48 protein-coding genes and 1 riboswitch (2 of these 49 cut by a window edge) are annotated in these 57,671 nt (G+C 45.8%); of the genes, 9 read left to right on the top strand and 39 right to left on the bottom strand.

Features of this window, described 5'->3' with window-relative positions:
* The 5 genes from ABIE27_RS19655 to ABIE27_RS19635 form a co-directional block, all read right to left on the bottom strand.
* On the bottom strand, positions 1 to 416 hold the beginning of the coding sequence (locus ABIE27_RS19655) for a bifunctional diguanylate cyclase/phosphodiesterase (protein WP_123065014.1). 2,068 nt of this gene lie to the left of the window's left edge; the window shows 416 of its 2,484 coding nt (coding positions 1-416); its start codon is at positions 414 to 416; its stop codon lies off the left edge, out of view.
* 292 nt (positions 417 to 708) lie between these two features.
* On the bottom strand, positions 709 to 3,969 hold the full coding sequence (locus ABIE27_RS19650; protein ID WP_123065015.1) for an endo-1,4-beta-xylanase: 3,261 nt from the start codon (positions 3,967 to 3,969) through the stop codon (positions 709 to 711).
* A gap of 369 nt (positions 3,970 to 4,338) precedes the next feature.
* Entirely contained in the window at positions 4,339 to 5,370 is a 1,032-nt protein-coding gene (locus tag ABIE27_RS19645) for a LacI family DNA-binding transcriptional regulator (RefSeq protein ID WP_123065016.1), read from the bottom strand.
* Positions 5,371 to 5,510: 140 nt separating this feature from the next.
* On the bottom strand, positions 5,511 to 6,506 hold the full coding sequence (locus tag ABIE27_RS19640) for a protoglobin domain-containing protein (RefSeq protein WP_429351265.1): 996 nt from the start codon (positions 6,504 to 6,506) through the stop codon (positions 5,511 to 5,513).
* Positions 6,507 to 6,746: 240 nt separating this feature from the next.
* Positions 6,747 to 8,642: a PrkA family serine protein kinase gene (locus tag ABIE27_RS19635; RefSeq protein ID WP_123065018.1), complete on the bottom strand. Its 1,896-nt coding sequence runs from the start codon at positions 8,640 to 8,642 to the stop codon at positions 6,747 to 6,749.
* A gap of 361 nt (positions 8,643 to 9,003) precedes the next feature.
* On the opposite strand from ABIE27_RS19635, the gene ABIE27_RS19630 reads away from it, so the two are divergent.
* Positions 9,004 to 9,879: a DUF2161 domain-containing phosphodiesterase gene (locus tag ABIE27_RS19630; RefSeq protein WP_429351264.1), complete on the top strand. Its 876-nt coding sequence runs from the start codon at positions 9,004 to 9,006 to the stop codon at positions 9,877 to 9,879.
* A 165-nt stretch (positions 9,880 to 10,044) separates the two neighbouring features.
* Here ABIE27_RS19630 and ABIE27_RS19625 read toward each other — a convergent pair whose 3' ends face one another.
* The 3 genes from ABIE27_RS19625 to ABIE27_RS19615 all read right to left on the bottom strand — a co-directional run bounded on the left by ABIE27_RS19625 (position 10,045) and on the right by ABIE27_RS19615 (position 12,919).
* Positions 10,045 to 10,737, bottom strand: coding sequence for an FMN-dependent NADH-azoreductase (locus tag ABIE27_RS19625; protein WP_429351263.1), 693 nt, complete (start codon positions 10,735 to 10,737; stop codon positions 10,045 to 10,047).
* A gap of 122 nt (positions 10,738 to 10,859) precedes the next feature.
* A complete protein-coding gene (locus ABIE27_RS19620; protein WP_123065020.1) occupies positions 10,860 to 12,083 on the bottom strand; it encodes a PLP-dependent aminotransferase family protein in 1,224 nt (407 codons plus the stop codon).
* Between the two features lie 179 nt (positions 12,084 to 12,262).
* Positions 12,263 to 12,919 carry a response regulator gene (locus tag ABIE27_RS19615; protein WP_429351262.1) on the bottom strand — a complete coding sequence of 219 codons (657 nt, stop codon included), beginning with the start codon at positions 12,917 to 12,919 and terminating at the stop codon, positions 12,263 to 12,265.
* Positions 12,920 to 13,361: 442 nt separating this feature from the next.
* On the opposite strand from ABIE27_RS19615, the gene ABIE27_RS19610 reads away from it, so the two are divergent.
* Together ABIE27_RS19610 and ABIE27_RS19605 are read left to right on the top strand one after the other, a co-directional pair.
* Positions 13,362 to 13,772, top strand: coding sequence for a hypothetical protein (locus ABIE27_RS19610; RefSeq protein WP_123065022.1), 411 nt, complete (start codon positions 13,362 to 13,364; stop codon positions 13,770 to 13,772).
* Positions 13,769 to 14,833, top strand: a complete 1,065-nt coding sequence (locus tag ABIE27_RS19605; protein ID WP_429351261.1) for a phosphodiester glycosidase family protein — start codon at positions 13,769 to 13,771, stop codon at positions 14,831 to 14,833. Before ABIE27_RS19610 ends, ABIE27_RS19605 begins: the two co-directional genes overlap by 4 nt.
* Positions 14,834 to 15,172: 339 nt before the next feature.
* On the opposite strand, the gene ABIE27_RS19600 is transcribed toward ABIE27_RS19605, so the two are convergent.
* The 6 genes from ABIE27_RS19600 to ABIE27_RS19575 all read right to left on the bottom strand — a co-directional run bounded on the left by ABIE27_RS19600 (position 15,173) and on the right by ABIE27_RS19575 (position 22,906).
* Positions 15,173 to 16,195: a LacI family DNA-binding transcriptional regulator gene (locus ABIE27_RS19600; protein ID WP_123065024.1), complete on the bottom strand. Its 1,023-nt coding sequence runs from the start codon at positions 16,193 to 16,195 to the stop codon at positions 15,173 to 15,175.
* A 98-nt stretch (positions 16,196 to 16,293) separates the two neighbouring features.
* Complete coding sequence (gene bglX / locus ABIE27_RS19595; RefSeq protein WP_429351260.1) at positions 16,294 to 18,459, bottom strand: beta-glucosidase BglX; 2,166 nt, start codon at positions 18,457 to 18,459, stop codon at positions 16,294 to 16,296.
* A 134-nt stretch (positions 18,460 to 18,593) separates the two neighbouring features.
* On the bottom strand, positions 18,594 to 20,195 hold the full coding sequence (locus tag ABIE27_RS19590; RefSeq protein ID WP_123065026.1) for an extracellular solute-binding protein: 1,602 nt from the start codon (positions 20,193 to 20,195) through the stop codon (positions 18,594 to 18,596).
* Between the two features lie 57 nt (positions 20,196 to 20,252).
* Entirely contained in the window at positions 20,253 to 21,152 is a 900-nt protein-coding gene (locus tag ABIE27_RS19585; protein ID WP_123065027.1) for a carbohydrate ABC transporter permease, read from the bottom strand.
* 18 nt (positions 21,153 to 21,170) lie between these two features.
* Complete coding sequence (locus ABIE27_RS19580) at positions 21,171 to 22,130, bottom strand: ABC transporter permease (RefSeq protein WP_123065028.1); 960 nt, start codon at positions 22,128 to 22,130, stop codon at positions 21,171 to 21,173.
* Positions 22,131 to 22,141: 11 nt separating this feature from the next.
* Positions 22,142 to 22,906: an alpha/beta hydrolase gene (locus ABIE27_RS19575; protein WP_123065029.1), complete on the bottom strand. Its 765-nt coding sequence runs from the start codon at positions 22,904 to 22,906 to the stop codon at positions 22,142 to 22,144.
* Positions 22,907 to 23,390: 484 nt separating this feature from the next.
* Between ABIE27_RS19575 and ABIE27_RS19570 the strand changes: the two genes are divergently transcribed.
* Complete coding sequence (locus tag ABIE27_RS19570) at positions 23,391 to 24,311, top strand: serine hydrolase domain-containing protein (protein WP_429351259.1); 921 nt, start codon at positions 23,391 to 23,393, stop codon at positions 24,309 to 24,311.
* A 134-nt stretch (positions 24,312 to 24,445) separates the two neighbouring features.
* Here the strand turns inward: ABIE27_RS19570 and ABIE27_RS19565 are convergent, their stop codons facing one another.
* The 16 genes from ABIE27_RS19565 to ABIE27_RS19490 form a co-directional block, all read right to left on the bottom strand.
* Entirely contained in the window at positions 24,446 to 24,691 is a 246-nt protein-coding gene (locus ABIE27_RS19565; protein ID WP_090919903.1) for an AbrB/MazE/SpoVT family DNA-binding domain-containing protein, read from the bottom strand.
* Between the two features lie 169 nt (positions 24,692 to 24,860).
* Positions 24,861 to 25,325, bottom strand: a complete 465-nt coding sequence (gene trmL / locus ABIE27_RS19560; RefSeq protein WP_123065031.1) for a tRNA (uridine(34)/cytosine(34)/5-carboxymethylaminomethyluridine(34)-2'-O)-methyltransferase TrmL — start codon at positions 25,323 to 25,325, stop codon at positions 24,861 to 24,863.
* A gap of 162 nt (positions 25,326 to 25,487) precedes the next feature.
* Entirely contained in the window at positions 25,488 to 26,576 is a 1,089-nt protein-coding gene (serC, locus tag ABIE27_RS19555) for a 3-phosphoserine/phosphohydroxythreonine transaminase (RefSeq protein WP_123065032.1), read from the bottom strand.
* Between the two features lie 237 nt (positions 26,577 to 26,813).
* Entirely contained in the window at positions 26,814 to 28,238 is a 1,425-nt protein-coding gene (gene glnA, locus ABIE27_RS19550) for a type I glutamate--ammonia ligase (protein ID WP_090919896.1), read from the bottom strand.
* 413 nt (positions 28,239 to 28,651) lie between these two features.
* On the bottom strand, positions 28,652 to 29,716 hold the full coding sequence (gene aroF, locus ABIE27_RS19545; RefSeq protein ID WP_123065033.1) for a 3-deoxy-7-phosphoheptulonate synthase: 1,065 nt from the start codon (positions 29,714 to 29,716) through the stop codon (positions 28,652 to 28,654).
* Positions 29,717 to 30,007: 291 nt separating this feature from the next.
* The gene (locus tag ABIE27_RS19540) at positions 30,008 to 30,961 is read right to left on the bottom strand and encodes a 4-hydroxy-3-methylbut-2-enyl diphosphate reductase (protein WP_123065227.1); all 954 of its coding nucleotides are present in this window, start codon (positions 30,959 to 30,961) and stop codon (positions 30,008 to 30,010) included.
* Between the two features lie 68 nt (positions 30,962 to 31,029).
* Positions 31,030 to 32,490, bottom strand: coding sequence for a sensor histidine kinase (locus tag ABIE27_RS19535; protein ID WP_123065034.1), 1,461 nt, complete (start codon positions 32,488 to 32,490; stop codon positions 31,030 to 31,032).
* A 1-nt stretch (position 32,491) separates the two neighbouring features.
* Positions 32,492 to 33,181: a response regulator transcription factor gene (locus tag ABIE27_RS19530; protein ID WP_123065035.1), complete on the bottom strand. Its 690-nt coding sequence runs from the start codon at positions 33,179 to 33,181 to the stop codon at positions 32,492 to 32,494.
* Between the two features lie 172 nt (positions 33,182 to 33,353).
* Entirely contained in the window at positions 33,354 to 35,000 is a 1,647-nt protein-coding gene (locus ABIE27_RS19525; protein WP_429351258.1) for a S1C family serine protease, read from the bottom strand.
* 155 nt (positions 35,001 to 35,155) lie between these two features.
* Positions 35,156 to 35,812: a response regulator gene (locus tag ABIE27_RS19520; protein ID WP_123065037.1), complete on the bottom strand. Its 657-nt coding sequence runs from the start codon at positions 35,810 to 35,812 to the stop codon at positions 35,156 to 35,158.
* Entirely contained in the window at positions 35,809 to 36,846 is a 1,038-nt protein-coding gene (locus ABIE27_RS19515) for a sensor histidine kinase (RefSeq protein WP_123065038.1), read from the bottom strand. The genes ABIE27_RS19520 and ABIE27_RS19515 overlap by 4 nt, the downstream gene beginning before the upstream one ends.
* 3 nt (positions 36,847 to 36,849) lie before the next feature.
* Complete coding sequence (gene liaF, locus ABIE27_RS19510) at positions 36,850 to 37,899, bottom strand: cell wall-active antibiotics response protein LiaF (RefSeq protein ID WP_123065039.1); 1,050 nt, start codon at positions 37,897 to 37,899, stop codon at positions 36,850 to 36,852.
* A 259-nt stretch (positions 37,900 to 38,158) separates the two neighbouring features.
* On the bottom strand, positions 38,159 to 38,368 hold the full coding sequence (locus tag ABIE27_RS19505) for a hypothetical protein (protein WP_090919874.1): 210 nt from the start codon (positions 38,366 to 38,368) through the stop codon (positions 38,159 to 38,161).
* 112 nt (positions 38,369 to 38,480) lie between these two features.
* Positions 38,481 to 38,984, bottom strand: coding sequence for a 3D domain-containing protein (locus tag ABIE27_RS19500; protein WP_429351332.1), 504 nt, complete (start codon positions 38,982 to 38,984; stop codon positions 38,481 to 38,483).
* 466 nt (positions 38,985 to 39,450) lie between these two features.
* Positions 39,451 to 41,388 (bottom strand): threonine--tRNA ligase, encoded by a 1,938-nt coding sequence (gene thrS / locus ABIE27_RS19495; RefSeq protein WP_123065040.1) that lies wholly within the window; start codon positions 41,386 to 41,388, stop codon positions 39,451 to 39,453.
* A 407-nt stretch (positions 41,389 to 41,795) separates the two neighbouring features.
* Positions 41,796 to 42,740: a putative sporulation protein YtxC gene (locus ABIE27_RS19490; RefSeq protein WP_123065041.1), complete on the bottom strand. Its 945-nt coding sequence runs from the start codon at positions 42,738 to 42,740 to the stop codon at positions 41,796 to 41,798.
* 263 nt (positions 42,741 to 43,003) lie between these two features.
* Between ABIE27_RS19490 and ABIE27_RS19485 the strand changes: the two genes are divergently transcribed.
* The 4 genes from ABIE27_RS19485 to ABIE27_RS19470 all read left to right on the top strand — a co-directional run bounded on the left by ABIE27_RS19485 (position 43,004) and on the right by ABIE27_RS19470 (position 46,477).
* Entirely contained in the window at positions 43,004 to 43,375 is a 372-nt protein-coding gene (locus tag ABIE27_RS19485; RefSeq protein ID WP_429351257.1) for a hypothetical protein, read from the top strand.
* A gap of 337 nt (positions 43,376 to 43,712) precedes the next feature.
* On the top strand, positions 43,713 to 44,207 hold the full coding sequence (locus tag ABIE27_RS19480) for a cation:proton antiporter regulatory subunit (RefSeq protein ID WP_090919862.1): 495 nt from the start codon (positions 43,713 to 43,715) through the stop codon (positions 44,205 to 44,207).
* Between the two features lie 4 nt (positions 44,208 to 44,211).
* Positions 44,212 to 45,450 carry a cation:proton antiporter gene (locus tag ABIE27_RS19475; RefSeq protein ID WP_123065043.1) on the top strand — a complete coding sequence of 413 codons (1,239 nt, stop codon included), beginning with the start codon at positions 44,212 to 44,214 and terminating at the stop codon, positions 45,448 to 45,450.
* Between the two features lie 121 nt (positions 45,451 to 45,571).
* Complete coding sequence (locus tag ABIE27_RS19470; protein ID WP_161556953.1) at positions 45,572 to 46,477, top strand: YitT family protein; 906 nt, start codon at positions 45,572 to 45,574, stop codon at positions 46,475 to 46,477.
* A gap of 123 nt (positions 46,478 to 46,600) precedes the next feature.
* Here ABIE27_RS19470 and ABIE27_RS19465 read toward each other — a convergent pair whose 3' ends face one another.
* The 6 genes from ABIE27_RS19465 to metA all read right to left on the bottom strand — a co-directional run bounded on the left by ABIE27_RS19465 (position 46,601) and on the right by metA (position 53,574).
* Positions 46,601 to 47,614, bottom strand: coding sequence for a zinc-binding alcohol dehydrogenase family protein (locus ABIE27_RS19465; protein WP_123065045.1), 1,014 nt, complete (start codon positions 47,612 to 47,614; stop codon positions 46,601 to 46,603).
* Between the two features lie 38 nt (positions 47,615 to 47,652).
* Positions 47,653 to 48,585: an aldo/keto reductase gene (locus ABIE27_RS19460; RefSeq protein WP_123065046.1), complete on the bottom strand. Its 933-nt coding sequence runs from the start codon at positions 48,583 to 48,585 to the stop codon at positions 47,653 to 47,655.
* A gap of 306 nt (positions 48,586 to 48,891) precedes the next feature.
* Positions 48,892 to 50,028 (bottom strand): cyclic dehypoxanthinyl futalosine synthase, encoded by a 1,137-nt coding sequence (mqnC, locus tag ABIE27_RS19455; protein WP_123065047.1) that lies wholly within the window; start codon positions 50,026 to 50,028, stop codon positions 48,892 to 48,894.
* 241 nt (positions 50,029 to 50,269) lie between these two features.
* A complete protein-coding gene (locus ABIE27_RS19450; RefSeq protein WP_123065048.1) occupies positions 50,270 to 51,451 on the bottom strand; it encodes a trans-sulfuration enzyme family protein in 1,182 nt (393 codons plus the stop codon).
* Positions 51,448 to 52,632, bottom strand: coding sequence for a PLP-dependent transferase (locus tag ABIE27_RS19445; RefSeq protein ID WP_123065049.1), 1,185 nt, complete (start codon positions 52,630 to 52,632; stop codon positions 51,448 to 51,450). The genes ABIE27_RS19450 and ABIE27_RS19445 overlap by 4 nt, the downstream gene beginning before the upstream one ends.
* A 24-nt stretch (positions 52,633 to 52,656) precedes the next feature.
* Positions 52,657 to 53,574: a homoserine O-acetyltransferase MetA gene (gene metA / locus ABIE27_RS19440; RefSeq protein ID WP_123065050.1), complete on the bottom strand. Its 918-nt coding sequence runs from the start codon at positions 53,572 to 53,574 to the stop codon at positions 52,657 to 52,659.
* A gap of 126 nt (positions 53,575 to 53,700) precedes the next feature.
* A riboswitch (SAM riboswitch) is annotated at positions 53,701 to 53,825 on the bottom strand.
* 457 nt (positions 53,826 to 54,282) lie between these two features.
* Between metA and corA the strand changes: the two genes are divergently transcribed.
* Entirely contained in the window at positions 54,283 to 55,218 is a 936-nt protein-coding gene (corA, locus tag ABIE27_RS19435) for a magnesium/cobalt transporter CorA (RefSeq protein ID WP_123065051.1), read from the top strand.
* Positions 55,219 to 55,325: 107 nt separating this feature from the next.
* On the opposite strand, the gene ABIE27_RS19430 is transcribed toward corA, so the two are convergent.
* The 3 genes from ABIE27_RS19430 to ABIE27_RS19420 all read right to left on the bottom strand — a co-directional run.
* Positions 55,326 to 56,327: an HRDC domain-containing protein gene (locus ABIE27_RS19430; RefSeq protein ID WP_123065052.1), complete on the bottom strand. Its 1,002-nt coding sequence runs from the start codon at positions 56,325 to 56,327 to the stop codon at positions 55,326 to 55,328.
* A gap of 191 nt (positions 56,328 to 56,518) precedes the next feature.
* Positions 56,519 to 57,397 carry an ROK family protein gene (locus ABIE27_RS19425; protein WP_123065053.1) on the bottom strand — a complete coding sequence of 293 codons (879 nt, stop codon included), beginning with the start codon at positions 57,395 to 57,397 and terminating at the stop codon, positions 56,519 to 56,521.
* Between the two features lie 77 nt (positions 57,398 to 57,474).
* Positions 57,475 to 57,671 carry the final stretch of an MOSC domain-containing protein gene (locus ABIE27_RS19420; protein WP_123065054.1) on the bottom strand. The gene runs 490 nt beyond the window's last position, so 197 of the gene's 687 nt are visible here — the last part of the coding sequence; its start codon lies beyond the right edge, outside the window; it ends in the stop codon at positions 57,475 to 57,477.

The following is a 57,671-nucleotide window of genomic DNA, read 5'->3' as shown; positions in this document are numbered from 1 at the left end:
GGCTCGTAGGTAATCGGAACCGACATTGCCGCCATCCCCACATAATGCATAGAGGTGATACCTGCAGTCATCAGTAATCCGGCAAAAACAAGTTTGCTAATTCGGTTGGACGGGCGACCTGCGAATTCCAATGCTACCCCCGACGCGGAAATAGCTAACAAAACGGACAAGATCACCTTATCCATGGAATAGGAAACGTGCATAGGCAGCACAAAAGCGATCATGCCAACAAAGTGCATCGACCAGATACCCAGTCCCATAGAGATCGCCCCACAAGCAACCCACCAGTGACGTGCCCTTCCGCTCGTCAAAGATACACGGCCTGCAAGATCAAGTGCTGCATAAGAGGCTAACGACGCAATGAAATAGGATAAAATAACAAGTTGTAGATTGTACGTGCCATGTATGTGCTCCACTCACTCTGTCCTTTCAGCCGGGTAATGCTCATATGTATGTTGAATGTAAAAAAAGAAGCGAGTGCGCTGCCTGGATGACAGGCACTCCCTCCTTAGCATTTGACTTTGCGACTAGCGACTTAGTCATAAACCGATTGGCATACAATGAAACCCGCTAATGATGAATGTTTATAGTCTAAACGTCCCAGCTCTGAAAATCAACACTTATTTCCAGAAGCACAGCGCATTTCACCCTGGTCACTTATTTGTTACACTTCATTAAACATCCTGATCTAAAGCTTGATCAGTAATTCTACTTCTTCATCAGTAGCAGACTACCGAATCCGGACGTATCGCGGTACGAATTGCCTGAAGGATCACTCCACATGAAGACACTGCTACGTTTCCCATCCCCAGCACCGTCATCATTCACCTGTAGATCGAATCCAATCCATTTATTTTGCTTAGCGTTAACATTCTCCAGCGGAATAGCTGCCTCCACCACATATCCATCCTTCGTCTTACGTGCACTTGATTTGAACAACTCTTTACGGGCATTACCCCCGAACGAAGTTTCATTATCGAAATTAACTCGATACTGGGCATCATCGTCCTCATAACTACTCGTTTGATTTTTATTCAGATCAATGAATAGCTCAATGGAATCTTGTTCATGTGCATTAGCACTTTTTTTACTGAGCAAAGGATCTTTGACATCAGCAAGTACGTAAAGATACTTTTCATCCCACAGCAACTTCGCCTTGGCCTTAGCACCGGCATCTCCTGCAACCTTAACATCCGTTGTGATGGTCACTGCTTTTTTCCATAGCTTATCTTCCTTACCATCTACAACAGGAGTTCCATATGAAACTTTGACTTGTTTTAATGCAGGACCTAACTTAAGTTTGCCCCGACTTTCCTTTTTCTGCGGTTGCTGATTATTCGTATCGTTCCAGACAATAACGGAAGTTTTATGGTTAGGCTGTTTATCCGTAATGCGGAAATCCAGAGATAACACCTTGCCTTCCGCTAGATCAGCTGCGGAGAACGGCAGTGATGCATAGACAACATATCCCGATTTATTCTCCTTCACTTGGTACAGCTTCTGATCTTTGCCTTTGCCGCCATCCCGATGAAAGACATATTGTCCATCTTCCGGTGTCGGGTTTTTCTTGCTCGTTGCCAAATCTTCCGGGCTGACAAACACCTCTACCTGGTCGCCTTTCAGACGTGTGGCGTCTTTGACTTCAATGCGCAGGTTCAGTTTTTTCCCATCCCATAATGTTTTCACTTGACCTGTAGTCCCTGCTGTGCCTTCGATTACATGTGAAACCGGCTTGGCCTGAACAGCTCCCCAGATAATATCTTCCTGCCCTTTACCATCTGGCAAAGATACTTTGGATTGTGCGGCCGTCCATTCATTTCGATATACAGGCAAGGAGGCCGGGTCAACTAGCGCCCAGTAAGCAGGTTTGGCTTTCAATTTACGGTCAAACAGCAGCGGTGCATCCTTTCTGCCTTTGACTGGGAAATCATCCAGCCATGTGCCGTCATCAGCAAGTCCCCATAACGTCACACTGTCCATAACACCACGATCATCAAACTCCTTGAACAGATCAAACAACGCACGGTAACGATAAGCCTGCTCCAGCATCATCTCATCCGTTACAGGTTTCTCCTGCTCCGAGTTCCCTGAATAGATCGACATATCCAGCTCTGTTACTTGAATGTGAACCCCCAGAGCAACCGCCCGGTTGAACGCTTCGCGAATTTGTTTTACATCCGGTCCGTACATCGACACATGCATTTGAAAACCGATGGCATCAATCGGTGTACCTTTAGCAAGCAATTTCTCCACAAGTTTAACCATGTCGTTCATTTTGCTGACACTGCCTTCAATACCGTAATCATTGATCACCAGTACCGCGTCAGGATCAGCCTCGCGTGCATAACGGAAAGCCAGTTCAATATAATCACTGTCATCTCCGTCGCCGTCTACATCGCCAATGATATCCCGCCATTTCGAATTGCTCGCCTGATCACGCAGACCACCGCCATCCGAGATGACTTCATTGACAACATCCCACGTATGCACTTTGCCCTTGTAACGGCTCACAATCGTTTGAATATGTGTTTTCATACGTTTCAGAAGTTGCTCACGCGTAGCCGGCTTTGATGGATCATTTGGATCGGTAAAGAACCAATCCGGCACTTGACTGTGCCAGAGCAATGTATGACCTCTGACCTCCATATTGTTCGCTGCAGCAAAGTTAACGAGCCGGTCTGCTTCAGACCAGACGAAATTGCCCTCCGTCGGCTGCATGGCATCCATTTTCATGAAGTTGCCCGCAGTAATACTTTTAAAATGTTTCTTAAGCAGATCCGAGTGCGGATCTTGTGGATCTAAAGCCGTTTGGTCAATCGCTGCGCCAAGAGCATAAGATGTACCCAGCGTTTTTGCCAAATCCGGGATATCCTTCTCAATTGCGATCGCTTCCGTCGCTGTAATCTGAACATCATCAATGTAGAACGGAATCGTGTCTGTCTCTGTCACTTCAGAAGACTGCTTCCACGGTGTCTCGGCGTATATCCGCAATCCGCTTACACCCGTGCTTTCTGCTGGCACGATGATATCCGCTTCGATCTTCTTCCACTGGCCTTTATTCAGCGTGGTGGAAGCAAATGTCGCATATTCCAGCTTGGTTGCGTCACCATTAAATTCCTTCTCCAATGAGCCGTTGATCACCTGTGTTGCAGGCCCTTCATCATACATCGCCCAGAAGGAGACATGAACTGTACTTCCCTTTTGCAAGTAAGGCAGCACCTCTACCAGCGGTCCATGATAGGTTTCCGTTCGGGATGAGGTTTTCAAACTGCGGTTACTATTGTGTCCGAAGCCGCTGACTACCTCCAGCTTTTCAGTACCGCGAGGCTTCCATTTTCCGATATTCCCATCTTCAAAATCAGCGTTAAACAAAGCTTTGCCCGGTTCTCCCGGTTCACCTGGATTCTCTGGAGCAGGTTTAACAAGCCGGATCTGGAACTCGTCTAACAAATAAGCAGCTGTTGCATCCGTGCTCTCCAAATACAGTTGCGGGCCACTGCCTTGTTCATAACTATATTGCCCTTGCAGCTTCACCCATTTCTGATCGGTTACTTGCTCGGCTGCGTTAACCTGATCATATTGTGCATCCCCGTTGCCATCACGGCGCTCCACGGTGAATTTCAGATTAGCCGGTGCTGAACCTGCAACCAGTTTCACATAACCAGATATTTCAACGACAGCATTCTTGTTCACCACATCCGACAATGAAAGTGAAGGTCCATTCCAGGCTTCCGTACGTCCCGTTGTTTTCAGGGAACGTGTACCTTGGTAAGCCTGATCTCCAGTCACGTCAACCGTCACTCCACCCCGTGCTGTCCAGCCTTGAGTCGTGCCATCCTCGAACGAATGCGACAACAAAATGTCGCCTGCATTTGCTGCGCTTGCCTTCTGTTCTCCTGCTCCGATCCCTGGCAACAAACTAAAGATCAGAGTTGCTGCCAAGCATAACCTCAACCATTTTCCCCGCACGTCAATTCCTCCTTGTGAATTTCGTCATCCATCCTGTAACGCGGTCAAACATCGGGCATTTCACAACACACTTCTGCATGCATGGACTTCCTCTGCTGGTCTGTCAACTGGCAACATATTACGTCGCACGGATGGAATCAGGAACTTCAATGCACGGTTCTTAACCTCCTCAAGTGAGCCTGATTACGCCCTTGGGAACCTGCTTTACTTTCTAAGTAAGCGGTTACATTATCAAATTTATGTCATGGTGCCTTTTACTGTAAATATGGAAATTTAGTGTCCACCCCCCTCTTTTTATACTTATGATCACCGTCCATGCCTTTCGTACTGCAATATTAACGTATTATTCAATAACAAAAAAAGCACAGCCTATGGCTGTGCGGGGAATTCCGGATATACTTCATTTACTGGCGCTGTCGTCTGGCGAACAATTAAATTTGATGGTTCCGTCACGACAGGAGGTGTATAGGAAGGATTTTCAATCATCGCAATCAGATATTCAATGGCTCGAATCCCTATGGTGTAGATATTCTGATTCACCGTTGTTAATCCTGGCTTAAACACCTCGGCATAATACGTATTGTCGAATCCGACCACTGAGATATCCTCTGGCACACGGAAACCATGTTTCTCAATCTCATGAATTGCGCCAAAAGCAGACATATCCGAGGCACAGATGATACCTGTAGGCTGTTCCCTAAGAGCCAGCAAACGCCGAGCTGCCTTGGCACCGCCATCAAATGAGTAGTCACAGACTTCCAGATAGATCGTTGCATAAGGAATGCCGCATAAACGAAGCCCTTCCTTGTATCCATCTAAACGAAGGTTAGCTACCGCAGGTCCCAGTGTACCTGATATGTAGGCAATCTTGCGATGCCCTAGCTCATGCAGATGCTTCACTGCCATAGCAACACCATTTACATTGTCTGTCGTAATGTAACCTGCACGTTTGCCAAACAGATCGGTATCAATGAACATCGTTGGAATCTCTGCTGAAACCAGTTCCTGAATGCTTTTGTTTTCCCGGCCTTCCCCGAAGACAACAACGCCATCCACATTTCGGCTACGGCAGTGCTTGATGAAAGAATATGTAGGGTCATCAAATCGAGTTGATAATCGAACAAGATCATAACCGCTATTTTCCAAAGCTGTTTTGATACCTTCAAGTAACTCGGATACAAACGGATTCGTAAACGGAACGGTAAGCAGTACCCCCACTGTCCATGAACGGCGTTTAACCAGTCCACGAGCGACTACATTGGGTTGATATTTTAATAGTTCGATAGCTATATTTACTTTTTTGCGTGTTTTTTCGCTAACGTCCGGATAGTCGTTCAATACTTTGGAAACGGTTGCAACAGATACCCCCGCTTCTTTGGCTACATCATGGATAGAAGCCATCTTATCACCTCGACCTCTTCTTAAATCGCCTGTCTCCGGCTATATTATCTATAACAACAGCAGGTTTGTCTACCCATTATAGCTTATTACAACCGGAAACGGTATGGAAGGTTCCTGGTGCATCCGCGTTCACGTTACTGCTACAGCTTCCTCAAATCCGTTGCAAGTTTCTCCATCGCTGTCGCAAAAACGGCAAGCTCGGATGAACGTGCGGCCTGACTTCGCGCCCCGCTCGAAGTACGCTCAGACTCCTGCTGCACTCTTTTTAATATTTCCATAATCTGATTCAGATTAAATTGAATTTTGCTTTGCGCATCTCTGGAGCTTGCCGCCAGCTTGCGTACTTCACTTGCAACCACTTCAAATCCACGTCCAAACTCTCCGGCATGCGCCGCTTCAATTGCAGCGTTCAGGCCAACAAGGTGACTTTGATCCGAAATTTCACGAATCAGCTCACCCATTTTTTCAATCTGCTGCATTCCTCCAGTTAACTCTTCCAGAAGCACATGCGCCTGATCCTGGGAAACAACCGTTTCCTTCGCTACAGCGGAGATGGATAATGCATTTTCATTTAATTCCGTAATCATACCGGTGAGCTCCTGTGTAATTTGTGTGATCGCTTGCAGTGTATCATCCTGATCTGCAGCGAGCTGGTGAAGCTGCTCTTTTTCTTTTTTTTCATAAGCTTCCAGAACGAGCTGCGAATCCAGATTGAACATTTTGCTTAGTGCATGTATGACGTAGTGCCACGAATCCGGGGCAAGCTGTTTAAATATGGTGGTAGCGATGTCCAGATAGGCCATGTAAGCACCGAGATAATAGTTGGTTGTCAGTCCAATGCGCGAATGAACTAATCCAATCGTGATCCGCTGTTCAATATATGCATCATCCACAACGCCGTCTGTCATGGACAACCAATACATCCGTTGTGTTTCCTTCAATCGTTCAATATTGGAAAATCGGGCGATCAGCTCCGTTAATTCCGGGTACTTCCCCACATGTTTGTAAAAGTGGTCCACCACATCTTCAACCACTTTTTCGAAGACAGGCCGATGATCAGCAAGTAGTCTCAAATCTTGTGCAGTTAACCCCACATAATCCAGTTGTTTTTGCCTTTCTGCCGAAATGCTACTCATATCCGATCAGATCAACTCCTTATCCACTTTTCAACCCAAAATTAAAACAATTTTAATTGATTATAGACTAAAATACCTAAACACACATATACCCTAAGAACTATTTAATGTGGGATTAATTATATTAAATTGTAAAACATTTATAATAAATGACTTATTTTAATATAAAAAGGCCCTGAATCTGTTGCGAAGGAGCCTCACAACAAATCTTCAGGACCTAATTCGGAATGGTGTAGCAGGTTAGCGGTTAAGCAAACTTCCCACGTATCTTAACAATTCATTGGCACTTGCAGCCGTATATCCATGCTCTTCGATAAGACGTTTGATGACTTCATTCATGCGCTTCAATTGTGTGGCATCCGGTGTTTTCGTTGAGGTTGTAATCTTGACGATATCCTTGAGATCAGCGAACAGCTTTTTCTCAATGGCTTCCCGCAGACGATCATGGCTGCTATATTCAAACTTGCGCTCCTTACGAGAGTATGCCGAGATCCGAATCAGAATTTCTTCCCTGAACGCTTTCTTCGCATTTTCGGAGATACCAATCTGTTCCTCAATGGAACGCATCAGCCGCTCATCCGGGTCCATCTCTTCATCAGTCAACGGATCACGTATTTTGGACCAGTTGCAGAATGCTTCAATGTTATCCAAATAATTTTCAAACAACGTTTTGGCTGACTCTTCGAACGAATATACAAAAGCTTTCTGCACTTCCTTCTTCGCAAGTTCATCATACTCTTTACGTGCCAGAGCGATAAAGTTTAGGTACCTCTCTCGTTCTTCCTTTGTAATCGACGCGTGTTGATCCAGCCCATCCTTGATCGCACGCAGGATATCCAGCGCGTTAATGCACTGAAGGTTTTGCTTAATCAAAGCGCTGGATATCCGGTTAATCACGTACCGTGGATCGATACCGGACATGCCCTCGTCCAAATATTCATTTTGCATTTCTCGCAGATCGGCTTCTTTATAGCCTTCAACCTCTTCGCCATCGTACATCCGCATTTTTTTTACCAGATCCATGCCTTGTTTTTTCGTTTCCTTCAATCGTGTAAGTATGGAAAAGATCGCCGCTGTACGTAGCGCATGCGGAGCAATGTGCACATGTTTCATATCACTTTGCTGAATCAGCTTGGCGTAAATTTTCTCTTCTTCCGACACCTTCAGGTTATACGGAATCGGCATTACAATCATCCGCGACTGTAAAGCCTCATTTTTCTTGTTAGAAATGAAAGACTTATACTCGGATTCGTTCGTGTGTGCAACAATCATTTCATCTGCACTGATTAGTGCGAACCGGCCTGCTTTAAAATTGCCTTCCTGTGTCAGGGATAACAGGTTCCACAGAAATTTTTCGTCACATTTCAGCATCTCCTGGAACTCCATCAAACCACGGTTGGCCTTATTCAGTTCTCCGTCAAACCGATACGCCCGTGGATCCGATTCCGATCCAAATTCGGTAATCGTCGAGAAATCGATGCTGCCTGTCAGATCAGCAATATCCTGAGATTTCGGGTCTGACGGACTGAAGGTACCAATCCCCACCCGATTATCTTCCGAGATGATGACTCGTTCCACCCGAACCTTACTGATGTCCCCACCATACTCGGTGCGAAGTCTCATCTGGCACGATGGGCAGAGATTGCCCTCAATGCGTACACCGATCTCTTTCTCCACGTCAGGCCGAAGCTCCAGTGGAATGAGATGAAGCGGCTCCTCATGCATCGGGCATCCCTCAATAGCATACACTGCCCCTTTTTCTGTACGTGAAAACTGCTCCAGCCCCCGCTTCAGCAACGTCACCAGGGTAGACTTACCACCGCTGACCGGTCCCATCAGTAGCAAGATCCGTTTGCGTACATCCAAGCGGCGCGCTGCCGAATGAAAATATTCCTCCACCAGTTTTTCAATGGAACGATCCAGTCCGAAGATCTCCTGCTCGAAAAATTTGTACCGCTTGTGTCCCCCCACCTCTTCTACCCCAAACGATTCAATCATCTGATACACTCGTGCGTGAGCCGTCATTGCCGGAGTCGGGTCCTCTCTCAGCAGTGCAATATAATCTTCAAATGTTCCGTTCCATGACAAACGGTCACTCTCTGCCTGATATTCCGCAACGCGTTCAAAAATATTCATGCTTGGTACCTCCCATGGCTCCTTTAGTGTGATTGTCAACCATTCCGAATGGTATGAAGAAATCAATAGAGTTGCAGCTCCTGCTTGAATACCCTTCTGCGGTCCGGCTTAGTCCCGCTACCTTTGTTTCAATGGTCTTGTATGGATGTGAAAAGTGTATTACATACCTATGCGGCAATTTGGATAAGTTGACCTCTTTTTTTCAAACCTTGACCCTGAATTTTACGTATATGCTGTTCTATCAGACATCTTGTGACCTCAGAAAAAAAAGCATGAATATGCTATAATGAAGGTTCTAATGATGGAAACCGGACAATGCGGCGGAAAGCAGGCAGAACACTTCGGGAGAGGAGTAAAGAGCATGGCTATACAATATGAAACGGAGCTGTATTCCCCTGTCAAAACTTTTTTTGAACAGCGCGGCTTCGATATCAAAGCAGAGGTTAAGCACTGTGACCTGGTCGGCATCAAGGCAGATCAGACGGACCCCCTTATTGTCGAGATGAAAAAAACGTTTAACCTGTCTTTGCTATTGCAAGGCTTGCAACGCCTGAAAATCAGCCCACTCGTTTATCTGGCTGTGGAGCGCAACCGAAGTAAACGCGGAGCGGTCAATCAGCGCTGGAGCGAGTTAACAACACTGTGCAGGCAGCTCGGCCTGGGACTATTGACGGTCACCTTTTACAAAACCAAAGCACCTCTGATTGATGTGTTATGCGAACCCGCTGCGATATCGGGCACTGTGCGATCCCGCCCGGTAGCCCGTAAGAGCGGGATACGCCGCCAGCGCCTGCTGAAGGAATTCGATGAACGGAGCGGCGATTATAATACAGGGGGCAGTACAGGCCGCGAGCTGATGACGGCTTATCGCGAAAAGGCTATACGTGTCGCCGCCGCACTAAGGTCTAGTGGTGAATCTTCACCGGCGGCACTTGCCCGTCAGACAGGTGTAGGCTCAGCGGCAGCTATTTTGCAGAAAAACTATTACGGCTGGTTTGAACGTATTTCCCGTGGAAAATATATGCTCTCCGTTAAAGGTGTGGAGGCATTAACCGAACATGCACTTATGATGCAAGATCAGGGACTGACGGCCGTGGAAACAGATACATGGACTGATTATGATCCATTGAACACATTCAATGTGAACTCCACTGAATCCGAAGTTTGGGGGCAGGAAGATCTTGTCCAGGTTGCCGAAGTCACCGAACGTTATCTCCTGAATCCAACCAAGAACTGAACCATACGATGAACGATAAAAGACTCTTTTGGCGTTTTCGAGTTACCTGCCTTCCATGTGAATATATAGCTAGGAAGCTCTCGCGCGCCAAAAAACACACAAAAAACGCCCGTCATCTCCTTCTGGAGACGACGGGCGTTTTCAGTAAATCCATATTGAAATGGATTAGAAGCTTGCTGCTACTTCTTTAGCCAATTTCAAGCCAGCTTCCACGATCTCTTGGGAACGATCAGGAGAAGCATTGTGACCTTCTACAACGACAACCTCAGGGTTTTGGATGCCCCAGAAGCCAAGTACGTTTGTTACATAACGAACGGACATTTCAGCAGATGCCATAGGCTCTACGGAATATACGCTACCACGTGCGTTCAACAATGCTACTTTTTTGTCGCCTACAAGACCTACTGGGCCTTCAGCAGTGTATTTAAACATTTTGCCCGCTTGGCTCAGGTAAGAAATGTAGTTAACCAGTGGTGCTGGAACAGTGAAGTTCCACAGTGGGAACGCAAATACCACTTTATCAGCTGCCAGGAATTGATCTTGCAATTGTGCAGCCAGTGTTGCTGCTTTTTGCTCTTCTGGAGTTGCTTCGATACCGTTAGCTGCTTTGTAACCACCAGTGATTACAGTGTTGCCGTAGTAAGGAAGATCTGTATTGTAGAGGTCCAGCTCAGTGATGGTATCACCTGGGTGGGACTCTTTGTATGCGCTCAGGAATGCATCGTACAATTGAACACTAACTGCTTGATCCGCAGGACGGTCATTAGCTTTAATAAAAAGAACGTTAGACATGTTAAAATTTCCCCCAATGATTAAAATGTATGAGTGCGTAACCTGGACTCGCAACCGTTGTTGCATCGTTTTAAAGAAACCAGCCACTCATTAATTCATATTATATATAAAAATGTTAGTGGATGCAATAAGGTAATCTAAATGATTTTTAAACTACATTGAAATTCTGAGTTGAAATCGTTCTCCCCTTAACTGCGAGCGGTAAATTCTGAGATGGCTTCATTAATTAAATTCATGCCAAGCAACAACTCATCCCGGCCGGGGCGGCTGAAGTTTAACCGAATATATTGTTGATCAAGTGTTCCTGTGGAGCATAACGTTCCGGGCAGAAAAGATACGCCCTTCAATAAAGCTGCCTTAAGCAGTGCCTCACTGTTCAGTCCTTCCGGCAACTGCACCCATAGATACATTCCACCCTGAGGAATATTATAGCTGCATCCTTTCCAGCCTGGTCTCTTCAACAATTCAAGCATTAATTTAAGTCTTGTTTTATATTCCCTGTTCAGCATGGATAAGTGATCGCTCCATCGAAAAGGTGACTGAGCGAGCAATTGGTACAGTAGCCGCTGATTCATTGGACTGGATTGTCCATCCGCAATTCGTTTGACGGAGGCCATTGCCTCAATCAGTTTCGGATGTCCCGCAGCCCACCCTGTGCGGAGTGCAGGTGCAACTGTTTTGCTGAAGGACCCGATGTAGAGGACATGTCCACCTTGATCTGCAGTATCTAATGCAAAGAGCGAAGGATACTTGCGATAGAAGGCAGCTGGCTCCAAGCCGTCAAAATGCAACTCACCATAGGAATCATCCTCAACAAGAAGCACACCGTAACGCGCACACAATTCAAGAACAGCCTCTCGTCGTTCCATGGTCCACAAAATTCCCGTGGGATTCGAAAAGCTGGGTGCAGCAAAAAGCAGCTTCGGTCTCACCTGCTGCATGTGCTGTTCCAATAAATCTGGTAAAATGCCATCCTGATCTCCCAAAACGGGTACAATTTTGGCTCCTTGCATTTCAAGTACTTCAAGACAACCAGGAGAAGTAGGATGTTCAACAAGTACAGAGTCTCCCGGCTCCAGTAACAGACGCATCACGAGATCGATTGCCTGTTGAGTTCCTGTAGTCAGCAGAATCTGATTGGAGACAGTCCGGATACCCTTGCGCTTATTCCAATCATCATTCAACCATTCTCTTAATGGAGCATATCCCCCTGGCTCACCGTACTGCAATGCAGAAGGGCCTGAACTAAATACGGACAATGCCGCTTCCTCCAACAATTTAAAAGGAAACAGTTCCTCCGCAGGCAATTCTTCAGCGAGAGAAATGAAATACTCCTTGCCAGACATCTCACGTATATCCCTCAACGGTGAAGACAAAAGCCTGTTGGTACGGGAAGCAAAGAAATATTTCATGGATAGATCCTCCTTCAACCCTATTCCGAAACTGTTCTCGCAGCCGCCCTACAACCTATTCCGACTGGGCACCAAATATAACTGAACGAATACCTGAATTATCGCATGAGTGGACCCATCTGACTTTGACCTATAAGAACAATTTTATTTGGACCTGCCAGGACTAAACGATGCAATAATCAAGACACCGTCTTGGATTGCCTTGCATGCAAGGCATATCGTTCGATGGCCTGCGCTCTGCTGCTCACTTCCAGCTTCACATAGATTTTACGCAAGTAATTGTCTATCGAGCGCCGGCTCACATTGATCTCACTCGCTATTTTATCATAGGTTACCCCTTGAACAATTCTTTCCATAATAAAAGTTTCTGTCTCGGTTAGTTCAATTATACCTTCTTCAGCCTGTGAATCGGCAGGTTGCCCCCAATCCTCACTGTTTAACCAGGACATGGGTATTGAAACGTAACCTTCTCTGAGCCCAGAGATCAGATGAATCAGTTGGCTTGGCGAAGCCTGTTTGGATAACATGCCACTTGCACCGAGGCCCATCAGGTAACGAAATAGCTTTATGTTATCTTCATCTGTCAGAATAATAATATGTGTCTCATTCGATAACCCTTTGATTTGAGCGATGTATTGATCTGCCTGCCCTTCTGGAAGACGATAATCCATGAGAATCAGATCAGGCTTATGCATACTCACCAGTTCAAGGCCCTCCGTTCCGGTCGAAGTCATACCACGTACCGTCAGATCCTGTTGCTCTTCCAAGATTAATTTTGTTCCCAGCATGCTGGTGGGGTGGATATCTACGATGACCACCTGCCATACTTTTTTCATTGTGGTTCCCCCTGTTATGTATTGGACAATTGACTTCTGTTTTCCATCTATATCCTTTAGGCATTTTATGCGACAGTCCGAGTATAGATGAAGCTAAGGTCGGATTATGTCGAATAAAAGGAGAATACAGGACTCAGAAGCTCAAAACCTCTGTTTTCTGACTGTATTCTGCTGTAGAAAAGGCAAGATGGGCCCCATTCCATACTTGAAATGATCAAAACCTAGTATAAAATTCCTGCATTTCTATCTAAAAAAGTCGAAAAACCCGCCCAAAGTTCCTACTTATTGCATCTATAAGAAATTGTATCCTAGGACTTCCTTCCGATGCAATCTCTTTTTGATCTATTATTTAAAGAATTTCATTTTTGCGTAATCCATAGCAGCATGGTAGAATGAGGATTGGATTTTTTTAATCTAATATACCCGAACCAGGAGTGATGTTATGAAACTATCCGACCCGTCTTCTGACATCCATCACACCCGGAGCGCCAAAGGCAAGATCAGATCATCCGTTAAGTGGTTTCTGGTCATGTGGATCGTTCTCATTGCACTAGGAGTCACTGGAACCTACTATTATAGTAACCACCTCCAGCAACAGATGATCAATCAGCTTCAGGTCCATACCCAGCATCAGATTGACGCATTGAAAAACGATTATGAAAAGCAACTAACAACGATCTCTTCAGAAGTTGCGGCATTGCAAGGACAGGTTCAGTCCTTCAATGAACTGTTAACGTTCACCAAGGACAATGCAAGCAACAAAACAGACAACAGCAACAAATTGTATACGCAATTGAGCGAAGTGAAGAAACAACTGGAAGCTCTCCAGAAAAAGATGGACTTGCTCAAATGATTACACCCGTGAAACAGGTTAATCGTTTTTTTATGCTTGCACTCGCTCCTTTTATAGGATTGATCATATGTTTGTTGCTATTTCGTCCTGAACTAGAAGTAGGAGCTATCATTCCCACAAACTTGCCAGAGGATGAGGTAACCTCTCAGACCCAAACAATCAGCAAGGAACTTGCGGGAGCAAAAGAGGCTGCTGTTCAAACTTCTTCTTCTATTAAAAGAACAACCCTGCTTTACAATAAAACGACCAGTACGATGTCTACCATTGTACAAAAGGCTAAAGTTCAAGCTGCTCGCCCGGAAACAATCTACAACAAGCGCATTACGTCCAAACTTGGCGTTCCTTTGGATCGGGTAGACAGTGATCGGATCACCATCGAGCTGTATCGGGTAAACCCAGACACCTATAAGGGATATGCCATGAAGATCAAGCTGAAAGATCACAATGCGATGAAGATGGCCTTAAATAGTGAGTTAGGGCGATCAGAAACGACAATGCAAGCCGTCAAACGGAGCGGAGCGATTGCCGGGATTAATGCTGGCGGATTTGCTGACAGTGGTGGCAAGCGTTACCCCCTCAGCACTACCGTCATGGATGGGAAGTACATCAACGGTTTTCAGGCTAGCTTCAAAGACCTGTTCTTTGTCGGGTTAAACGATGCTGGTAAACTGGTGGGAGGCAAGTTTTTCGATAAAAGCTCCCTGGATCGTCTACGCCCGCAATTTGGAGCAACATTTGTACCCGTCCTTATGAAAAATGGACAGAAAACGATTATTCCAGACAAATGGAAGGTGTCACCGAAACGGGCTCCTCGAACCGTCATTGGCAATTACAAAGATGATCAATTACTGATTATGGTTGTCGATGGTTATAACGAGAGCGGAAGCTCAGGTGCCACCCTCGAAGAGATGCAAGGCCGATTGCTTAAACTTGGCGTAGTGGACGCTTATAATCTGGATGGCGGTGGTTCCTCATCGCTAATTCTGAATAACCGAGTCATTAATAACCCTTCGGATGGCAGTCTGAGACCTGTGCCTACCCACTTTTTATTTTACAAATGATGGGACGGGGCATTCCTTTTCTAACAAATATGGTTATAATAGAAGTAAATGAGTTTGTGCAGGAGGTGCGAAGTGTATGTCGTTTTCACTGACATTCTGGATTATTGCAGTTGTATTGACGCTATTTATCACAGGCATTCTCACTTCATCCTACAACCACGACAAAACAAAAGGCCTGTAACGGTAAGGCCAAGCCTCTCCTCGGAGAGGCTTTTTTCATGTTTCTGCATACGGCAAAAAACAAGTTCTAAAAGGATGTTCCCTCCCTCCAAAGCTTGTCTCTTGCTATAACAATAGATTTTGGCTAACAAGCTCTCGGCGGTGACACCAAAAGCTTGTTTAGTAGCTGACTGCACGTTCGTTTGCATTTGGCATGGTCAACCTGACTTGGGCCGAATTCGGTCCGGTTACGGACTCCCCTTCCACCAACGTGACATATATGCGCTCGTGATCAACAGGTTCTCCAGCTATAATTTTAATTAATTGTTCAGCTGCAAGCGCCCCCCACTTTCGTTTCGAATAATCGATGCTCGCCAGCTTGGGCTGCACGTAGTTGGTAAGCTCAATATGATCGAAGCCAATGACATCAATCTGTTTGCCAATCTCGAGTTCACTATCTGCAAAACGATCACATAAACCGATAGCCATCTCATCATTAAGACAAAAGACAGCTGCCGGTCCGTCATACGTCTGTATAATGTGATCTGCGGCTCGTTCCCCACCACTTTTCTCGAAATCTCCCACGATTTCAATCCATTCCACATCCGCCTGACGCTCCGCAACCTGTCTTACAGCCTTCAACCGTTGTACAGAGTCAAACGAACCTTCTGGACCCGTAACTACATAGATCTTTTTGTGACCGTGTTCAATCAAATATTCCATCGCCAGTGTGGCCCCTGCCTTGTTATCGAGCAGTACCTGATTAATATTAGGGTGTTTCAACTCACGGTCAAGCACTACAATTTTATGTCCTCGATCGGCGTACTGCATGAGTTCTTCACTTGAAAACGTATGATCGAGAATAATCGCCCCGTCAATCATTCGCTCCGGCAGCATCCGATGAGACTGTTTGCCGCTGCATACAATAAGATCATATCCTTGGGCATTACATATCGCTTTCATACCCGTTAACAAGTCTCCGTATACATCACCGCTGAAATCCGTGAGAAATACACCTAGAATTCGTGACTCTCTCTTTTTCAATGTTCTGGCAGCCGCGTTGGGAACGTAGTTCAGCTCTTTGGCGATGACCAAAATTTTAGAACGGGTCTCATCGGTCACTTTATTGCTTCCATTCAGCGCGTACGATACGGTCGAGATGGAAACTCCCGCCTTTTTGGCGATATCCTTGATACTGACCATATTCTTCGCTCCTCTGTTATGTTGATCAGGCCTTTCTTAATGAAAGACCTGAACTTAAAATAAGAAGTAACAGACGTCTCGTTACAGCATAAAACGATTCAGACAAGTCTGAATGTTTGGCTCTGTGTATCTCTGCTGTTTGGTCCAACCATCACACGAAACTCTCCACGATCACTGCGATAGCTGAGATCAGCATGATGATAACGCAGTTGTTCTTCATGTAATGTAAACGTAGCCGTACCCGTTTCCCCCGGCGCAAGGGATAGCTTCACATAATCTTTCAACTCACGCATCGGACGAACCACTTCGCCGCTTACATCCCGAACGTATAATTGCACAGTCTCTACACCAGCACGATCCCCTGTATTGGTTACACGCACCTGAACCGTCAGAGAATCATTTGCAGTCATCTCCTGTCCCGACACTTGAACCTCTCCATAAGCAAATGACGTATAGGAAAGACCGTATCCAAACGGGAACAACGGTTCATTCGGACTGTCAATATATTGGGAAACATAACGATTCTCGGTATTATCCGGGTTGATTGGGCGACCTGTATTGAAATGGTTGTAATACACCGGGACTTGCCCAACCGATTGCGGGAAGGACATCGTAAGTCGCGCGGACGGATTCACTGCTCCTGTGAGAATATCCGCAATCGCTGCTCCCCCTTCACTTCCGGGGAACCAGGCTTCGAGTACAGCATCTGATTCGCCAATAACCCCATTCAGATCAAGTGGACGTCCATTGAAAATAACACTGGCGATCGGTTTGCCTGCCGCCTTGAGCGCCTGTACCAATTGCAATTGCGCTGCTGGCAAACGAATATCTGTCCGCGAGCCGCCTTCTCCACTCATCTCGGAATCTTCGCCCAGTGCAAGCACGATGATATCAGACTGACTTGCTGCTTCCAGTGCTGCGGCAATCTGCTCATCTGTGATGGTATGCACATCACTGCCCTTAGCTACGAGAACCTTACCTTGTGGGAGGCGCTCCTGTAACGCTGTTCCCAGTTTCACCGCATCCGCTTTGACACCTTCACAAGACCACCAACCGAGGATGTCTTCGCTTTGAGCGAAAGGTCCAATCAATGCAACTCTCGCATCAGGTTGCAGCGGAAGGGCTTGTCCGCCATTTTTAAGTAGTACCGCAGACTTCGCAGCAAGTTCCCGTGATACCTCGCGATGTTCCTTGGAAAAAACAATCTCGCGCTCACGCTCCGGATCAGCGGCTCGGAACGGGTTTTCGAACAGACCCAGCTTGTCTTTGAGCTGCAAAATACGCAAAACCGCTTCATCAACAAGGTGCTCTTCCACTTCACCCTTTTGAATCAGTTCAGGCAAATGGTTGACGTAACATGGCGTCATCATCTCCATATCCACACCCGCACGAATCGCACGATATGCCGCCTCCCGGTCATCCTCGGCCGCACCATGGGCAATCATCTCACGAATGGAAGCCCAGTCCGAGATCAGCACGCCATCAAAGCCCCATTCCTCACGCAAAATATTACGCATTAACTTCTCATTCCCGCTGGCTGGAATACCATCAACGGTATTGAATGAAGTCATTACCATTTCCACACCAGCATCCAGTGCCGCCTTATATGCTGGCAGATAATATTCACGGAGCTGACGCTCTGACATATCTACCGTATTGTAATCACGTCCACCCTCCGCTGCACCATACGCGGCAAAGTGTTTTACACAGGCTGCAAGACGATCCAGCTCACCCGTCAGGTTATCTCCCTGGTAACCACGAACAAAAGCAGCAGCAAATAAACTGTTTAGATACGGGTCTTCACCCGTTGTTTCCATCACACGCCCCCAGCGCGGATCACGAACCAGATCGACCATCGGTGAAAAGGTGACATGTAAACCCGATACTGCGGATTCACGCGCCGCAATCTCGGCACTTTTCTCTGCCAGCTCCAGATCCCATGAACAGCCGATGGCCAGCGGGATCGGAAAGATCGTTTTAAAACCATGCACCACGTCTGCCATGAATAATAGCGGGATGCCGAGACGGCTTTTTTTCAAATAAGCCTGTTGCACATCCATAATCGCTTGGGCACCGGATAAACCAAGAATGGAGCCGCTCGCTCTCACGGATTGCTCTGTAATGCCCATCTCTTCCATCGGTCCTGTAATCTGACCTTGCGTATCTGTTCCTTCATAGAAATTGGCAGTCAGCTGCAACAGCTGTGCCACTTTCTCCTCCAGCGTCATCTGATTCACCAAATCCATCAACTGCTGATTATTCACGTAACCATCCTCCACTACCTTTAATTGAAAGAAAGAACCCGGTTGCGTTCGGGGAGAGACCGCGCACCGGGTTCAATCGCACGGAGAGACAGAACGCTCCTGCCATCCCCATGTTGTTCTTCATTTCATTACGTTTACTTGAACTTTTCGTTCAGTTCGTCCAGATAAGGCTGAACCAGTGACATTTTGCTGTTAACCCATTCTTTCCAGTTGGCTTCCAAGTCTCCGCCTTTGAGGATCAAGTTGGCATATTCGTTTTGATAATCGAAAGAAGCTTGACTCTTCGCTTTGGAATCGTACAGGTTAACATCCCAATCGTATGGTGCCAGTGATTTACTTTCAGTACCCAGTTTAGCTTTTTCCTTGAACAATTCTACTGCTCTGTCACGATAATCTTTTTTGATTGCAGGGTTTACGACACTGAAGTCATCGCCCAGAAGGTACAGTCCTTCGAAACGTGCAGGATACTTATCTTCCAGCGTTGTTCCTTCAGGCAACAGATTTACCAGTTCTTTATTGTCATCATATTTCCAGTCCTTGCCTTCGAAGCCCATGTTGATCAGCAATTGTCCTTCTTTGGTTGCGGAGTAATCGATCAAGTCCATGATGCGTTCGAATTTCTCATCACTGATGTTCGGGTTAAAGATCAGAGCAGACCAGAAGTTCGCTTGCTCCATGTTACGGTATTTACCGTCATCACCAAGAACGATCGCTGTGTGAACGAGATCATCACTGTTGACGCCAAGGTTCTTTTTCATATCAGAATCCAGACCTTGTCTGTAAGAAGCAAGTCCACCAAGACTGGTTACAGCCGCTGTACCTGTTACTTTAAAGTTGTTTTGTCCTTCATTGTTTTTCCAAGTGTAGAACTCTGGGTTAAGCAGTCCATCTTTGTACGCTTTTTGCATCAATTTCAGACCTGTCAGCGTTTCTGGATCTGCAGGGCCCCAATGAAACTGACCATCTTCACCTTTGTAGAAAGGTACATCTGTCATCGCATGCACACTGTTAGGCATGATGATGTTGGTCATTGCATCAGCAGCATTGTAAGACAATGGCACCAGTTTATTACCTACTTTACCTGGATCTTTTTCTTTTACCAGTTCAGCAAACTGATTCAATTCAGAAGTTGTGTAGGCATCTTTCAGTTCAAACCCAACCGCTTTTGCCCAGTCTTTACGAAGAGCAATAACACCGATTTGGTTGGTCAGCGGGTCAGCTGGTTTATTTTCAAAATAAATAGGTCTAGGTAGCAGGTAAGTTCCACCTGTCAATTCTTCCAGCTTGTCTCCCAGTCCTGTCAGCTTGTAAGCCGCAGCAACGTTAGGCCATCTTTCTTTCCAATCATCCGGGAACTTGTAAAACAAGCCTTGATCGATATTGTTGATGGCATCGCCGTGTACATAGTTCCATACTGCCACATCCGGCAGGTCACCAGAGTTAATCCACAGGCGAAGTTTCTCACCCCATGAATCCCAGTCAATATAGTTGTAATCCCATTTGATGTTAAACTTGTCTTCCCAGAATTTATGGAACTCATTGTCCATATTCCCGTTTTTCACTTCGGTCAGATTCGCTACAGAAATGGTCAGGTTATCTTTGTAATTCCCTTCCGCATCTTTCTCGTTTCCACCCCCGGAACTGCTGCTGTTGGAACAAGCGGATACTACCAACATCAAGAGACAGAGTGTGATCGCAAATAACGATTTGACTGACAGCTTTTTACCCGTTTTCATGCTTTTACCCCCATGTTTTTAGTCGAATTTCTTGTGTATTGAAATCCTATGTGTATATCAGGTCTTGATAGCCCCTGTTAATACCCCTTTGGCAAAGTGCTTTTGCAGCATTGGGAAGAAACACATAATTGGTACCATCGTGACAAATACCGCAGCCATTTTCATACCCATAGAGAAGCTGCTCAGTTTTACCGCATCCACACTGGATGCATTGGATGCATTCGTTGTGGAAGTTACAATGATGTTCCTTAACACGTTCTGCAGTGGTAACTGGTCCGCTTTTCGCAGGAAGATCATCGCATCATACCAGCTGTTCCAGTAAGCTACACCGTAGAAGAGTGTGATGGTTGCCATAATAGGCGTGGCCAGCGGAAGCACCACGGAGAAGAGAATTTTCCACTCCCCTGCACCATCAAGTCTCGCGGATTCCATCAACGATTCAGGCAAGGTATAGAAGTAGTTCATCATCAAAATCATGTTAAAGGCACTGAAACTTCCTGCCAGAATAACAGACCATAACGTACCTGTAAGATGTAAAGATTTCATAATGAGGTACAGTGGAACGATACCTCCGTTAAAGATCATGGTGAACAATACCAGGAAAAAGAGAAACTTTTTAAATGGGAAATTGCCGCGGCTCAGGCCATAAGCCATGCTTGTGGTTAGGAACAAGCTGAGCGGTAAACCAATAACCAGCAAAATCAATGTATTTTTGTAACCCGACAGGATACTTCCGTCAGCGAACAGTGCTTTATACGAATCAAGCGTGAACTCTTTCGGGAACATCAGGAACGGATTTTCAGCATACTCTTTTTGGGTTGCAAACGAGATCATAATGACATTCCAGAACGGAATCAGAATCATCAGCGCAAGCACCAGTAAAACGGCAAATATCATGTAATCTAGAAAAGTCATTCGTTCGGTGCCAATCTTAGGCTTTCTTCCAGCTTTGCTCATCTCACTTCTCCTCCTCTCTTATCGGAACAAACCGTCTCCGCCAAGCCACTTGGCAAATCTGTCGGCCAGAAGCAGCAGTACCATATTCACCAGGGAACGGAACAAGCTGACCGCTGTCGAGAATGAAAAGTCGGTTGATGATTGGAACGTAATCCGATAGATATATACATCGAGTACTTCAGATACATTTTTCGTTGCGGCGTTCGCCAAGTTGAAGATCTGGTCGAAACCGGAGGACATCAATCCACCCACCGACAAAATAAACATCACTGTAATCGTTGGCATAATGTTTGGCAGCGTAATACGGAACATCTGCTGCATCCGGGATGCACCATCGATCTGTGCAGATTCATATTGATCCTGATCGATACCGGAGATCGCTGCCAGGAAGATAATTGCGCCCCAGCCGCTCGATTTCCAGATGTCGGTCAGCAGCAACATGGGAACAAAGTTTGATTCAGAACCCAAGAAGTTAATTGTTGGCAATCCAAGTAATCCAAGCGCACTGTTTACGAGTCCATCATAGGCTAGTACGTTGATGACTACACCGGATACAATGATCCAGGACAGGAAATGTGGAAACGTCAGAATGGTCTGGAACCACTTTTTCCCTCTACGCATCCGCAGCTCATTCAACAGCAGTGCCAGAATAATCGGGAATGGGAACTGAATAATCAGTTTCAAAATGTTAATGTAAAGCGTCCGCCATACGGCATCAATAAAGGTCGGATCACGGAAAACGTATTTGAAGTTTTCAAATCCGCTCCATGGACTTCCCCAGATTCCAAGGTTAGCCTTGTAATCTTTGAACGCCAGTGACAGGCCGCCCATCGGCATGTAGGCAAACAGGATCAACCAGACCATTCCCGGAATAAGCAGGGTGTATGTCATTCGGTGTTTCCAGATTTCAGTCCAAAGCGACTTACCTCTCATGTTTGCCTTCAGCTTTTTGTTAGGTCCTTCGGCTGCAGGTTTCAATTTGCATCTCCTCACTCTACTATGGTGTTGTCGTTGTAAAGAAAATCAAACATCGTTTTCAGATGCTGTTCCCAAAATCGCCATTCATGCGTGCCAGGTGTTTCTACATACCGAAAATCAAATGCAGTTCCCTGCATATATTCGGCGTAGTCCCGATTCATGTCCACGAAAGGATCATGGTCCCCGCAACAACTCAGTATCTTCGGCAAGGCTCCTCCCTGCTCCAGCAGTCTCGCTGACAATGCGTAAATATCCTGATCAGCCTTTACCTGTAACCGTTCCCCAAAAACCGCTTTCATTTCCTTGATCATGCCTTCTGGCATATGAGGATCACGAAGGCGCGCCTGAATATTCGTTACACCAGATAAAGACACCACTTTGCTGTACTGTTCAGGATAGGTCAACCCACATTTCAATGCTCCATATCCGCCCATAGACAAACCGGCAACATATGTTTTGTCTGGGTCAGAATTCAGTTTCAGCAGCCTTTCACATAGTTCGGGTAATTCCTTCGTGATGTAGTGGAAGTAATTCAGGCCGTATTCCATATCCGTGTAATAACTGCGATTGGCTTCAGGCATGATGACGGTGCAACCATACTGGGCTGCATACATCTCAATGGTGGTCAGACGTTGCCATGTACTCGCATTGTCTCCTGCCCCGTGAAGCAGATATAGTGTACCGCCTGAAGTCTCTCCAGAGTCACTGGATACCACGTGTATGCTTGTATTCATGCATAATGTGGGCGATCCGGTTTCGATCGTAATATGCGCCATTGATCGTAACCCCTTTCATCTTTGTTGCTTTTAACTGCAGTTTGCTTTTTCTCTGTCATTGCGTGCCGTTACTTCTTCCCCCAACACGCTCCCCTTAACTGGCTTTGGTTATCGAAACGATTCTCTCGAATCGTTTCAAAAACACTCAACATTGATTTACTTGAAGTTTAAACATCCACATTTTACTTGGAAGCGATTTCTTCGAATCGTTTCGAATAAATCATAATCCCGTTGAGTAAACCCTGTCAATAACCTTTTTACAATTTTCGCGTTTTTTTATGAAAAAAGTGACCTGTTTGTTCCAATTTTGATCCAAAAGGCACTTATATAACGAGTATTTTCAGATTTGATCATTCATTATTACACCAGAATTGACATCAAACCAAGAATATACTAACATGAGTTCTAATTTTGCAATCCGATTACGGAAACGTTTCACCAGACTGGATTCATTCAGGTAAACGCTTGGAACTGGAGGATACTCATGGCCGAACAACTTAAAGGATTTGTTGACAAAATAACCAAAGAGAAGCTTCATGTGCACTCTGTACGTGTACTGCAAAACGGTCGACTTCTGGATGAATGGCATTCGGACGGAGATCGCAGGCGTGTGCAACATTCTGTAAGCAAATCCTTTACCTGTATGGCGGTTGGACTTGCCGTTGAAGAAGGACTTATTCAACTGGATGACACCTTGGGCGATTACTTCCCTTATGACCAAGCACAGCGAAATTCCTCACGACTGCCCTCTCCACGAGAGCTGACATTGCGGGATCTGCTTCGCATGTCATCAGGTCACGATGCCCCGCCTCTCTGGGCTGACGAACGCGCTTCTTTAGAGGAAAAGGACTGGGTCAAACACTACATGTCTTTATCATTGGATCGAATGCCAGGAGAACATTTTACTTACAGTAGTGGTGATACGTTTATGATCTCAGCCATGTTGCAAGAGGCTATTGGTCTGACAGTAAAGGATTACCTCATTCCACGTCTTTTTGAACCACTAGGCATGGTTGATATCCATTGGGAGACTTCTCCACTCGGCATTACCCTCGGATGTGCGGGTCTTTGGCTGAGTAATGAAGAACTAAGCCGATTTGGACAGTTTCTGCTTCAGGAAGGTCGCTGGAACGGTAAACAGCTCGTTCCAGTAGATTGGATCAGAGCCGTTACACGTAAGCAGATTGAGACAACAGGAGATGGAGATTGGGGAAAAGGCTATGGTTATCAGTTCTGGATGTGTTCGCATGATGCTTATCGGGCAGATGGAGCTTATGGCCAATTCTGCATTGTTCTGCCTTCCAAAGAGGCTGTCATCAGTATCAACAGTGAAGAGGAGAATATGCAAGGCATCTTGAACGCTGTATGGGATCAGATTTTACCTGTGCTAAATCAGTTGAACTAAGGATGATTTATTAGTTTACATAGTCACTCGAAGATAGAATAGCCTTTCAAGTCGCAGTGTTACCTTATACAACGTTAAACAAGCAAAAAAACACCATGGAGTTTATATGCTCCATAGTGTTTTTTTGCTTGTTTTTATGAAAGCTGAGTCATTTCTTCTAAGCATTGTGCGCATATGTAACGCTCTTTAAAGTCATTGACATCTTCCATTGATCCGCAGAAAATACATTTCGGACGGTATCTTTCCAAGATAATGTGATCCCCTTGAACTAAAATTTCTACAGGATCTCCTTCATTCATTTGATACCTTTTGCGCAAAGATTTAGGCAATACGATCCTACCCAATTGGTCAACTTTGCGAACTACTCCTGCTGGCTTCATAGCTACGGCACACCTCTCCTATCTTACTCTAAATTTCTAGGTACATTAGTACTATATCTATAGATTCGCCAAAATTTTGTCGAATCCTGCTGGAAATAAACATTTTTTGTCCTTTTTTTTGAAAAATGTTTTTTTAACGAATTCTATCCGTCTTTTCGAATGTAATTCATTAATCCAGCCCTGGAAAATTTAGCTGACGCAGTGCTTCATATACAATAATTGCTGCTGAATTGGAAAGGTTTAATGAACGAACATCACCGCTCATAGGCATCTTCATGCAAGTTTCTGGATTAGCAGCAATTAATTCAGGTGGGAGCCCTTTCGTTTCTTTCCCAAACACAAGAAAATCGCCATCCTGAAATTCGAAATCGGAATACCGGTTTTTCGCTTTCGTTGTTGCGTAGAAAAAACGTCCGTCCGGATACTTCTGCCGAACCTCGTCAAAAGAATCATGATATTCGATATGAACGGCATGCCAGTAGTCCAGTCCAGCACGCTTTAAAGTTGCATCATCTGTCCGGAACCCTAAAGGACGCACGAGATGTAAATGGGTGCCAGTCGCTGCACAAGTCCGCGAGATATTGCCCGTGTTAGCCGGAATCTCTGGTTCAACCAGAACGATGTGTAATGCCATATGTGTTTGGTCTCCTTTTATTTCATGTTCATGTATACAACAATCCTCTAATTTTAAAGAAAAGCCCTCCACACGTCAATGTGGAAGGCTTTGCCACAGCAGGAGGACAGCTCATCGAAGCTTCACTACCGCCCTATTTGGTCATGCATTCTTTTCTTAGGGTTAACTGTTTGCCTGTTGGAAGTGGTTCATAAAGTCGGTAAGTGCCTTAACACTCTCATAAGGAGCCGCGTTATAGATTGAAGCACGAAGTCCTCCTACACTACGATGCCCCTTCAGACCTACAAAACCTTCCTGCTCAGAGGCTTTAATGAATTTCTTCTCCAGTTCCTCGGAACCGAGCCTGAACGTCACATTCATCAAAGAGCGGTCTTCTGATGCGACACAGCCGCGATAGAAATCCCCTGAGGAATCAATTGTATTGTACAGCAATTCCGCTTTTTTGATATTCTTTTGCTCCACACCAGCCAGACCGCCTTGTTCCTCAATCCATTTCAACACTTCATTCACCATATATACCGAGAAGGATGGCGGTGTATTATACAGAGAGTTGTTATCTACATGCGTGCTGTAACGGAACATGGTCGGAATCGTCTTAGGAGACTCACTCACCAGCTCCTCACGTGCAATAACAACGGTAATTCCCGAAGGACCGAGGTTTTTTTGTGCACCTGCATAGATCATACCAAACTGATTCAGATCAAACGGTTTACAGAAAATATCACTGGACATATCTGCAATGAGCGGTACCGATCCAGTATCAGGGAACGCTTTGAATTGTGTGCCTTCGATAGTTTCATTTGAAGTTACATGCACATAAGCCGTACGTTCAGGCAAACTCAAATTCGAAACATCCGGTAATTTCATGAACTTATCGGATTCCGAAGAAGCAACGATCTGCGTCTCTCCAATCAATTTCGCTTCAGACAGAGCCTTTTTGGCCCAGCTTCCTGTCATAATGTAACCAGCTGTCTGACCCGCCCCAAGCAGATTCATCGGCAACATCGCAAATTGTGTGCTTGCACCGCCTTGCAAGAAAAGAACTTTATAGCCTTTTGGATTGCCTAGCAGTGACAACAAGCGCTCCTGAGCTTCATTATGTACAGACTCGTACACCGCCCCACGGTGTGACATCTCCATAATCGACATGCCTGTATTACGAAAATCTACAAATTCTGCCTGAGCACGCTCCAATACTTCTAGTGGCAGCGCCGCTGGTCCTGCATTAAAGTTATACGCTCTCTTTGTCAAAAAATCCCCCGCCCTTTCCATCCTTAACTGACATATGAAGTAAATATTATCGCTATGATATCAGTATTCCCTCACTGCTTCAAGGGGAATATGCACTGAAAACTACATTCTAGGCTATCAAATTACTTTATCACCCTAAAAAGTTAAAGCACTGCACTGTTTGCTTCAAGGAAAAGCCTCCGAGAGCAACTCCCGGAGGCTTTGAGCTGGAACCCCTTCGGTTCCGATTCCGACCGATTAGCAGTCGAAGTAGAGGCTGTACTCATGCGGATGAATGCGGATTGCAACAGCTTTAGCTTCATCACGTTTGAGATTGATATAGTTATCGATGAATTCTTTGGTGAATACGCCGCCTTCAGTCAAGAACTCATTGTCAGCTGCAAGTGCATCAAGTGCTTCTTCGAGGGAAGCCGGTACACTGCGGATGTTTTCTTTGTCTGCATCAGACAGGTCATAAATGTTTTTGTCCAGTGGACCGTATCCAAGCTCAGTTGGATTGATTTTGCGTTTGATTCCATCCAGACCAGCCATCAACATTGCAGAGAATGCCAAGTAAGGGTTAGCTGTGGAGTCTGGTGTACGGAACTCGATACGGCAGCCTTTAGGAGTTACAGCCGCTACCGGGATACGCACAGCTGCGGAACGGTTACCTTTGGAGTAAACCAAATTAACCGGTGCTTCATAACCAGGAACCAGACGTTTGAACGAGTTCGTGCTTGGGTTCGTCAAAGCGATCAGTGCTGGAGCGTGGTACAAGATACCTCCGATGTAGTGCAGAGCCATTTCGCTCAGGTTAGCATAACCACCTTTGTCATAGAACAATGGGGAATCGCCATCGAAGATGGATTGGTGAACGTGCATTCCGCTTCCGTTATCACCAAACAACGGTTTTGGCATGAATGTTGCTACTTTGCCATATTGACGTGCCGTATTGTGCACGATGTATTTGTATACAAGCAGGTTATCTGCTGTTTTCTTCAACGTATCAAAACGGAAGTTGATTTCAGCTTGACCGGCAGTTGCTACTTCATGGTGATGACGCTCGATGGACAAACCGGCTTCTTCCAACAAACGACACATTTCGCTGCGGATATCTTGTTGAGTATCCACTGGAGCTACTGGAACATATCCACCTTTAGTACGAACTTTAAAGCCCAGGTTACCGCCTTCTTCTTTGCGGTTTGTGTTCCATGATGCTTCTTCGGAATCTACGAAATAAGAAGAGCTGTTCGTTCCGCTCTCATAACGAACATCGTCAAAGATGAAGAACTCGGACTCTGGTGCGAAGAACGCTGCAGTACCTACGCCGCTCTCTTTCAGGAAAGCTTCAGCTTTAACTGCGATGCTGCGGGGATCACGCTCATAACGCTCGCCATCCGGTGTGAAAATGTCACACATAACATTCAATGTAGGGTGTGCAGTGAACGGATCGACATAAGTCGCTTCAGGGTCAGGCATCATAACCATATCGGACTCTTCAATACCACGGAAACCTTGGATAGAAGAACCATCAAACGCTACTCCATTTACGAACGTGTCTGCATCAACAGCCGAAGCTGGCAAAGAGATGTGATGCGCACGACCAGCCAAATCTACAAAACGAAAATCTACCCACTCGATGTTGTTCTCTTGAATTGATTTCAATACGTTTTCAACCGACATGTATTCGTCCTCCCAAATATTCCGAACATTAAACAACCCCACGAAGAAAATGTCTATATATTCGAATTTTTTTCTGTCGTCATTATAAATTCTGAAACATAACATCGTCAATACTTATGTGAGGTATTTTTTGCGAGCATGTAAGGTATACTTACACTCTCTAATATTTAAAAATACATATAACAACGTTAATTATTTATATTTGACCGATTTAATGCGGTGAAGCAACCCTGAAAATAGCCTAAATCATGGAAAAACATGACATCATAAATGTTTCTTATCACCTTTGATTAATAAATATGTTCATCTATGCAAAATAGACGAAAAACCGGACATCTACCCAAATTGTTCACAAGGAACAAATCTGGATAGATGTCCGGTTTTGACTCTTCAAATCTGGATATCCGTGTTAATTATACACCTACACGTGCCGGAAAAAATGCAGCAGGCTGTTTAGCTGTGTTAAATGTTTTGCCCACAATAGGAGCTAGTTTCTCCAGATCTTGTAGCAGGTTCGCAAACTGGTCAGGGAACAGAGACTGCACACCATCGCCAGTCATAGAGTTATCGGGATCTGTGTGCATCTCAATAATCAAGCCGTTAGCTCCTGCGGCTACCGAGGCTTTGGTCATTGGTTCTACCAGTTCACGGCGTCCTGTACCATGGCTCGGGTCAGAAATGACTGGCAGATGGCTCAGAGACTGCAATACAGGGATCGCTGAAAGATCTAGTGTATTCCGTGTATAGGATTCGAACGTACGGATACCACGTTCACATAACATCACATTCGGATTGCCACCAGCAAGAATGTACTCCGCTGCATTAAGCAATTCATCGTATGTCGCACTGAATCCGCGCTTCAACAATACCGGTTTGCCGCACTCACCCAGCTTACGTAACAAGTCGAAGTTCTGCATGTTACGTGTACCCACCTGCAGAATATCCGCATACTCTGCGCAAATATCTACGTATTCAGGCGTCATGACTTCCGTAATCGTCAATAGATTATGCTTCTGGCCCGCTTCCGCCATCATGATCAAACCTTCTACACCCGTTCCTTGGAAGCTATACGGTCCCGTACGTGGTTTGAAGGCACCTCCACGAAGAACCTGACCACCCGCCGCTTTCACAAGGCCAGCAATTTCATCAATTTGTGCTGCAGATTCAACCGCACAAGGCCCGCCCATAACGACAAGCTCTTTTCCGCCGATATCTACACCTTTGATCGAAATTACGGTATCTTCCGGATGGAAGTCACGACTTGCTAATTTGTAAGATTTCGAAATCTTCACCACGTTCTCTACGCCCTTCATTTGGCGCAGGTGTTCTTGCATTTTAGGTTCCACTTTACCAATTAATCCAATGATGGTGCGGTCCTCTCCGCGGGATACATGTGCCTGCAGCCCTTCCTTTTCAATCACACTAACGATATCTTGAATCTGGTCCTCCGAGGTAGCTTTGCCTGCAATTACGATCATAAATTGTCCCATCCTTCCTTGTATAAGAGCACTCGTTTATTTCGTGCGTCTGATTGTCTTGTGGTTCGTATCCCAAAAATCCTGTCGCACTTAAACGCTTGTTCGCTTTTAAGCTTTTAATCACTAAAGTAAATGTAACACAGTTTCTTCCTATCGTCAAGAAGTAATCGTTATGTCCGGCACTCTCTATAGGTAAAACATAAAATGTATAGACAAAAAAACATCCTGCTATACCACCTCCAAATAAAACGAGGATCTGCACAGCAGGATGTTTCCTATTCACTTTCGAAACTATGTGGTACGTGTCTTCTCTCGAACTGGAGGCAGCAACTTGCTCATATTAACGGTACGTTTGATGTCCCACGTCTCCGGCTGATCATGCTCATACTGCTCCAGATATTGAATAACTTCCTTGGTGATTGGTGTTGGAGTTGAAGCTCCTGATGTCACAGCCACTTTCTGCACACCTTTCAACCAGTCTTGTTGAATTTCAGATACGTCTGATACACGGTATGCCGTCACGCCCGCAATCTCCTCGGACACTTGTGCCAAACGATTGGAGTTGTTGCTGCGTGGATCACCTACAACAATAACAAGGTCGGCCTGCCCAGCTTGCTCTGCTACCGCTTCTTGACGTACCTGTGTAGCGAGACAGATTTCATTATGAATTTCAGCTCCTGGGAATTTCTCCAGCAACCGGCTCATAATGTGTTTGATGTCCCATTGACTCATTGTCGTCTGATTGGTAATCAAAATTTTCCCGGCAGGCACACTCAGACCTTCAATCTCTTCTTCCTTCTCAATCAGATGAACACGGTCTGGTGCAACACCAATCGCACCTTCCGGCTCCGGGTGATTCTTCTTACCAATGTAGATAATATCATAACCTTCAGCCGTCTTTTCCCGGATCAGATCATGAGTCTTCGTCACATCCGGACATGTTGCATCCACTGTGGTAAGTCCTTTCTCCCTAGCCAGCTTGCGCACCTCCGGTGAGACACCGTGAGCCGTGAAAATGATCGTGCCACTCTCCACCTGATTCAGAATCTCCATCCGATTCGGACCGTCCAGTGTAATAATGCCCTCATCTTCAAAAGAATCTGTCACATGTTTGTTATGCACAATCATACCTAATATATAAATAGGCCGTGGTAAATCCAGGTTGCGTGCCGCCTGACGTGCAAGCACCATGGCATCTACAACACCGTAACAGTATCCCCGCGGCGAAATTCGCAGTACTTCCACTTGGTTGCCACCCGCTTTCTTTTCGGCTGTAACGGCCGATGTAATTGCAGTCTTCATCTATTATACCTTTATTCGATAGGCGGGGCAAAGACTACAGGCAACCAGATGATAAAAGTGGTTCCTTCTCCTCGTCTCGTTACCACTTCAACCGAGCCGTTATGCTCCTCAATGATCCATTTGGCAATGGATAATCCAAGTCCGATGCCCGGCGTCGCACCGCGAGATTCATCTGCCCGGTAGAAACGGTCAAAGATAAACGGTACCTGATCCCGTTCCATGCCGATTCCCGTATCACTGATCCGCAGTCCGACCTGCCCTTTGTATAACAGAGCATCCAGCGTAACCGAACCCTCTGGGGTGTATTTAAAGGCATTTTCGATAAAAATAAACAAGACTTGTTGCAGATAATCTTTGCTTCCGTTCACATAAATGCCGTTCAGAATCGACAAATCCCCTGGGAGCCAGTCGGCCTGACGATCCAGGAATTGGGCCCGGCGTGCCACTTCCTGCACTAGAATCTGCAGCGGAATAGGATTAAGCTCGATTTTCTGACCTGTATCCGCTCTGGCAAGGGATAACATATCACTGATTAGACGGCTCATACGTTTGCCTTCATCAGCCATATCCTCAATCGCTTCAATAGACATCTGCTTGATCGTTTCTTCATCCAGATTCGGACGGTCATTTCCCTCTTGATCCCACAGCTTTTTCAGGAAATCAACATTCCCTCGAATCGTCGTTAGCGGTGTCCGCAGCTCATGGGAAGCATCAGATACGAAACGTCGTTGCGCTGCATTCGTCTCTTCGAGCCCACGGAAAGACAGCTCCGTTCGCTCCAGCATGTTATTTACCGTTTCAATCAGACGACCGATCTCATCCTTCGGCCCCGAATACTGAATACGCACACTAAGATCGTCTCCAGACTGAATTTGATTAGCGGCATCAATCACATTAACCAGCGGCCGCATGGACTTACGGGCCAGAATCAAACCGGATGTAATGGCAAGCGCCATAGCTACAAGCCACCCAAACACAAGGATATTCCGCAATGCCTCCAGCAAACGCTCCTGTGAACTGACATTAGCACCGACCTGAAGTAGCCCCCTGATGTCATTGGTTCCCTGAAGTGACAGGGCTTGTTGATTCACAAGAAAAGGAATGCCCTCCACGACCATTTTAGTTATCCCTATTTCTTCACGTATATTGTGAATCTTGGCAATAGGAAAAGAAATTCCGGATTTAACTAAATTGTCCGAACGCTTATAAGATCCACTCTGATAATCGACCAACTGAATATAAATTTGAGCTTCTTGAAGTTGACTCTCTGCAAAAGGCTCCAGGTCCAGCGTCTGTGATAGCGGATTAACTCCAATCTGCTGCGTGATTCTCAAGCTCTTTTCTCTTAACTGCTGTTCTACTTCGTTGTACGTATTGAAATAGACAAACGCATAAATGACCACACCCCAAAAGATCAGCACGGCTGCCAGTATACCCGAGTACCATGCGGTTAGTCTCAACCGAATGGACATGTTACGAGTCACCTCTTAAGATGTAGCCGGCTCCCCGGATGGTTTGAATCAGACGTTTGCCCCCATGCTCTTCCGTTTTCTGCCTGAGCATCGCAATATAAACCTCCAGCACATTAGACTCTCCGCTGTAGTCATAACCCCAGATTTTGTCCATAATCAGATCACGGGAAAGCACACGTCTCGGATTCTGCATGAATAGGTTTAACAATTCAAACTCTTTTGCAGTCAATTCCAGCCGTTTGCCATCTCGGAGCACTTCACGTGAATCATTATCCAGAATAATATCTTCATACACCAGGCGATTATCCACCACGCTGGAGATATCCGCTTTACGGCGCAACAAAGCCCGGACACGAGCAAGCAATTCCTCCAGTGCAAACGGCTTCACCAAATAATCGTCAGCACCGGTATCCAGTCCAGTCACCCTGCTTTGAACCTCATCTTTTGCGGTCAGCATCAGAACAGGCACTTTACTCCCCGCTTCTCTAAGTCTGCGGCATACCTCAAAACCGTCAATCTGTGGCATCATGACATCAAGCACCACGATGTCAGGCTCTTTATCCATCAACTTACTGAGTCCCTCTGCTCCGTTGGAAGCCGTCTGTACCTCATATCCTTCAAATGCTAGGCCTCGGCGCAGCATAGACACAATTTTCTCGTCGTCATCTACAATCAAGATCGTTGAGCGCATGGTCTTTCTCCTTTACCCTATCGTTGTATACTCATTGTAACAGGCCAAAGCCCGATTCGCATCTTCTCCATATTAGAGAAGCCGTGCAGCATAATAAAGAATAGAAGCTTCGTGCAAAAAAAACGGAAGGGGCTACACCCTTCCGTTCCTATTCTTCATCTCTTTGCTGTAGTTATTGTTGCTGTGTTTGTGTTGTATCGTAATCATACTTGTTGCCAATCTTTACTTTCACATCAATCTTCTTGCCGTCACGCACAACATTCAACGTAATCTCTCCGCCGACTTTCTGAGTCTTGATAAAGTCGATCAGATCCTGGCTTGTTGCTTTTGGAGTACCATTTACGCCAGTGATGATATCATACGGTCTCAGATCAGACTGGTAAGCTGGCGATTGATATACCGTGCTTGCAACAACCGAACCTTCTGTAATATTTGTTCCCATTTGTTTAGCCACTTCTGGAGTGAGGTTCATCAGAGAAGCACCGATAAACGGTACAGGTTCTTTCGGAACATCTTTGTTCTCTTTCAGATATTTCACCGCTTCCGAGATGACACTGGATGGGATTGCAAAACCAATACCTTGAGCATCCGCACTTACAGCAACGTTCATACCGATAACTTCTCCATTCAGATTCAGCAACGGACCACCCGAGTTACCCGGGTTAATCGAAGCATCTGTTTGCAACAAGTGGCTGTATTCCCGTGTTTTACCTGTTTCTTGATCCGGAATGCTGATTGTACGTTCTTTGGCACTAAGAACACCTGCAGTTACGGTATGTTCAAAACCTTCCGGGTTACCGATGGCTACAAGCCATTCACCAACTTGTGTGCTACCCGAGTTGCCGAGCGGTGCTACAGGGAAATCTTTATCTCCGCTATTTTTCTCAATTTTCAACACGGCAAGGTCAAGATCAAAACTGCTTCCGAGCAATTTAGCTTCATATGGCTTGCTATTGTTCTCAAGTGTTACCTGAATGACATCTGCACCTTGAACAACGTGCTGGTTCGTCAGTATATAACCTTCTTTGTCAAAAATAAATCCGGAACCGATCCCCATGGGTACGAGCTGATTGTTAGCTTGAGGCTGTTGTTGACCTTGTTCTTGTTGTTGATTCCCACTAGGTCCACCAAGTCCGCCACCGAAGAAATATTGATACAAAGGATCGTTTGTATTCGCTCCACCTTGTCCAGAACCACGTGTGGACTGTTTCGCCAGCGTTTCAATTTTCACGACAGCCGGGCTTGCCTGTTTCACCACAGAGGATACATCCTCTTTACCTGTTGGCAACAAAGATGCTGTCACATTGTTGACTCCACCTGTATTGCTTGGTGTTTCCTGAGCAGATTCTGTTCCAGAATTCGTCAATGCGGCCTGTGGTGTAAACATGTTCGTTCTATCCGCTGTATACATCAGCACAGTAATCACTAGCATACCGGCGATAAAGGAGAACAGAAGGGATCTCACAGAAGACCGAGGTCTGCGGCTGTTATAGTTCCAGTTACCATTGTTGTTATTTCCATTCCCTTGGCCTCCGCCATGACCTGAACCGCCGCCACCAGAGATTCTGCCCGTTTGACCAGAGGCATCATGACTATGGAAAGAAGGTACAGGTTTTACTGGATCAGGTCTTGTAATCTCCACATTTCCTTCTTGCCTTGAACCATTGCCACTAGCTGTATCTTCCTGACTTACGGACTGGAAAGGACCGTAAGAATAATAATACGAGGAGTCATCATTTCCGGCAGGATTGCGGTTTTCAGTTTGATTTGTTTCCTTTTCCTCATCTTGTCGATTTGATCTATAATTACGTTCGTCCATGCCTCTCTACCTCCCAATCTCTTATTTGCAAGAGATATTCTTTAACTGTCCTTATTTTGTACTTTGAACCTTAATCGTACCTTAAAAACAATTAAAAAGGAGATAAAAGCATGCAATAATTGCTGTTTTTTCCCGTCATAGCAACATTTTCAGCCCTATTTCTTCACCCAGCCCTGTCGATGAGCATAAATAGCGAGCTGCGTCCGATCATCCATCTCACATTTCATCAGCAGGTTACTCACATGTGTTTTAACGGTTTTAATACTGATATGTAATTCTTCTCCGATATCTTTGTTGGTTTTCCCTTCAGCAATAAGTAGTAGCACTTCCTTCTCCCGATCCGTAAGTCCGGATTCACTTTCCCTCGCCGTCCGCTGCCGAATTCCTCGCGTTAACGCCTGTGACACATCCCCCGTCATCACGGGCATGCCTCTGTTAGCACCTTGAAGAGCATAGATCAGTTCTTCGGCAGATACCGTTTTCAGCACATAACTAACTGCTCCCGCCTCAATCGCTTGAACAACAAGATCATCTTCAAGAAAACTGGTAAGCATGACAATCTTCATACCCGGAAATTCAGACATAATGGCTTGCGTAGCCTCAGCTCCGTTCATCACCGGCATCATCAGATCCATCAGAATCAGGTCTGGCATTTCCGAATCCTTCATCTCTCGTAGCTGATCCAGTGCATGTTGCCCGTTTCCCGCTTCTGCCATCACATGGAACGTAGGCTCCAGCATGAGATAAGTCTTCAAGCCCATTCGTACCATGTCGTGGTCATCCACAATCATTACGTTTACTTTGCCATTCATTCTGTTTCCTCCTCGGACACGTTATCAAATTTCGGGATGAGCACTCGTACCGTTGTACCCGCTCCAGGCTTGGATATAATCTGGACTTGACCGCCCAGCTTCTCAGCACGTTCTCGCATCGTGGACAACCCATATGAACCTGGTCGCTCCGTCTGTTGTAAGAAACCTTGCCCGTCATCACTGATACTCATGCTGATCTGATGCTCGGATTCTCGGATGGCCAGACTAACAAGTCCGGCTTCAGCATGTTTAACAACATTGGCTACCGCCTCCTGAATAATGAGAAACAGCTGGTGCTCAATGGCATCCGAGACTCCGCCATCCAACTCCAGCTCTTTCACGCCTTTTAAACCATTTTGCCGACAATAGTCAGGGAACCAGCTGTCGAGTGCTGCAGCGAGGTCGCGCCCTTCCAATTCAATCGGCCTAAGTTGCGCGATCAATCCACGCACCTGGCGCTGTGCAATATGAGACATCTGAATTAACTGGTCGAGCACATTCCGACCATGCTCCGGATTCATCTCTAGTAGACGTGGAAGGGATGAAGCAGACATATGCATGGCGAATAGTTGCTGACTCACCGTGTCATGCAGATCCCTTGCCATACGTTTACGTTCTTCGATAACGGCACGCTCGGATGCTTGTTCCTTTTCAATAACCTCTTGCTCACCAAGCCGCTGGAGTAACCTCATTTTTTTCTCAATGGACTCCATCATTACATTAAATTCCTGATAGACCCGTCCAAAGGAAGCATCTTCCGCATCAGGCATCCGAACAGCAAGATTTCCTTTAGATACTTTCAACATATTGAGATCAAGCAGATCAATTTTGCGCTGAAGCCGCAATGCGGCGATATATCCGGTGACCACAGTTCCTACAACGACAACTCCGATATACGTCCATGCCCGATTGCGATTCTCCCCTGTAAGTACATCCCCATATAACAGATAGAATCCGCCCAGTGTAATCAATCCGGTTAACACGAAATACGTCATCAGTTCCCACTTGTTTGCTTTAAGAATCGTTCGAATCATAGGTTAATCCACCTTGTTTACTTTGACATCGCCAATAAAAACACTGACAATAATTCGGAGTTTCTTGCCGGCTTCATGATAATGCGGAGTTTCCTCCTGCGCATTTCCTATAAACCCTCCACGTTTCGTACCCAGAAGCTTCATATCTCCCAGAAAAGAGCTGGATGTCAATGAAATGCCCAGATCCATGTCTTCTGGGACAAAAATCTTAACATCACCAATAAAATGCGAAATGACAATTTTGGTTTCACCATACGGAATCTGCGCCTTGGTCAAATCAATAACGGTGTCACCAATAAATGAAGAGATGTTCATTGGTTTCAGCGTAAACACTTCTTTGCCCATATGAAAGTCACCAATGAAAGTGGATTTATTAAATGTTTTGCCATAGCCTTCTTCATATCCATACTTATAGTTATGAGAATTAGCGTGGCCGAAGCCTCCAAATTTCTGATCATCCGAATGTGAATGGTACTTCTGATGAGACTGTCCGAACTTTTCACTGTCTTTTTTCAGATTCGGTCCCTCTTCGGATTGAAAGGATTGATGCTTACTCGAGGGTTGCTCTTGCTTTGGTTTGCCAAATGTCTTCTCGAACTCTTCATCGAATGAAGAGGGCATCTCCAAATCTTGAGGGGACAACGGCTTATATGGCTTCTCAGGCGGTGGAGGCGGTGTTTTGCTTTCATTTCCGTGAGGTTTCCGATCCCGATGACCTGGTCCAATTAATACATATAACCCTCCGCCGATCAGCAGAATTGGAACGAGATAACGAATAAATTCTCCTAGGGAGTAACCAATCACGCCCAAGTTACGTGCAAGGAAGAATCCACCTATGGAAAGCACAACCACGGGCCCGATAACAGCATATCCCCCGTTACGGCGAATTTCCGTCAAACCTTTCACTCCCCACCAGATCAAAAACACCGGCCAGTATGTTCTGAATATATATCCTATATCAATGTCATATCCCAATTGTCTGAGCAAGATCAGTGCACCTATAGCGATAAGGGGTACGCCCACCCACCAACGGTCTAATGTAGATCGTTTCATCACACATGTCTCCTTTGTCTTTATTCTATATCCAGTGTACCTTAGACATGCTGAGGTTAACAGCGCCGACAGGTGGAAATTGTCTCAGTCTCGAGACTGAGGCTTGAGGAGAATTATGTAAATTTTATTTATTTAGAAAAGAGAACATAACCATAGGGAACATGAAAATGAAAACACCCCGGAGCAATCGCTCCGGGGTGTAGTTATCACCATTGATTCTTTATTCATCTTACATGGCGTAATGCTTTAATCTTGGAAATTACTTTTTCATTTTTCCTGCACGGCCAGTTTGACCTGTGTTTTCTACACCGAACTCGGCATTATATTTTTCATCAGGTGTTTGGAAATTATCTTGTACTTTGTTTTGAGCTGATTGCTTCACTTTGGACGCAGCGCTTCCATTCTCCTGACCAAACTCAGCATCATACTTCTCGTTTGGCGTTTGATAACCTTGGGATTTCTTTGCCACAACGAATCACCTCTCTCTTCATATTTACACTGCTTGTTGCAGTGCGGGGTTCGTCCCCAGTCAATATTATGTGAAGAGAGCCTTTTTGTTATTCAGGCATAACATTCCATCCTCAGATGGCTTTGTCGAGCCAGGAATCCGGTACAGTTTTATAGACATCAATCGCTTTGGACAACTCCGCCAGCATCTGCTCGGTACATTTCCCCGCCCCCTGCTTGATGACCTGTACTTCAACATCCTTTTTACCCCATTCTTTGTACACTTGCTTGGTCGTCGGAAAATACAGATCGATCTTGTTGCCTTTAATAGCCGAACCTGTATCAGCAACGATACCGTAACCGTAACCAGGTATATACAATATGGAACCCATCGGAAATAACTTCGGATCTGCTGCAATGGTAGATACGGTTTCTTTGTCCCGACGAACTTTTACCCCGGAATACGTAATACCGTATTGCGGATGTTTTGGCGTTTTACCCGTGGATTCGACTCCAGCTGTATATCCTGTTGCCGTCACCTTTTGGGTTTCCAAAATTTGTTCTGAACGCGGAGCCAGCACTGGCATAGCGGGATCAACCACTCGTTTGGCTGGTAATTCAGGTTTTGGCAGTACCATCGGCTGTGGAGACCACATAAAAGCCATGTATACGAGTGTGGTCAATTGAGTTTCGTCCGTGTATAAAGGTTCGTGTTGTTTTGCCCCGACTGTACGCTCGGCTTTTAAGTCACGAATCACATCGTGCTTGTCATTATTGTTCATTTCCTGAACATGCATGTCCGTGCTTTCCTCTTCAAATATATAGGCCTTGGCCTCATTGAAACTCATCAAAATCCCGGCAAATATGAAGCAACACATGATGATGAACTTGTGGTTTTCATTGAATTTTAAAAAATGCTTTTTCATGGTATAACCTCCCCCTCACTTGCAAAGGGTTACCAAAAAGAATCGATCCTATACCTTTTCTCAGACTATAGTTATAAAAACAAGCGCAAAAAACCGTCTGAAAACGATGGATTCAGCCATGTTCTCAGACGGTTTCTTTAGATTTATTTCGTTGTGACAGAGTCTAATTTATTTGGGATTAGACTTGTCTTGAAGCAATTTCTTCTTTCAACTGAGCGACAATCTCATCCACCAGCTTCATGCCCAGATCGCCCTCTCCGCGTTTACGTACGGATACGGATGCAGCATTTTTCTCATTCTCCCCCACAACGAACATGTAAGGCATTTTCTCCAGCTGTGCTTCACGGATTTTGTAACCCAGTTTCTCATTGCGAAGATCTGCTTCTGCCGCGATTCCTGCACGTTTCAGCTTCGCTTCTACTTCACGCGCATACTCGTCGTAATTTCCGGATACCGGAATGACTTTGGCTTGTACCGGAGACAACCAAAGCGGGAACGCACCTGCAAAGTTCTCCAGCAAAAATGCAGTGAAGCGCTCCATTGTACTAATTACGCCCCGGTGGATAACAACCGGACGATGCTTCTGTCCATCATCACCAACATATTCAAGCTCAAAGCGCTCAGGGAGCAAGAAGTCCAGTTGAACAGTAGAGAGCGTTTCTTCTTTGCCCAGTGCAGTTTTGATCTGTACATCCAGCTTCGGACCGTAGAATGCTGCTTCGCCTTCAGCTTCATAGAACGGAAGATCGAGTTCTTCCACAACTTCACGCAGCATGCGTTGGGACATTTCCCACATCTCATCGTTCTGGAAATATTTCTCGGTGTCTTGCGGATCACGGTAGGACAGACGGAAACGATATTCGTGAATGCCAAAGTCTTTATATACCGTTTGGATCAATTCGATAACACGAGCAAACTCTTCTTTGATCTGATCCGGACGTGCAAAGATGTGAGAGTCATTCAGTGTCATCGCACGTACACGGTGTAGACCTGTCAATGCGCCTGACATTTCATAACGATGCATCATACCGAGTTCGGCAATACGGATCGGAAGATCACGGTAGCTGTGCATATTGGATTTGTATACCATCATATGGTGAGGACAGTTCATCGGACGAAGAACCAGTTCCTCGTTATCCATAACCATTTTCGGGAACATGTCTTCCTGGTAGTGCTCCCAGTGACCTGAAGTTTTATACAGCTCTACGTTCCCCAATACAGGAGTGTAAACGTGCTGGTAACCCAGGCTTTCTTCCAGATCAACGATGTAACGCTCCAGTGTACGACGCAACTTCGCACCGTTAGGCAACCAGATCGGCAGACCTTGACCCACAAGTTGCGAGAATGTGAACATTTCCAGTTCTTTACCGAGTTTACGGTGGTCACGCTTGCGCGCTTCTTCAAGGAAGTGCAAGTGCTCATCCAACTGTGCTTTTTTTACAAAAGCAGTACCGTATACACGTTGCAACATTTTGTTCTTGCTGTCCCCGCGCCAGTATGCACCCGCTACGTTCATCAGCTTGAACACTTTAATTTTGCTTGTAGATGGAACGTGTGGCCCACGGCACAAGTCGAAAAATTCGCCTTGCTCATAGATCGTAATTACGCTATCTTCCGGTAAAGCATTGATTAACTCCAGTTTGTATGGGTCGCCGACTTCATTAAAAATGTTGATAGCTTCCGCACGGCTAACTTCTTTGCGCACGATAGGCAGATTTTCATTGACGATGCGTTCCATTTCTTTTTCAATCTTTTGTAAATCTTCCGGGTTAAGCGGATGTTCCAGATCCATGTCATAGTAGAAGCCATCCTCAATGACTGGCCCTACGCCCAGATGAACTTCCTTGTTACCGTACAGACGTTTTACCGCCTGAGCCAGCAAGTGAGCTGTACTGTGACGCATGACTTCGAGACCTTCAGGAGAATCCAGCGTTACGATCTCCACCAAAGCCCCTTCATGAATTGGAGTGGATAGATCCACCACGATGCCATCCAGTTTGCCAGCTGCGGCATTTTTGCGAAGTCCGCTGCTAATCGAAGCGGCTACATCCTCAATACTGCTTCCGTCTGCGTACTCACGTACGGAACCATCCGGTAGTTTAATGTTTACTGCCATTTGTCTCATTCCTCCTGTAAAATAAACATCCATTTACTTTGTCTTGCAATGGACTGGTCATCTATTGCGTGTTTCCAGTTAGCCCTCGGATCAACGAAAAATAACGCAAAAAACACCCGTCCCGGTCAAGGGACGAGTGTTATAACTCGTGGTTCCACCCTAATTCAGCTGGTTGTTCCTGTTTGCAGGAAAACAGCCCTCATTGGCATGTCGGTAACGGGCATGACCCGGCAAATCCTTACTCACAAAACCGCCATTCTTAAAAATGGTTGATTAACCGGTTTTATTTTCAAAATTGCAGCTCCAAAGGGGTAAACCATACGTGATATCCGGAGGAAATTTCAGCCCAGGTTCCTCTCTCTGCACCGATCAAACGTGTGGCTCTTGTCTTTGTCAACGCTTTTGTATCAACAGTTATTATAATTGCCCAGATCGCCTGCGTCAAGACTTGTCAGCAATCCAGAACGAAGCACTTCGCATTCGGGACATTGATGGCATATCTGCACCTTATCTTCGAATATCTGGCATATCGTTGAGATGATGGGTAACTCGGGTGTGCTGGTGTGCAACACGACTTTTTCCGGTGATATGGAAATAAGTGTACTCACGATCATGTCTTCAATATCCATCTCCAGTTCCAGCCCAGGCATCTCCACAACCACTTGTTCATCTTTCTGCACAGGCAACAGATTAAGTCCCGCATCAAGCACCTGAAATTCATGTTTGCCTTTGTGGATCAGATGGATTAAAGGAACTTTAGCCTCCTGAAAAAACACAAAATACTTTAACAGCCCCATGAACTCTTCATATTGACGGTCCATCCAGAACTCATCGAGTGCATATTCCACGAGCTCCTGCAATTCCTGCTTATAGGCACGTATACGGAAATTCAGGATGCCCTCCAGATGGAAAAAATGGATGTCCTCCAAATCCTGCCTCAAACCTCTCGCTAATGTTGCACGGCGGCGCTCCCGCAAACCCGGTTGATCCAAGTCACTATTCACGAGCAGCGGCATGCAGATGCGGTGAACCTTCTCGACTTCGTGTTCATCCATGACCGAGCATGATTTGGCAATAATATTCTCAACCATGCTCCGTTCCTGCGTTTCCATTATATAATCCGCGATACCCAGGGAAAGCAAATCGCTGATGCGTGGCAGCCACTGCTGGAAATCTTCGTGATTCTCATTGCCTCTGCACGTCCAGACTGCTCTGCCATCCTTATGTTTGAAGGTGAGCCGGAATCCTCTTTTACTTATATGTAAACCTTTGATTTTTTCCTTAATGCATTGTTGAAAAAGAGCTGCCTCCTCTTGCCCAGACACATCGGTCCATACTGCAAACAGTTCCATAAGAATCACTCCTTTCCTTTCTCTTCAAAGTATATGGCAAGGCCCAAAGGGATATACGAAGCGGTTTGATGGAAAGGGTGTCATGATTTCTCAGCATAAAACGCGAGCCAAAGTATTTTGGTAAAAAAGAATAATGGAAGGTTTCGTGAACTATGAATGAATGGTTTGGAGATCACGCAAAAATGTGTTATTATTTTTATAACAGTATCTTCACGGAAGGGGGGAAGCCGAAAATGAGACAACATCCTAGACTGCTCCATCACATGATTATCATCATTTTATGCGTCTTTCAGGCGCTTTGCTTCCCGGTTCCAATGCAGACAGAATCTGCCGTTGGTGTGTCCGTCGATGCCACTTCGAATAAAGAAGGGCTTGAAGTACTGTCTCAAATACCCGAGTCTCAGCAGAAACCTGTCATTCGCAAAAATACGCAAGTGATGTCTAAGCTGGCTGCAGTGAAGCAAACCAAGCCTGTATTTCTTGTCCTCGCATTGTTAATCGTGCTGCGAATTCCTACAGCAGGTCTGTCTTTTAAACCGTGGTATTGTCTGTTCAAACGCAGATTATTTCTGCTGCCAATTAAATACACCAGTATGTATTTATCCCTCTCCCCAATGGCACCGAGATACGCCTGAGCTCGTTAAGAGCCCGTTTGCCGTATTCGTCAGGTTGCCAGCGCATGGAGCCACCTCTTCGCTATAGACGGTGTTCTCATGCATAACTTATAACCCATGATGTAAACGTTAGTTTTGAAACACCTGGTTTGGAACTTTTATTTGTGGTCGTTTTATTTGTTGACTTTTATTTTACAAACAAATCTTGATTTCACATCATATATTCGGCTGTGTCAGGAATTACTGGCTCTGTTTCCCCGCACCATTTGATGTTCCACCTGAGCAGCAGATGAACTGATACGGGAAGAAAAGCCTTCCTTCTATGGCCAGCCTCAATTACTAAGGAGGCATACTATCCATGGATGTACGCGAAACAGATTTGCCGGGAATCGGCAAAAAATTTCAAATTGAAACGAGCAGCGGTGATAAAATCGTCATTATTATTCACGATGATGGACGCCGTGAAATGTATCATTTTGAATATGATGACCCGGATCAAAGCATCTCTATGATCACACTTGACGATAATGAGGCAAGACAGATTGCCGCCATCGTTGGCGGATTAACGTACAAACCGAAACAACTTGAAAATATTGAAGTCACCTTTGACGATCTGATTATCGAATGGTACAAAATCGAAGCGTCATTTGGATGCATTGGCAAATCCATTGGTGAATTGAATGTACGTCAAAACTCTGGTGCAACGGTCATTGCCGTTGTGGAGAAAAATCATAAAAAACATATCAGCCCAGGTCCGGAGGTTGTGATTAGCGCAGAATCTACGGTAGTCGCCGTTGGCGAACGCAACCAGCAGAAGCTTTTCAAGTCCCTCCTCCTGACGGGAAGGGGGTAACTCGATGGATCATTTGATTTTTGAAGTGGGTCTGGCACTGGTGCTCATTGCGGCAGCCGGCCTTTTATCCGCAAAACTGAGATTTTCGGTTGTTCCGTTCTATATTTTGATCGGGATGGCCGTGGGACCACATGCCATGCAAATCTGGCATCTGGACTTCCGATTTATTGAAAGCCAGCCGTTCATCGACTTTATGGGTCGGATCGGTATTTTGTTCCTTTTGTTCTATCTGGGACTGGAGTTCTCTGTAGGTCGTTTAGTCAAATCGGGTCGCTCCATCGTTGTTGGCGGCTCGATCTATATCGGGATTAACTTCACACTCGGATTAGTATTCGGTTTTGCCTCCGGTTTCCCGGCAGCTGAGGCACTCATCATTGCAGGTATAACAACTATCTCGTCTAGTGCTATTGTAGCCAAGGTGCTCGTTGATTTGAAACGAACAGCCAATCCCGAGACCGAGATGATTCTGGGTATTATTATGTTTGAGGACGTATTCCTCGCTGTATATATTTCCATCTTGTCTGGACTCGTACTGAGTGATTCATCCTCCATCGGAGGCGTAATCATGTCCGCACTGATTGCTCTCGGCTTCATGCTTATAGTCATCATTCTTGGACGTAAAGCCACACCTTTACTGAATAAATTGCTCAAGATTCGTTCCAACGAATTATTCTCACTTGTTGTTTTCGGGGCATTGTTCCTTGTCGCTGGTTTCTCCGAAACAATCCATGTCGCTGAAGCCATTGGTGCTTTGCTCGTCGGTCTTGTGCTTGCGGAAACGGAACATGCCAAACGGATTGAACATCTGATTCTGCCGTTCCGTGATTTCTTTGGAGCTATCTTTTTCTTCAGCTTCGGACTATCTATTGATCCGTTGTCCCTTGGCGGTGAAGCCGTTTGGCTCGCTTTGATTGCTGTAGTGATTACACTGTTTGGTAACTTCCTCGCAGGTATGCTGGCTGGACGCAGTGCAGGGCTTTCACCAAAAGCATCTGCTAATATCGGATTAACCATTGTGTCTCGTGGTGAGTTCTCCATTATTATGGCCAATATGGGTAAAGCCGGTGGACTGTTACCATTGCTTCAACCCTTTGCCGCGCTGTATGTATTGATTCTCGCTATTCTTGGGCCGTTGTTAACTAAAGAGTCCAAACACGTATTCCGTATTTTGGATAAAATATTCAAGTTCAAAGATCCTCGCAAGAAAAAAGAAGAACCTAAAGTTCTGCAGAAAGAAGGCTAAGTAACATGTCTGTGCAGAGCAGATCTATGTTTGTATTAAGCTACTGAGCGGCTGCATGCCGACCTTTCTGTGAAGAACCCAGGGAGAATGGCTCGAAGCCGCACTGAAGGAGGATGGACATGTGAAAACACCTCTGATATCGGCTAATCCGGTGCCACGCACTGCTAAAAGTAGCATATCGCCTTCCCGCCGCTGGTTGAATCTGTTTCTGGTGATCATTGGCGGAATACTGGCCTCCGTGGGACTTGAGTTGTTTCTACACCCCAATAAAATTATTATTGGCGGCATAACCGGGATCTCTTCCCTGTTTGCACACTGGACAGAGCTTCGAATTGGCTTGTTCCTATTTTTATTCAATGTTCCGTTTATATTTCTATCCTACAGGATCGTGAAGAAAAAGTTTGTACTCGTGACTGTTCTGGGTTTGGTTGTCTTTTCGATCGGTGCCATTGTACTACATCCCATGCCGCCGCTCGTCGAGCATCCCCTGGCTGCCGCCATGTTTGGCGGGTTATGCCTGGGGCTCGGAATCGGGCTGGTTGTTCGGTATGGTGGGACACTGGATACGCTGGAAATCGGTGATCCGTCCTCTCGGCCGCCTGAACGTGTGTTTAGCGGGAAACGGATGCTTATCGAAAAAATAATCATGCTGCTTAACTTGATCATACTGACAGCTGCTGGTGTTGTTTTTGGCTGGGATCAGGCCATGTATTCTATCATCGCTTATCTGATTGCCTATGAAATGGTGTACCTTGCATTCCGGGGATTCTCCCCCAAACGCAAAATATGCATCCTGACCACACAAAGTGCTCAAGTTGAAAAAGCTGTACGAAACCGCCTGCGCAGGGAACCAGGAAGGCTCGATGTAACACCCGAGTCTTCCCCGATCGCTGGCACGGAGACCTGGATCAAACAGATTCCAGGAACACTTTATTACGAAGTCCATTTTCTGGAAATGATCTGGCTAAAAACCATCGTTCGGCACATTGACCCTCACGCAGGTATTATCTCGAATCCAGAGAAATAAAAGTATTTATTTAAATGTGATATAAAAAAACGCTCTCTTCCCATGAACCGATGGATCGTTCTCCATTGCTCATCAACCGGGAAGAGGGCGTTTCTTCGTACAAAACCCTTCAAACTGTGAAAATTATAATTCTACAATGGCTTTAACCACTTGTGTTTCGGGTAACAGCCAAGTGTCCATTGCAGTTGGCAACTCATCAAATGGCGCTCGATGTGTGATGTACCCATCCATCGTTAATTTTCTGTCACGCAACGTCGATAATACTTGTTCAAAATCCTCACGTGTTGCATTCCGGCTACCCAACATGCTCATCTCACGTTTGTGGAATTCCGGGTCATGGAACGTAATATCGGCTTTCACCAGCCCAACAAAAATTAACTGTCCACCGTGAGCAACATAAGGTATGGCCCCATTCATCGAATGTACGTTACCTGTCGCATCAAATACAGCTGTCGCATAATCACCGCCAGTAATCTCGGATACTCGCTGCAGAGCCTTTTCATCCGCCTGCACGATCTCATCCACTCCGGCCCAGCTTCGGCTCAATTCCAGCCTGTCCAGATTTCGATCCACTGCAATGACATATGCACCTGCTTGTTTGGCAAAGGCCATTACTCCCAGCCCAATAGGTCCAGCTCCAATAACAACGACACGCTCTCCTGGTTGAAGTGCTGCTCTGCGCACAGCATGAGCCCCAATACTAAGCGGTTCAACCATAGCTGTCTCATCTAATGTTAACCCCTCTGCTTTCAGCAGATGGGAGACAGGCACTGTAATCCGTTCTCTCATCCCACCGTCTACATGTACGCCCATCACTTGCATGGAAGCACAACAGTTTGTTTTGCCTGAACGACAAGCAATACAATGTCCGCAATGCAGATACGGAATGATGCTTACCTGATCCCCGGGCTGTAACCCTGCATCATTCGGGCCAATCTCTTCGATGACACCTGCAAGTTCATGACCAAGTATACGAGGATACGTAAAAAACGGCTGATTGCCTTTGTACGCATGCAAATCTGTACCACAGATACCAATTCGCTGAATAGCGACTAGCGCTTCTCCCTCTGCTCTTACGGGCTGTGGCAATTCCTTCAGCACCAAACGATCAATCTCTTCACATACGATAGCTCTCATCACTGTTCCCCCTCAGATCCATTCGACGTTGTACTCATCTAGACGTTATATTCAGCACGACCACTCGGCCAAGTTTCATTATTTAATGGAGCCAGAATACGTAGCACCTCTTCTAGAAGCTGCTCATCTATAGGCTCTTCAACCCAGGCCGCGTTGTTGACAATGTTTTGCTGACTTGCACTACTTACGAGCGTTGTTGGGATTTGTTCATTTGCCGTGGAAAATTGTACTGCCACCTTGGCGATATTACTGCCTTGTTCCTCGCAGAACCGGGCAGCTTTCAAACAAAGTTCTTTTACCCGTTCACCCGCTGGATGCCAAGCCGGTGTTCCACGCGTACTAAGCAATCCCATTGAGAGTGGGGAAGCGTTTACAAGTCCAACCCCTTTTTCATTGAGTAACGGCAGGAGCGATAACAATGACGTATCATTCAGAGCATAATGACAATAGGAGATAATGGCATCCGCATCAAGCTGAGGCAACATTTTTTCGAATAAAGGCAACGGCAAACCGCAGATTCCAGCGTAACGAATCACGCCCCGCTCTTTCAGATCTAACAATGTTGGAAATGCTTCTTCAATGATAATCTCAGGAGCCACAAACTCGATATCATGCAAAAATAAAATATCAAGATAGTCCGTATGCAACCTTGCCAGACTTTCTTGTACACTATCCAAAATACGCTTCCGAGAAAAATCAAACTCGTTTTCACCATACCGTCCAGCTTTGGTCGATAACGTATAAGAGCTACGCGGCAAACTACGGATTGCTTCACCGAGTACCGTCTCCGCCTTGGTTAAACCGTAGTACGGCGACACGTCTATATAATTCATGCCTGCATCCATCGCTGCATGAACGGTGCGAATACCTTCATCCCGGTCAATATCACGAAATACAGAGCCCAGTGATGATGCGCCGAAGCTTAATACAGGTACGTCTAATGCTGTTTTTCCCAGTTTTCTTGTTTTCATCGTTTCGTTCCTCCCAGCAGGTTTGACTACACAACTGTCCCTCCATTGTATCAGTTAAAAATCTATATAACATATCTTCAAATGCGTAATATGTACTGTTTAATGATCTCGATTCCTGGTAAAAGGATACCAACCACGTTAACTTCGGTAGACACCAGAAAAGGAGAACCGCACCTAAATCAGGTACGCGTAGCGAAAAGGGCCAAAGCAAGTTTAACTGCTTTGGCCCTTTTACACGGAACGAGCTCATATTCAATTCATATGATGTTACACAAATTAAAAAACCTATTGCTATGAATGTAGATATTAGTTCTGCATTACGAAATCTTTAGGTACCATGCTCTCTTCATCAAACATGCGCAAAATTTCATAACGCGTGTTGCGCTGTGCCGGAATATAACCTGACTCCCGAATCAGACGAAGAATGGATTCAATGTTCACTTTGTACGTCGCGCCGGCCGAGGATACAACATTCTCTTCAATCATCGTGCTGCCGAAGTCATTACAGCCGAATTCGAGCGATTTCTTACCGATCTCAGGTCCCATTGTAACCCAGGAAGATTGGATATTCTTAATGTTATCTAGAACTAGACGGCTGATCGCTACCGTTTTAAGGTATTCCTCTGGTGTTTGACGCTCCAGCTTAAGGTTTGTATTGTCCGGCTGGAATGTCCACGGAATAAAAGCGAGGAAGCCTTCAGAATCATACTTATTCGCAATACACTCATCCTGCGCTTCACGTACACGCATCAGATGCAGCGCGCGCTCTTCCATGGATTCACCCAGACCAATAACCATTGTAGCGGTTGTATTCATACCGATTCGGTGAGCAGTCTGCATTACATCCATCCAGTCGCGCCATGAACCTTTCAGACGGCTGATTTTGCGGCGTGTACGGTCATCGAGAATCTCGGCTCCGCCGCCTGGCAAGGAGTCCAGTCCAGCCTCATGAATGGCACGTACCACCTCTTCGAGCGTAAGTCCATCGGATACTTCAACCATTTTCATAATCTCAGCTGGTGAGAAGGAGTGCATCGTAATATTTGGGAAACGTTCCTTGATCGCTTTCAACAAGTCCGTATAATAGCTGAAAGGCAGATTTGGATTCGTTCCGCCTTGCATCAGAATCTCGGTTCCGTTGACATCTTCGGTTTCCTTGATTTTCTGGAAAATCACTTCATCCGGCAGCACATAGCCTTCCTCAGAACCAGGTCTGCGGTAAAAAGCACAAAAACGGCAGTATACGTCGCACACATTCGTGTAATTGACGTTACGCCCAATAACAAATGTTCTGTATGGTTCAGGGTGCATACGTTTCATGATCACATTGGCAGCTGCCCCGATTTTGTCTACTTCGTCAGACTCAAATAACTGAATCGTGTCTTCCAAGTCTAAACGTTCGCCCCGAAGGGCTTTATCTAAGATACGGTCTACCGTACTCATCGTAAAAAAGCCTCCCTCGTAAAGAGAAAATAATACGACGATCCCTCCCGGCTTGTTAGCAAAAAGCAAGTCGTGGCTGTAACATCGCATTTCTGTACTCCACATATCGTAACACAGGTTACATGTGAAAAAAAGCACCTTACGAAAAGGTGCTTAAAAAATGAGTTGAAATTTTGACATATGAAATACGTTTCAGATGTAGCTAGATCAGAGTAACCGTGGACATATTTAATAGTTCAACTTATAGTGTGGCATGCAACGCTTGCTCAAGATCAGCAATCAGATCATCAATATCCTCAAGCCCTACAGAGAAACGCAGCAAACCATCGGTAATTCCACGCTCATGTCGAACTTCTGCAGGCATAGCCGCATGAGACATCATCGTTGGGTACGAAAGAATGCTCTCGACTGCTCCCAGACTTACAGCGACAATGGGCAGTTTCACCTGATTCAGGACAGCTTTTGCACGATCACCTGAACCGACGTCAAATGATACTACCGCTCCGTAACCAGTTGACTGACGCTCATGCGCTTCACGGCCCGGATGATCCTCAAGTCCAGGGTAATACACAGCTGTTATATCTTGACGACCTTTGAGCCATGCGGCCAGCTTGGCAGTGCTCTGTTCACTATGAGCCATACGTGCACCGAGGGTCTTCATCCCGCGCATCAGAAGCCAGGACTCCTGAGCTCCGAGAACGGTACCGAGTCCGTTTTGCAGCTGTTTCAGTTGTCTGCCTAGTTCATCTGTTCGTGCAACAGCCAGACCAGCCAGCACATCACTGTGACCACCGAGAAATTTCGTAGCACTATGTACAACGATATCTACGCCAAGCTCAATGGGACGTTGATAGTACGGTGTCATGAACGTGTTATCCAAAATGGTAATCAGATTATGCTCTTTCGACCATGACGTTACCGCCGCAATATCCGTAATCTTCAAGGTCGGATTGGAAGGTGTCTCCATGTATACGGCCTTGGTGTTAGGCTTGATTGCTGCTTTGACTTGTTCAATGTCCGTCATGTCAACAAAAGTAGTCTCAATCTGCATCCGGCTTAGTATCGTTGTGAGCAGGCGATATGTGCCGCCGTATACATCTTCCGTTACGATGATATGATCGCCTGCGGAGAACATCATGAACACACTGGAGATTGCAGACATTCCTGACGAGTATGCAAATCCCCGCACCCCTCCTTCAAGCAACGCAATATAATCTTCCAAAGCCTGACGGGTTGGGTTACCTGAACGGCTGTAATCATGTTGCGGCGGATTAAAGATATCAAAGTGATGGAACGTAGAAGCCTGATAGATCGGTACACTGGAGGCACCTGTTGTTTTATCAATTTCATCTCCAAAATGAAGCAGCTTGGTATCAAACTTCAGCTCCGACGTACTCGGCTTATGGTTGCTTGATTCACTCATGAGATTACCCCTCCTTCAACTTCCTGCTGTGCTGCCAGCAATGCAGCATTCAGATCCGCGATCAGATCTTCCGCATGTTCAATGCCTACCGAGAACCGAAGCAGACGATCATCCACTCCTACTGCGTCACGAATTTCAAGCGGAATATCCGCATGGGTTTGCACTGCAGGATACGTCATGAGTGATTCTACGCCACCGAGGCTTTCTGCAAACGCAATTAATTGGATATGACGCAGCAATGGCTCCACATAACGTGCATCCTTCACTTTGAACGAAAAAATGCCTGTATTGCCGGAAGACTGCTTCCGCTGAATCTCATATCCGGGGTGATCGGACAAACCGGGGTGGAATACCTCGGCAACAGCCGGATGCTCCAGCAGAAATTTCGCGATGGTGAGTGCGTTATATTCATGGCGCTCCATGCGAAGAGCAAGTGTTTTCATGCCTTTCATCAGTTGATATGAATCACTTGGTGATAACACGGCTCCAATAGAGTTATGAAGAAACGCCATCTCTGCAGACAAGGCTTCGCCTTTGGTGATGATTAATCCGGCGAGCACATCATTGTGTCCACCCAAATATTTAGTCGCACTATGGATAATAATATCGGCGCCAAGTTCAATCGGACGCTGGAAGAATGGAGTCAGTAGTGTATTATCTACAATGGTCAGGAGGTTGTGCGTTTTGGCCCAGGAAGCAACAGCCTGAATGTCCGTAATCATCATGAGTGGGTTAGTTGGCGTCTCGATGAATACGGCCTTCGTATTCGGCTGACGGATATTCTCCAATACTTCCAGATCGTTCGTATCTACATAACTTGCGGTTACACCGAACCGGGACAAAATGCGTTCCAACAGGCGATACGTACCGCCATACAGGTCAAGAGAAACAATCAAATGATCTCCTTGGCTGAACATCGCAAAGATCGTTTGCAGTGCTGCCATCCCCGAGCTACAGGCAAAACCTGCATCACCAGACTCCAGAGCGGCTGCTGCTTCCTCTAACACTTTGCGCGTTGGGTTTGTTGTACGGATGTAATCAAACCCCGTGCTCTGTCCCAGCTTCGGGTGACGAAACGCAGTGGATTGATAGATCGGAAAGTTAACTGCACCTGTTACGGGTTCATTAATGGACCCAATTTGAGCTAAACGGCTTTCAATTTTCAACTTGTTATCTTCCATTACTGCATCCTCCTGTAATCTTGATTAGATTTGTGGGCCAATATCGTAAGGGGTTTCCTGATACACATAGTAATTGAGCCAGTTAGAGAATAATAAGTTAGCATGAGCACGCCATGTAGCTGGAGGTACCCGAGAAGGATCGTCCTTTGGATAGTAATACTTCGGCAGTGCGATATCCAATCCCTTGGCAACATCACGGTCATATTCCCATTTCAATGAAAACGGATCATACTCGGCATGTCCTGTGGCAAAAATTTGCTTCCCGTCCTTGGTCGCAACCAGGAATACTCCTGCTTCTTCGGACTCAGCCAAAATTTCGAGTTTATCGTTTTTCTCAATATCCTCGCGTCTTATCTCGGTGTGACGGGAGTGTGGAACGTTGAAGACTTCATCAAATCCACGGAGCAACGGAACATGAGGTTTGTTGATCGTATGTGGGAATACGCCAAAACACTTTTCATCCAGCGGAACTTTGGGTACATCAAAATGGTGGTATAGACCTGCCTGAGAAGCCCAACATATGTGCATCGTCGAAGTTACATTTGTTTTGGTCCATTCAAAGATTTCCTGAATCTCTTCCCAATAATTCACGTCTTCAAAATCCATTTGCTCTACCGGTGCACCGGTAATGATCATTCCGTCAAAACGGCGGTGCTGGATCTCATCAAATGTTTTATAAAACAGATCCAGGTATTCTTGAGATGTGTTCTTCGATGTGTGAGACTTGGGGTGCACCAGCACAACATCCACTTGAATCGGTGTGTTACCCACCAGACGAAGCAATTGCGTTTCCGTCGTTTCCTTCGTAGGCATCAGATTCAGTATGGCGATACGGAGCGGGCGAATATCCTGCTTGTACGCGGATGATTCGTCCATGACGAAAATATTCTCGCTTTCAAGTACTTCTTTGGCTGGTAATGTGTCGGGAATTTTAATTGGCATAGTGGGTTGACTCCTCCTTTTTCATGGGTCGCATCTGGTACGAAAATCACGCTCTGAGAAGCTCTGCATATGACAAAGACCTCTCTCGGATTCCGAGAAAGGTCATATGTAAACAGATATGCGCCTCTCTCATCTCTCAGTTACAACAGCATCACAAGGATGCTTGGTCGCTGCAAGAATTAGCACCGTGCATATTATCGCCGGTTGCCGGGTTTCATCGGGCTGGTCCCTCCACCTACTCTTGATAAGATTTCGCTGTATTCAATTATAATTCAAATTTATTAACTTTTACTTTAAAACATTACTGCCCTCACGTCAAGAACCAGTTGTTCGTTTTAGGAGTAAACTTGGAACCCTTCATCATCCGTCCTCATACACTGCCTCAGAGCTTGAAATAGACACATTTTTGCGCTTGAAAGCACCATGGACCAGCGGTATACTAGACAAGTGTTTATAAGCCCTTATGTGAGAGGTGACATATTAAATGGATGGCGACCCGAGGCCCAACTGGCAGTCGAATTCCGAACAACTGCATAGAGAATTGACATCAGCATGTCGGCAGCGGGACGTTTCTTCCGTTTGATTATAGATTGATGACGCAGTAAAGTCCTCATAACAGGCTCCGCTGCCGACCGGCTGATCTGTTCTTTTGCGCCCATATTAATGATGAAATCCGCCATGATGGCGGGTGCAGAAGGAGTAGATAACATGAAAATCCGGTTGGTTAACAACGGTGTATTTATCCCGGTGGATGACATTCAGCAAGCGCTGACTCCACCAGCAGAAGGATTCTACTGGATTGACGCGGACGTGGACGATTTGGCTGTCCTTCAGCCACTGTTCTCCATGCATGATCTGGCTGTAGAAGATTGCTTGAGTGATGAAGAGCAGCGTCCGAAGATTGAGATTTATGAAAACCATTATTTTATCGTGATCAACAGCATTCGTTTTGATGATGAAGAGATTTTCCTGCGCGCAGTCAACCTTTTTCTCGGTAGACACTTTATCATCAGTGTAACGAAACAGAAGGTCAGCGAATTGCGCACCTTGAAGCCAATCCTCTGGGAACAGGAAATCAGCAGTCCCGACCGTCTTCTCTACCTGCTCGTTGACTTGATCGTAGACAATTACTTCACCGTTGGTGATCGAATTGAAGCACGAATTGAGAAACTTGAGGAAGACATTCTGATGCATACCAAAAAGTCACATCTGAATGAGATTATCGGTCTGCGAAGCGAGATTTTGTGGCTGAAAAAAGTACTGGGACCTCAAAAAGAGGTCATTAATACACTCAACAAAAAAGATCTGCGTCTCATTGATGATCAGCTGCAAAAATATTTCAGCGACATTTACGAGAACGCCGTAAAAATATCAGAAACCTTCGAAACGTACCGCGATCTGATGGGCAACTTGCGAGAAGCCTATCAGTCCAGTATCGCTAACCGCGCGAATGAGATCATGCGTGTGTTTACCGCCATCACCACAGTGTTCATGCCTTTGACCGTTATAACCGGGATTTATGGGATGAACTTTGATAACATGCCTGAATTACACTGGAAATACGGGTATTATGCCGTTATCGGCCTGATGATAACACTCGGCTTGACAATGTTCTTTATTTTCCGTAAAAAAGACTGGATCTGAAACGACCGGTGTATCCGCTATATCATACCATTCAAAGAATAAGACGAAGCGCTCCTTCACAGGACGACTTCGTCTTTTTAATATCACTGCTTCTCGGCGTTTCTTAGCTAACCAACATTACGCTCGGTTTCAGTATGTCTCCGAAAACGGATGCGAATCATCCGTAACCGTTCATACACTTGCTCCAAGCTGCCTCCTTCAGGGCGATCTCCTCCGTAAACTTTAAGTAACACAGGCTTCAGAAATGTATCTCCTAGCTCCTCATATGCATTCCATACCGCCTCTTGTTCAGTCTCAGGCATAACGGCCAGTTCTACATCAAGCAAAGAATCCGTGTCATAGCCTTCCAGATCGAGTATTTCCAACAGTTCGATTAATTCCCGCCGGGATAATCCAGATCGATTCACGATCGCTTCTAAGGTTTGACCTTCTTTCATGCCTTCCAGCACGTGCTTGCGCGTAATGAATTTATCCAGTTCCTGCTTGTACTTCTGCTCTTTTTGCTTATATAACCAGCTTTCGTACTCTTCTTCTTTCAATACGATATATACCCAGTCTAACGGGAAAGGTCTCGATTGCTCGAATCCACTCATCAGTTCAAGCCATTCCAGTCCGTATTCCGCCGCTTTGCTCTCGCCAACACCTGGCAGTTGCATCAGTTCATCCATCGTATGTGGAACAAAAGCACTGATCAGCCGCAGCAAACGATTCGTTGCTACAAAATAAGGAGCCTTCCGATCCGAAGCCGCTTTCTGCCTGCGCCATGTACATAAATCCTCATACAATTGCTCATTTCCGTACAGTTCACTAAAACAATGCAGACGCTGGCCTGCATAACTACGTGGCTTCATATCCTCATTTTCGTTGTATAACCCATGCATCAATGGACGATACCCTTCGCTCATCTGCATGGCAAGTTGATGACGATAAATGTGCATCAGTTCTTCCCACGAATTCCCTTCATACCAGATCGTATCTTCCCGATCACCTGCTTCATAACAACTCCATCCCAAGTGCCAGCTATTCTCCTCCTCACCAATCCATAATTGGGCAATCTCCTCATGATGCTCAGACACTCTGGATAATTTGTTCATAAAAATGACTTCCATTGCTTGTTCCCTCCTTTAGACAATACAGCCTGTTCGATTAACGATGGCACTCTCTGTCTCTCTATACAGACAGCACAAAAAAAGCACCTCTCCTGCAAAATCGCTGCAAGAGAGGTGCTTCCTCATTAACCGTACTATACTGTTGCACATATCATACCATACTGGTAAATTTCGTCAATCCCTAAATATGTTTATTTGGATAAAGCTAATTTTGCCAGCGCCAGGGAACCACACAACCCTGCATTGTCTCCCAAACCTGGTGGCACAACATACGCATCCATTCCAACATGAAGTGACGGATGCTGCACATAACCTGCCAGCAATTCCTGTAGCTTGCTGCGAACCATCGGGAATAGGTGCTCCTGTTTCATCACGCCCCCACCCATCACAATTTTCTGTGGCGAAAGAATCAGCACATAATTCATCAAAGCATGTGCAAGATAATGCGCTTCAATCTCCCAGGCTTTGTGATCTGCTGGCAATTCATAAGCAGGTTGTTCCCAGCGTTTGTTCAGGGCCGGCCCCGCCGCAAGACCTTCCAGACAGTCTCCATGATATGGGCAGGTTCCTGCGTATGAATCTTCGGGATGTCTCCGTACGATAATATGACCCATCTCGGGATGAGACAGCCCGTGTACCATTTTTCCACCAACGACAGCCCCTGCACCGATACCTGTGCCTACCGTAATATACAGACAGCTATCCAGTCCCTGCGCAGCTCCCCAAGTCGCTTCACCCAAAGCAGCTCCGTTCACATCGGTGTCAAACGTCATAGGCACGTCAAAGTGTTCTTTGAGTTTGCCAATCATGTTGTACTGTCCCCAATGCGGCTTTGGTGTTGTCGTAATGTAACCATAGGTTGGGCTTCCTTCAATGGGATCAATCGGACCGAATGAACCTACGCCCAGCGCTTCAATGCCTTTACCTTCAAAGAAAGAGATAACATGAGCCATCGTCTCTTCCGGCGTGGTCGTCGGGAAGCTTACTCGTTCCAAAACCTCTCCATGTTCCGTCCCAATACCACATACAAATTTGGTTCCGCCTGCTTCGATTGCACCTAAAACTGTCATGTTGGTTTCACTCCCACGTTGGTTTGAGATAGGAAACTCTGCTGCATCCATATCATCGTTCAGATACACAGCAGGGCTTAGTTACACTCAATCTTGTTCAAGCGTTTAAGCAATGTCTGTTTCCAGCTATCCGAGAGCACAGGAATAGCCAATAGTGCCTTCATCCCTTCCACGTCCTGCTTCCCCTGATGCATGATCCGGTTAGCTTCAAGAATCGTCATGTATGAAGCATCTGTGCGAACTCTTCTAAAACGTGATGCAGGGCTAACTTCTC

This window comes from Paenibacillus sp. 4624, from assembly GCF_050435065.1.
Classification (GTDB): domain Bacteria; phylum Bacillota; class Bacilli; order Paenibacillales; family Paenibacillaceae; genus Paenibacillus; species Paenibacillus amylolyticus_D.
The sequence above is the reverse complement of the archived record's forward strand: the minus strand, read 5'-3'. Positions and strand labels throughout refer to the sequence as shown.

Excerpts from the sequence above, each read along its gene's own strand:
- ABIE27_RS19645 (WP_123065016.1), bottom strand. The coding sequence starts at position 5,370 with ATGGCTTCTATCCATGATGTAGCCAAAGAAGCGGGGGTATCTGTTGCA.
- ABIE27_RS19640 (WP_429351265.1), bottom strand. The coding sequence starts at position 6,506 with ATGAGTAGCATTTCGGCAGAAAGGCAAAAACAACTGGATTATGTGGGG.
- ABIE27_RS19635 (WP_123065018.1), bottom strand. The coding sequence starts at position 8,642 with ATGAATATTTTTGAACGCGTTGCGGAATATCAGGCAGAGAGTGACCGT.
- ABIE27_RS19630 (WP_429351264.1), top strand. The coding sequence starts at position 9,004 with ATGGCTATACAATATGAAACGGAGCTGTATTCCCCTGTCAAAACTTTT.
- ABIE27_RS19625 (WP_429351263.1), bottom strand. The coding sequence starts at position 10,737 with ATGCAACAACGGTTGCGAGTCCAGGTTACGCACTCATACATTTTAATC.
- ABIE27_RS19620 (WP_123065020.1), bottom strand. The coding sequence starts at position 12,083 with ATGAAATATTTCTTTGCTTCCCGTACCAACAGGCTTTTGTCTTCACCG.
- ABIE27_RS19615 (WP_429351262.1), bottom strand. The coding sequence starts at position 12,919 with ATGAAAAAAGTATGGCAGGTGGTCATCGTAGATATCCACCCCACCAGC.
- ABIE27_RS19610 (WP_123065022.1), top strand. The coding sequence starts at position 13,362 with ATGAAACTATCCGACCCGTCTTCTGACATCCATCACACCCGGAGCGCC.
- ABIE27_RS19605 (WP_429351261.1), top strand. The coding sequence starts at position 13,769 with ATGATTACACCCGTGAAACAGGTTAATCGTTTTTTTATGCTTGCACTC.
- ABIE27_RS19600 (WP_123065024.1), bottom strand. The coding sequence starts at position 16,195 with ATGGTCAGTATCAAGGATATCGCCAAAAAGGCGGGAGTTTCCATCTCG.
- ABIE27_RS19590 (WP_123065026.1), bottom strand. The coding sequence starts at position 20,195 with ATGAAAACGGGTAAAAAGCTGTCAGTCAAATCGTTATTTGCGATCACA.
- ABIE27_RS19585 (WP_123065027.1), bottom strand. The coding sequence starts at position 21,152 with ATGAGCAAAGCTGGAAGAAAGCCTAAGATTGGCACCGAACGAATGACT.
- ABIE27_RS19575 (WP_123065029.1), bottom strand. The coding sequence starts at position 22,906 with ATGGCGCATATTACGATCGAAACCGGATCGCCCACATTATGCATGAAT.
- ABIE27_RS19570 (WP_429351259.1), top strand. The coding sequence starts at position 23,391 with ATGGCCGAACAACTTAAAGGATTTGTTGACAAAATAACCAAAGAGAAG.
- ABIE27_RS19565 (WP_090919903.1), bottom strand. The coding sequence starts at position 24,691 with ATGAAGCCAGCAGGAGTAGTTCGCAAAGTTGACCAATTGGGTAGGATC.
- trmL (WP_123065031.1), bottom strand. The coding sequence starts at position 25,325 with ATGGCATTACACATCGTTCTGGTTGAACCAGAGATTCCGGCTAACACG.
- glnA (WP_090919896.1), bottom strand. The coding sequence starts at position 28,238 with ATGTCGGTTGAAAACGTATTGAAATCAATTCAAGAGAACAACATCGAG.
- aroF (WP_123065033.1), bottom strand. The coding sequence starts at position 29,716 with ATGATCGTAATTGCAGGCAAAGCTACCTCGGAGGACCAGATTCAAGAT.
- ABIE27_RS19535 (WP_123065034.1), bottom strand. The coding sequence starts at position 32,490 with ATGTCCATTCGGTTGAGACTAACCGCATGGTACTCGGGTATACTGGCA.
- ABIE27_RS19530 (WP_123065035.1), bottom strand. The coding sequence starts at position 33,181 with ATGCGCTCAACGATCTTGATTGTAGATGACGACGAGAAAATTGTGTCT.
- ABIE27_RS19525 (WP_429351258.1), bottom strand. The coding sequence starts at position 35,000 with ATGGACGAACGTAATTATAGATCAAATCGACAAGATGAGGAAAAGGAA.
- ABIE27_RS19520 (WP_123065037.1), bottom strand. The coding sequence starts at position 35,812 with ATGAATGGCAAAGTAAACGTAATGATTGTGGATGACCACGACATGGTA.
- ABIE27_RS19515 (WP_123065038.1), bottom strand. The coding sequence starts at position 36,846 with ATGATTCGAACGATTCTTAAAGCAAACAAGTGGGAACTGATGACGTAT.
- liaF (WP_123065039.1), bottom strand. The coding sequence starts at position 37,899 with ATGAAACGATCTACATTAGACCGTTGGTGGGTGGGCGTACCCCTTATC.
- ABIE27_RS19500 (WP_429351332.1), bottom strand. The coding sequence starts at position 38,984 with ATGGTACTGCCAAAACCTGAATTACCAGCCAAACGAGTGGTTGATCCC.
- thrS (WP_123065040.1), bottom strand. The coding sequence starts at position 41,388 with ATGGCAGTAAACATTAAACTACCGGATGGTTCCGTACGTGAGTACGCA.
- ABIE27_RS19490 (WP_123065041.1), bottom strand. The coding sequence starts at position 42,740 with ATGGAACTGTTTGCAGTATGGACCGATGTGTCTGGGCAAGAGGAGGCA.
- ABIE27_RS19485 (WP_429351257.1), top strand. The coding sequence starts at position 43,004 with ATGATTATCATCATTTTATGCGTCTTTCAGGCGCTTTGCTTCCCGGTT.
- ABIE27_RS19480 (WP_090919862.1), top strand. The coding sequence starts at position 43,713 with ATGGATGTACGCGAAACAGATTTGCCGGGAATCGGCAAAAAATTTCAA.
- ABIE27_RS19475 (WP_123065043.1), top strand. The coding sequence starts at position 44,212 with ATGGATCATTTGATTTTTGAAGTGGGTCTGGCACTGGTGCTCATTGCG.
- ABIE27_RS19465 (WP_123065045.1), bottom strand. The coding sequence starts at position 47,614 with ATGAGAGCTATCGTATGTGAAGAGATTGATCGTTTGGTGCTGAAGGAA.
- ABIE27_RS19460 (WP_123065046.1), bottom strand. The coding sequence starts at position 48,585 with ATGAAAACAAGAAAACTGGGAAAAACAGCATTAGACGTACCTGTATTA.
- mqnC (WP_123065047.1), bottom strand. The coding sequence starts at position 50,028 with ATGAGTACGGTAGACCGTATCTTAGATAAAGCCCTTCGGGGCGAACGT.
- ABIE27_RS19450 (WP_123065048.1), bottom strand. The coding sequence starts at position 51,451 with ATGAGTGAATCAAGCAACCATAAGCCGAGTACGTCGGAGCTGAAGTTT.
- ABIE27_RS19445 (WP_123065049.1), bottom strand. The coding sequence starts at position 52,632 with ATGGAAGATAACAAGTTGAAAATTGAAAGCCGTTTAGCTCAAATTGGG.
- metA (WP_123065050.1), bottom strand. The coding sequence starts at position 53,574 with ATGCCAATTAAAATTCCCGACACATTACCAGCCAAAGAAGTACTTGAA.
- corA (WP_123065051.1), top strand. The coding sequence starts at position 54,283 with ATGAAAATCCGGTTGGTTAACAACGGTGTATTTATCCCGGTGGATGAC.
- ABIE27_RS19430 (WP_123065052.1), bottom strand. The coding sequence starts at position 56,327 with ATGGAAGTCATTTTTATGAACAAATTATCCAGAGTGTCTGAGCATCAT.
- ABIE27_RS19425 (WP_123065053.1), bottom strand. The coding sequence starts at position 57,397 with ATGACAGTTTTAGGTGCAATCGAAGCAGGCGGAACCAAATTTGTATGT.